Raw genomic sequence first — 56,966 nt, forward strand, 5'->3', positions numbered from 1 at the left:
CCATCGACCCCCGGGGCATCGTCACCGACACCGTCAGCTCGACCGCCCCTGTCGCGGGGCGCGACGTCGTGACCCACCTCGAGGCCCGGCTGCAGGCCCGCACCGAGGCCGCGCTCGTGCGAGCCGTCGCGTCAGCCCGGGCGCAGAAGCTGCGCGCCGACACGGCGGCCGCGGTCGTCGTCGACGTGACGAACGGTGGCGTCGTCGCGGCAGCCAGCTACCCGTCCTACGACCCCGCCGTCTTCTCCGGCGGCATCAGCACGACCGAGCTCGCCCGCCTCACCGACGAGCGGGCCGGCACACCGCTGCGCTCCCGGCTGACGGCCGAGACGTTCCCGCCGGCGTCGACCTTGAAGGTCATCTCGGTGCCCGCCGCCGTCAACTCCGGGGCCCGGCTCGACGGGACGTACGACTGCTCGCCCAACGTGTCCGTCGGCGGTCGGCTCTTCAACAACTTCGAGTCGCGGGGCTACGGCCCCATCGACCTCCACCGCGCCCTCGTCGTCTCGTGCGACACCGTCTTCTACCGCCTCGCGTATGCCGCGTGGCTCGAGCAGGGCGGCCTCGCCGCGCCGGTCAGCGCCGCCGACCCCTTCGTCTCGATGGCGAAGGCCTTCGGACTGGGGCGGCGCACCGGCGTCGACGTGCCGGGTGAGGCGGCCGGACGCGTCCCGGACCGCGCCTGGAAGGAGCAGTCCTGGCTCGCGACGAAGGGCGAGACGTGCCGGCGGGCGAGCACCGGCTACCCCGAGGTCGCCCGCACCGACCGGGCGCGCGCCGACTACCTCAAGCGGCTCGCCACCGAGAACTGCTCGGCCGGCTACCAGTACCGCGCCGGCGACGCCGTGAACTTCTCCATCGGACAAGGTGACACGGCCGTGACGATCCTCCAGATGGCGGGGGTCTACGCCGCCATCGCCAACGGGGGCACCCTGTGGCAGCCGCAGGTGGCGGCCGGCTACCGGACGGCTGCCGGCGCGACGACGGTGATCGCGCCGAAGCGGGTGGCCACGGTGCCGCTGCGACGCGACGTGCTGGCATACGTCCGCTCGGCCCTGGGCGACGTGACCCGACCCGGTGGGTCGGCCGGCACGGCCTTCAAGGGCTTCCCGCAGGACCGCTACCCGCTCGCGGGCAAGACGGGGACCGGTGAGGTCTTCGGCAAGCAGGCCACCGCCTGGTTCGCCGGCTACGGACCGACGACGAAGCCGAAGTATGCCGTCGTGGTCGTCGTCGGCCAGGGTGGCTCGGGCTCGAAGGTGGCCGCCCCTGCCGTGCGACAGATCTTCGATGCGATCCTTGCCCTGGGGCTCTAGCCCCCTCCGTTCCCCGGTGGCACCCGCCGCAGGGACCGACCGAGAGGCGCGTTCGTGGACGACTACCTGAGGAGCGACGCCCCGGTCGTCGAGGCGCTCGACCGGGCCTGGGACCGGAGCCGGCTCAGCGTCCGCACCCGGTTCGAGCGGCTGCGCTCGCGCGTCTTCCTCCTCGTCCAGTGCGCCGTCTCGGCGGGTGTCGCGTGGTGGCTCGCGACCGACGTCTTCGGCCACAAGTCCCCCTTCTTCGCCCCCATCGTCGCCGTCGTCTGCCTCGGCATGTCCTACGGTCAGCGGCTGCGGCGGGTCTTCGAGGTCGCGATCGGCGTCGCCGTCGGGGTCTTCACGGCAGACGTCTTCGTGCACGTCGCCGGCAGCGGTCCGTGGCAGATCGCCGCCGTGGTGCTCGTGTCGATGGCGATCGCGACCCTGCTCGACGGCGGCCCGGTCATCGTCACCCAGTCGGCCGTCCAGGGCATCGTCATCGCGGCTCTCGTCGCGAGCCCGGGCCAGGCCTTCGGCCGGTGGACCGACGCGCTCATCGGCGGCGGCATCGCCCTCGTCGCCGCGACGGTCGTGCCCCAGGCGCCACTGCGGCGGCCCCGGGTCGCCGCCGCCGAGGCCGTCCGCAAGATCGGTGAGCTGCTCCGCCGGGCGGCCGCCAGCGCCCACGACGGCGACGTCGAGGGGGCGGCCGAGGTGCTGGCCTCGGCCCGAGGCACCGAGTCGCTGCTGCGCGAGCTGCGGCAGGCAGCCGACGAGGGCCTGTCGGTCATCACCTCGTCGCCCTTCAAGCGTCACCACGCGGCGGGGGTGCGCAAGATGGTCGACCTCGTCGAGCCACTCGACCGCGCGGTGCGGAGCACCCGCGTGCTCGTCCGCCGCGTCACGGTCGCGGTCGGGCGCGGAGAGCAGCTGCCGCCCGGCTACGAGACCCTGCTGCTCGAGCTCGCGTCGGCGACGGACGTCATCGGACGGGCCCTGTCCGAGAACGCCTCTCCCGAGATCGGTCGGCCGGCGCTGCTGGCCGTGGCCGCGGCGACGGGGGAGGTGCCGCGCACGCCGAGCCTCGCGACCGAGACGGTGCTCGCCCAGGTCCGCTCCACCGTCGTCGACCTGCTCCAGGTCACCGGTCTCGACGTCGACGAGGCCATCGCCGCCCTCCCACCCGAACGCCCCAGAGACCCCTGACCCACCCACTCGAGTGAGCGCTCAGTCCCAGTCGAGTGAGCGCCCTGTCCCAGCGGGTGTGGTCGCGAGCCCACTCGAGTGTGGTTGCGCGCCCACTCGAGTGTGGTTGCGCGCTCACTCGACGGCGCGGCGTGGGAGTCGGGACGCGCGGAGGGCCGGGTCCTTGCGGACCCGGCCCTGCGGCATACGTGCGCTGGCGCGTCAGGCGGACGGCGTCAGCTCGTGGGGTCCGACGGGCAGCTTCTCGACGCGGGGGTCACCGGCCTCGGCGAAGTAGTCGGCCGGGATCGTCGCGTCCTTGCCCTCCGGCGCCTTGGCGGCCCGGAGCACCAGCGTGAGGATCGCGGCGACGACGACGTTGATCGCGAAGGCGGTCACCGCGATGTAGCCGAGCTGGCCGATGAGCGGCATGTTCGCGACCGAGCCCGCGAACGGTGCACCGGTGGCCTTGTTCGTCACGTTGTACGCGGCCACCGTGCCGTAGACCATCCCGACCGCCCAGCCGGCGAGCAGTGCCCACCGGTGGAACCACCGCGTGTAGAGGTAGAACACGAGGGCGGGGAACGTCTGGAGGATCCAGATGCCGCCGAGGAGCTGGAAGTTGATCGCGTTGCTCTTGTCGAGGGTGAGCACGAAGATCAGCGCGAACGCCTTGACGACGAGCGAGGTGAGCTTGCTGACCTTGGCTTCCTGCTGCACGGTCGCGTCGGGCTTGATCCACGCCTTGTAGATGTTGCGCGTGAAGGTGTTGGCCGCCGCGATCGACATGATCGCCGCCGGGACGAGCGCGCCGATGGCGATCGCCGCGAACGCCACGCCCGCGAACCACGACGGGAACATGTCCTCGAAGAGCTGGGGGATGACCAGCTGCCCGTTGACCTTGCCATCGAGGCCGACGGGCTTCGTGCCGGCTGCGATGGCCACCCAGCCGAGCAGGGCCAGCAGGCCGAGCAGGAAGGAGTAGGCCGGCAGGATCGAGGCGTTCTTGCGGATCGTGTTGCGGCTCTTGGCCGACAGCGTCGCCGTGATCGAGTGGGGATACATGAACAGCGCCAGTGCCGAGCCGAGGGCGAGCGTGCCGTAGGCCCAGTAGGCCTTGGGGCCCGGGATGAAGACGTTGGGGTTGCCCGTCGCCGGGTTGGTGGTCGTCGTCATCTTCTCCTTGGCGGAGTCGAACACGTGGCCCCAGCCGCCGACCTTCGAGGGAAGGTAGATGACCGCGACGATGATGACGAGGTAGATGAGGATGTCCTTGACGAACGCGATGATCGCCGGTGCGCGCAGCCCCGAGGTGTAGGTGTAGAGCGCGAGGACGAGGAACGCGATGAAGAGCGGCAGGTCCTTGGCGACCCAGTTGTTGCCGCCGCCGACGCCCGCGACCTCGAGGACGGCCTGGATGCCGACGAGCTGGAGGGCGATGTAGGGCATCGTCGCGAGGAACCCGGTGACGGCGACCGCGAGGGACAGGACCCTGGAGCCGGAGCGGCCCTCGACGAAGTCGGCGGGCGTCACGTAGCCGTGACGGTGCGACACCGACCAGAGGCGCGACATGAAGACGAAGATGATGGGGTAGAGGATGATCGTGTACGGCACGGCGAAGAACCCGTTGACGGCGCCGAAGGCCCACATCGCGGCCGGGACGGCGACGAACGTGTAGGCGGTGTAGAGGTCGCCGCCGAGCAGGAACCACGTGATCCAGGTGCCGAACGAGCGACCGCCCAGGCCCCACTCCTCGAGGCTCTCCATGCTCTCCGGGCGACGCCAGCGGGCGGCCCAGAAGCCGGCCCCGGCGACGATGACGAAGAAGAAGATGAGGACGGTGAGGGCGACGCCGTTGACACCACCGGTGTCAGCCGCGGGCGCGACGGCCGGGGCGAGGGAGGGTGCGATGGCGGTCATCGGAGGCCGTCCTCTCGGGTGATGTCGTCGTCGAAGGAGTCGCCCTCGCGGCTCATCGGCACGTGCGGGCGTGCCTTGAGCACGATGCGGTAGGCGGTGTAGGTCAGCGCCGAGCAGAGGACCACCCAGACGAACTGGTACCAGATGAAGAAGGGGAACCCGAACACGCGCGGCTCGTCCTTGGCGTAGGTGCCGACGAGGAGCAGGGCGACGATGGGGATGGCGAGGAGCACGCCGGCGAGGGCCAGCAGACCCTTGTTCGCCGGTGGCGCCTCGTGACGGTGCGGAGTGGTGCTCACGCGGGTGACCTCCGTTGGTCGGGCCGGACGAGTGCGGCCGTGCGTCGCGGAAACTTACTCTCGCCACGGCGGCCCATGTGCTCTGCGACACAGTGAATTGCGCAGTTCTGTGCAGATCGTGATGTGCGGGCGGACGCCGTCTCGTTGCGCTCTCGCTCACGGATAGGCTGTGGCCATGGCTGATTTCGATGTCGTTGTGCTCGGTGCCGGTCCTGGTGGCTACGTCGCGGCGATCCGCGCGTCCCAGCTCGGCAAGAAGGTCGCCGTCGTGGAGAAGCAGTACTGGGGCGGCGTCTGCCTCAACGTCGGCTGCATCCCGAGCAAGGCCCTGCTCAAGAACGCCGAGCTCGCGCACACACTGACCCATGACAGGGCGAAGTACGGCATCGAGGGCGACGCCACGATGAGCTTCGGCCCGACGCACGCCCGCAGCCGCAAGGTCTCGGAGGGCATCGTCAGGGGCGTCCACTTCCTCATGAAGAAGAACAAGATCGAGGAGATCGACGGCTGGGGCACCCTGACGTCGGCGTCCTCGATGGACGTCGCCCTCAACTCCGGCGAGAAGCGCTCGATCACGTTCGACAACCTCGTCCTCGCGACCGGATCGGTCACTCGCATGATCCCAGGCGTCGAGGTCAGCAAGAACGTCGTCACCTACGAGGAGCAGATCCTCGACCCCGAGCTGCCCGGCTCGATCATCATCGCCGGGTCCGGCGCCATCGGCGTCGAGTTCGCCTACGTCATGAAGAACTTCGGCGTCGACGTGACGATCGTCGAGTTCCTCGACCGCATGGTCCCCACCGAGGACGCCGACGTGTCGAAGGAGCTGCTCAAGCACTACAAGAAGCTCGGCGTGAAGGTCATGCTCGGCACCAAGGTCGAGTCCGTCGAGGACACCGGCTCCGGCGTCAGGGTCACGGTCAGCCCGGCGGCCGGCGGCGACCAGCAGGTCCTCGAGGCCGACCGCCTGCTGTCGGCCATCGGCTTCGCGCCGCGCACCGAGGGCTTCGGCCTCGAGGCCACGGGCGTGGAGCTCACCGAGCGCGGCGCCATCGCCATCGACGAGTACGGTCGCACCAACGTCCCCAACGTCTACGCGATCGGTGACGTGACGGCCAAGCTCATGCTCGCCCACGTCGCCGAGGCCATGGGCATCGTCGCCGCCGAGACGATCGCCGGCGTCGAGACCATGGCCATCGACTTCGCCTTCATCCCGCGCGCGACCTTCTGCCAGCCGCAGATCGGCTCGATGGGTCTGTCGGAGGCGCAGGCCAAGGAGGCCGGCCACGACGTCAAGACGGCGACGTTCCCCTTCTCGGCCAACGGCAAGGCGATGGGCCTCGGTGAGCCCGTCGGCTTCGTCAAGGTCATCGCCGACGCGGAGCACAACGAGATCCTCGGCGCGGCGATGATCGGTCCCGACGTCACCGAGCTGCTCCCGGTCCTCAACCTCGCGCAGACGTGGGACCTCACCGCCGACGAGGTGTCGCGCACAGTCTTCGCGCACCCGACGCTCGGCGAGGCCGTCAAGGAGGCCGTCCACGGCATCGCCGGCCACATGATCAACTTCTGAGCATCGTCCGGACAGGCGTGCGTATGCCGTCCGGCCGGCTCGCGAGGGCACTCCCGTTCGTGGGGGGTGCCCTCGCGCTCTGTCTCGGGACGACCGCCTGCACGACGGATCCGACACAGGCGCAACGCGGCCCGACCGGCGCGTGGTTCGGCACCCCACCGGGGGTCCAGCAGGGCGACCCTGCGATGGGAACACCGACGCTCGGCGACGACATGACCGCCGTCCCGGAGGACTCGGCCTGCGCTGCCGGGACCGACCGCGGCGCCAGCCTGCCGGTACGGGCCGCCGACCTGTGGCCGGGAGCCTCCGTGACGGGCGGGCGAGCGACCGAGGTGCGGGCTCGCCCCGGCGAGCCCTGCCCCGCGGTGCCTGCGCCGGAACCCGACTGCGGCTCGCCGGTCTTCGCGTGGTCGAGCTCGACGAACGAGGAGCTGCTCGGGTGGACCGGTGCCGACCGCGTGCTGTCGGGTTTCGCCGGGGCCCGGGTGGCTGCATCCTCCGACGCCGGCAAGGGCTCGCTCTCGGTCGGCTACGTCAGTCTGCGCTTCCGCCAGGGTGACTCACGCCTCGCCGTGACCCGGGCGCACCTCGAGGACGCAATGCGCCGGTGCGGGGGCGGCAGGTCCGGCACGCTCGGCGGCGTCACCGGGTTCGTGGCGAGCCAGGAGAGCCTCGTCGGCGCCGATCCCGTGCGCACCCTGCTCGTCACGGAGCCGGACCGGGTTGTCTGGGTGGCCCTCGACGGGGGTGCGTGGTCGGCAACGAGCACCGAGCGGGCGGTCCGCGTCACCCTCGAGCGGCTGCGGACGTCCTGAACGCCCGCCGGACGGGTGGGTCGTGGGGCGCGGCCGGGGCGGACGGCATACGACCGTGGCCGCAGGGCACGCGACCCGGGCTGCACGGCATACGCCCGGTGCCAGCCGGGGATGCAAGACGCCCCCGCGGAAGTCCGCGGGGGCGTCTGGTTCCAGCTGGTGGTGCGACCGATCAGTACCAGTGCTTCCGGCCACCGATGGCGCGACCCGACGCGCCGAGGATGAAGAGCACCGCGCCCACGACGACAAGAATGATGCCGATCGTGGTCAGGATGCTGATCTTGGCGAAGATGCCAATGAGCAGCAGGATGAGTCCGAGAACGATCATGGTGTCGCTTGTCTCCTTCAAGAGGTTTTCCCCGAGCAATCTCTGTCGTACCCGCGGGCCGGGCCCACCCAACACGGGGACGGTCACGAAACGGTCACGCGCTCCGGAGGGTCGTGCGGCCCGCTCTCCGAGGCTCGATTAGGGCGGCAGGTACCCCGCTGTTACGCTTGGAGACGCCGTCGAACGGCCGCGGATTCGATAGCGCCCAGGTGGACATGCCCTGGAGCACCGCGCAACGAGATGAGAAGGAGTCGGTTCATCCATGCCTTTGGACGCTGACGTGAAGAAGCAGATCATGACCGAGTACGCCACGGTCGAGGGCGACACCGGCTCTCCCGAGGTCCAGATCGCGATGCTGACGCAGCGCATCAAGGACCTGACCGAGCACGCTCGGGCCCACAAGCACGACCACCACAGCCGTCGTGGTCTCCTCCTGCTGGTCGGCCGCCGCAAGCGCATGCTGCGCTACCTCGAGGCGACCGACATCGAGCGCTACCGTTCGCTGATCAAGCGACTCGGCCTGCGTCGATGAGTTCGTGACGAAAGGCGGTCACCGCGTCCTGCGGAGACCGCCTTTCGTCGTAGGTGCAGGCGGGCGACGCCCGTCGTCCGCCGCACCAGGGCCAGCCGGCCCGAAGAAGGAAACCACGCACACAACGACGATGTGCGCGGGCACATGAGAAAAAGAAAGCGAGGGCCCACATGGAGGGTCCAGACATCACCTTCGCCGAGGCCGTCATCGACAACGGCAGCTTCGGCACCCGCACGGTCCGGTTCGAGACCGGCCGCCTGGCCCGTCAGGCCGGCGGCGCCGTCACGGCCTACCTCGACGACGACACGATGCTCCTGTCGACGACGTCGGCCGGCAAGCAGCCGAAGGACCAGTTCGACTTCTTCCCGCTGACCGTCGACGTCGAAGAGCGCATGTACGCCATCGGCAAGATCCCGGGCAGCTTCTTCCGTCGTGAGGGCCGTCCCTCGACCGAGGCCATCCTCACCTGCCGCCTCATCGACCGCCCGCTGCGCCCGACCTTCAAGAAGGGTCTGCGCAACGAGGTCCAGGTCGTCATCTCGGTGTTCTCGCTGAACCCCGACCACCAGTACGACGTGCTCGCCATCAACGCGGCCAGCGCCTCGACGCAGATCTCCGGCCTCCCGTTCTCGGGTCCGATCGGTGGCGTGCGCGTCTCGCTCATCGACGGCCAGTGGGTCGCCTTCCCGAACTTCTCCGACATCGAGCGCTCGGTCTTCGACATGGTCGTCGCCGGTCGTGTCGTCGGTGACGACGTCGCCATCATGATGGTCGAGGCCGAGTCCACCGAGTCGACGTGGGACCTCGTCAAGAACCAGGGCAAGCAGGCGCCGACCGAGGAGGTCGTGGCCGAGGGCCTCGAGGCCTCCAAGAAGTTCATCAAGGTCCTGTGCGACGCCCAGGCCGAGCTCGCTGCCGCGGCCGCCAAGCCGGTCCAGGACTTCCCGATCTTCCTCGACTACGAGGACGACGTGTACGCCGCCGTCGAGTCCGCCATCGAGGCCGACACGACCGCTGCCCTCACCATCGCGGGCAAGCAGGAGCGCGAGGAGCGCCTCGACGAGATCAAGGCCGCCGTCAAGGCGCAGCTCGCCGAGCAGTTCGAGGGGCGTGACAAGGAGGTCTCGGCCGCCTTCCGCTCCGTGCAGAAGAAGCTCATCCGCCAGCGCATCCTGCGCGACAAGGTCCGCATCGACGGCCGTGGCCTCGCCGACATCCGCGCTCTGGGCGCCGAGGTCGAGGTCCTGCCGCGCGTGCACGGCTCGGCGATCTTCGAGCGTGGCGAGACCCAGATCATGGGTGTCACGACGCTCAACATGCTCAAGATGGAACAGATGGTCGACACCCTGTCGCCCGTCACGCGCCGTCGCTACATGCACAACTACAACTTCCCGCCCTACAGCACCGGTGAGACCGGCCGCGTCGGTTCGCCGAAGCGCCGCGAGATCGGTCACGGCGCCCTGGCCGAGCGTGCGCTCATGCCGGTCCTGCCGACCCGCGAGGAGTTCCCGTACGCCATCCGCCAGGTCTCCGAGGCGCTGAGCTCCAACGGCTCGACCTCGATGGGCTCGGTCTGTGCCTCGACCCTGTCGCTGCTCAACGCCGGTGTGCCGCTGCGCGCCCCGGTCGCCGGCATCGCGATGGGCCTCGTGTCCGACACCGTCGACGGTGAGACGCAGTACGCCGCGCTCACCGACATCCTCGGTGCCGAGGACGCCTTCGGCGACATGGACTTCAAGGTCGCCGGCACCAAGGAGTTCGTCACGGCCATCCAGCTCGACACGAAGCTCGACGGCATCCCCGCGTCGGTCCTCGCCGGCGCGCTGACCCAGGCCCGCGACGCGCGTCTGCACATCCTCGACGTCATGGCCGAGGCCATCGACGTGCCCGACGAGATGAGCCCGTACGCCCCGCGCATCATCACGGTGAAGGTCCCCGTCGACAAGATCGGTGAGGTCATCGGCCCGAAGGGCAAGATGATCAACCAGATCCAGGACGACACGGGCGCCGACATCTCGATCGAGGACGACGGCACCGTGTTCATCGGTGCGGTCGACGGCCCCTCGGCCGAGGCGGCTCGCGCGGCGGTCAACGCCATCGCGAACCCGCAGATGCCCGAGGTCGGCGAGCGCTTCCTCGGCACCGTCGTCAAGACGACGACGTTCGGCGCGTTCGTCTCGCTGCTGCCCGGCAAGGACGGCCTGCTGCACATCTCCGAGGTGCGCAAGCTCGTCGGCGGCAAGCGGATCGACAGCGTCGACGACGTCGTCAAGGTCGGCCAGAAGGTCCAGGTCGAGCTCAAGGAGATCGACCCGCGCGGCAAGCTCAGCCTCGCTGCGGTCCTCGCCGAGGGCGACAACGGTGACTCGGCCGCCGAGGCCGACGCGCCGGCCACGGAGTCCGCTGACGCCTGACCGAACCGGTCGACCGTTCCTGGTCACGAAGCGGCCCGTCACCCCTCAGGGGGTGGCGGGCCGCTCCGTCGTCTCGGCGACGGGTCGAGCAACAGGATGCAGGCGCCGGTCGGGTCAAGAGCCCCGGTCCGGAGCGCAGCGTCCTGTCGGTTGACCCGTCGGGTCAGAAGATCGCGTTGACGATGTTCCAGCCGGTGCTGACGAGCACACGCGGGCTCCAGCCACCCGCGGCGGTCCGCGGGTAGAGCCACAGCCGCCCGCTCGTGTCGCGGGCCAGCACGTCAGGCACACGGTCGCCGTTCAGGTCGCCGGGGCTCATGATCGCCGTCATGCCGTTCCAGCCCGTGCCGACCCGCACGCGGGTGCCCAGCGTGCCGGCGCCGGCCCCGGGCACGAGCCAGAGGATGCCGGTCGACGGCTCCCGGGCCAGGAGGTCGGGTCGGCCGTCTCCGGTGAGGTCACCCGGACCGACGAGGACGTTGTAGCGGTTCCAGCCGGTGCCGAGGCTCGACCGGGCCTTCCAGCCGCTGCTACCGGTGCCGGGGTAGAGGTAGAGCTCGCCGGTCGTGGCCCGCCGGGCCACGATGTCCATCCGGCCGTCGCCGGTGAGGTCACCGACCCCGACGATGGCGTTCATCACCTGCCAGCCGGTCCCGACGCGCACGCGGGGGAGACGCCAACCGCCCGACCCGTTGCCCTTGTACGTCCAGAGGTCGCCGGTCGACGTCTCCCGGGCGAGCACGTCCTGCGCGCCGTCCCCGCTGAGGTCGCCCGGGGTCTCCAGCGCGGACATGCCACCCCAGCCGGTGCCGACCTGGGCGCCGAGGCCCAGGCTCCCCGTGCCCGTGCCGGCGTAGAGCTTGAGAGCCGCGGTCGCGGTCCAGCGCGCCAGCACGTCGTTGTTCCAGTCGCCGTTGAAGTCACCGGTGCCACCCGACAGCGACGCCGGCGCCACGGGAAGGCGCGTGAAGGCATACGGGTCGCACGTGCGGTCGTAGTCCCACGTGGCGTCCCACCACTGGGCGAGGTAGACCTTGCCGCCCGAGAAGCTCGGCTGGGTGCACCGCTCGAGCGCCTCGGTCGGGTGGTCGAGGGTGCCGGCCGTCGCCCACACGGGGACGCCGGGCAGCCACCACGAGCCCGTGATCGACTGCCACCCCGAGGCGTTGGAGTAGACGCCGTAGGAGAAGCCCGCGGCCCGCAGACCACGCATGATGCCCTCGACGACGTAGCGGTTGTCGAGGCGCTGCACGGTGGTCGACGTGGGCCAGGGCTGGGCGGCCCTCGGCTCGACGTCGACCCAGACCATCCGCGGTGCCCAGCCGGGCACGTCGCGCACGGTCGCGACGGCATACGTCGCCTCGGCGTAGCCGACGTTGCTGAGGCGCCCGGCGCGCGTCGAGGACGACCACGGGCCGCTGCCGCCGTAGGTCATCAGCTGCGCGGCCGTCGGGAAGCCCGCCATGGTGTATGCGTGGGTCGGCTTCGCGTGGTCCCTTGCCCAGGCGGCTTGCGTTGCGACGCAAGGGTTCTCCGTGAACGGCAGGCCGTTCGTCAGGCCGATGACGAGGAACTGCGTGGACGCCGGCGGGAACGTCGAGGGGCACTGCGGCCACGAGATGTCGTGCCCGAGGAGGACCGCTGCCTGGGCGCTGGGCGCGACGAGGAGACCGATGATGAGCCCGATGGCCGCGAGAGGGGCCAGGGCCAGGCGACGGAGCCGGCCCACGACGGTGCTGCTGCGCGGACGGACGGACATGCGACCACTTCCTCGATCCCTTCCAGTGTGCGCCGCACAGCCGACTCCCAGCACGGCTTCGTGACGCACGAGTCCGTATGCCGTGTGCCGCGTCGCGCGCCTCCGTGGGCTCGTTAGGCTGGCCGCGTGAGCGACACGACAGGCCAGCCGTCCCGCGACAGCAAGGTCGCCGTCATCGGTGCGAGCGGCCGGATGGGGTCGGAGGCGGTGCGTGCCGTCGAGGGCGCCGCCGGTCTGACCCTCGTCGGTGCCTACGGCTCGGGCGACGACCTCGGTGACCTCGGTGGGGCCGAGGTCGCCATCGAGCTGACCGTCCCCGCGGCCTCACCCGCCAACGTCGCCCACTGCGTCGAGCGCGGGGTCCACGTCGTCGTCGGCACGACCGGCTGGGACGACGCACGTCTCGAGGCGCTCCGCGGCCAGCTCGCCGACGCACCCCCGGCCTCGTCGGGTGCCGGGGTCGGCGTCCTCATCGCGCCGAACTTCGCCATCGGCGCGCTGCTCATGATGTCGTTCTCCGCCAAGGCTGCTCCCTTCTTCGAGTCCGTCGAGGTCATCGAGCTGCACCACCCGGCGAAGGTCGATGCGCCGTCCGGCACCGCCGCGCGCACCGCGGTGATGATCGGTCGGGCGCGGTCCGATGCCGGCTGCTCGCCGGTGCCCGACGCGACGACCCACGACCCCGACGGTGCCCGCGGCGCCCGGGTGGACGGCATACCCGTGCACTCCGTGCGGCTGCGCGGTCTCACGGCGCACCAGGAGGTGCTGCTCGGAAACGCGGGGGAGATGCTGACGCTGCGACACGACTCCTTCGACCGCGGCAGCTTCATGCCGGGTGTCATCGCAGCGGTGCGCGCGGTCGCCGACCACCCCGGCCTGACGGTCGGGCTCGAGCACTACCTCGGTCTCGACTGAGCCGCCGCGCAGCCGACGAGACCGACGTGGCCATCCCCAAGGTCGTCCTCTTCTACGCGTTCCGGCCGCTCGTCGACCCCGACGCGCTCCGACTCTGGCAGCGTGACCTCTGCGAGGGACTCGGCCTGCGCGGGCGGATCCTGCTCTCGCGCCACGGGATCAACGCGACGGTGGGTGGCGATGTCTCCGTGCTCAAGACGTACGTCCGCAAGACGAGGGAGTATGCGCCCTTCCATGACGTCGACGTCCGGTGGAGCGACGGCACCGGGCTCGACGCCGAGGGCCGCAGCCTCGACTTCCCGCGGCTCGTCGTCAAGGCGCGCGAGGAGATCGTGTCGTTCGGCGTGCCCGACGAGGTCGTCGTCGACGAGCAGGGCATCGTCGGGGGAGGCACTCGGCTGCGCCCGGCCGAGCTCGACGCCCTCGTGGCCGAGCGCGGCGACGACGTCGTGCTCTTCGACGGGCGCAACGCCGTGGAGGCAGAGGTGGGGCGCTTCCGTGGAGCCGTCGTGCCCGGCATCCGCCACACGAGCGACTTCGTGCGCGAGCTCGACGCCGGCCGGTGGGACGAGCTCAAGGGTCGCCCCGTCGTCACCTACTGCACGGGCGGCATCCGCTGCGAGGTGCTGACCAGCCTCATGCGCTCGCGGGGCTTCGAGGAGGTCTACCAGCTCGACGGCGGGATCGTGCGCTACGGCGAGGAGCGGGGTGACCGCGGCCTCTGGGAGGGCCACCTCTACGTCTTCGACGAGCGGATGAGCGTCGGGTTCAGCGACGAGGCCGTCCACCTCGCCGCGTGCCACGTCTGCGGGACGCCGACGAGCCGGATGCACAACCGCGAGGACCTGCCGGGTCGTCCGCTCCAGCCGGTCTGCGACGCCCACGCCTGAGCGTCCTGCGGGACATGGCAACCCGGCCGGTCCCGGCACCGCCGTGCGGGGGTGCTGCGCCCGGCCTCGGATCAGGCGTTCTGATGGCCCGTGCCGTCAGTGCCGAGGTCGGCCTCGGCGACCAGGTCCGAGGGTGCTCGCATGCGCCACGCGTCCGTCACGAGCTCGTCGAGCCGGTCGGTGTCCACGCGCTCGAGCCGGACCATGACGAGCGGAGAGCCGTCGTAGGCGGGCGTCGTGAAGAAGAGGTCCGGCTCGCCGAGGACCAGGGCCTGCTTCTCGGCCTCGTCGCCGACGTAGAGCACGGCGACGTCGGTGCGGATGACGCGCCGCTGTCCGGGGACGCGCTCGGGATAGGACCAGACGAAGCCGTGGCCGCCCACCCGGAAGTCGAAGCCCGCGCTGGCGATCTCCTCGACGCCGGGCAGCGCGAGGGCCAGTCGTCGCACGTCGTCCGCGTCGGCCACGGGTCAGGCCCAGCCGACGGCGCGCAGGAGGGCGGCGGTGGCGGCGCCGAGCACGACGACGACGATGAACGGCGCGCGCAGCAGGAGCGCGACGACGGCGACCCCGACGGCGGCGGCCCTGGCGTCGAGGACGAACGACCCGTCGGAACGGGTGAACGCCTGCGTCGCGACGAGGGCGGCGAGCAGCGCGATCGGCAGGGCGGCCGTGATGCGGCGGACCCGTGGCGCGTCGAGCAGGTGCGCGGGCACGAGGTGCCCGGCGAGCTTGAGCCCGAAGGCGATCGCGGCCGAGACGAGGACGGCGGTCCAGAGGCTCACGCCTGCTCCCTCCTCGGGGTGCGCCACGCGAGCAGCGAGGCCGCGGCTGCCGCCACGACGGGTATGCCGGGTGGCATGGTCGGCGACAGCAGCACCGCAACGACGGCGCCGACGACGGCGACGGCCACCGCGTCGCGGTCCCGCAGCCGCGGCCAGAGCAGGGCGGTGAACGCGGCGCACGCCGCGGCGTCGAGGCCGTACGTGCGCGGGTCGCCGACGTGACCGCCGACGAGGGCCCCGGCGAGGGTGCTGAGGTTCCAGAGGGCGAAGACCGTGAGGCCGGTGAGCCAGAAGCCCAGCCGCGACGTGCGCTCGTCGTCCTGCGCCACGGCGACCGCGGTCGACTCGTCGATGGTCAGGTGGGCGGCCGCGACCCGGCGGGTGCCACGGACACCGAGCACGTGCGTCAGCTCGAGGGCGTAGAGGCCGTTGCGGACGCCGAGCATCGACGAGGCAGCAATCGCCGCGGGTGCGGCGTGGAGACCGTTCGCGATGATGCCGACGAAGGCGAACTGTGAGCCGCCGGTGAACATCAGCAGGGAGAGCGCCATCGCCTGCCAAATGTCGAGGCCGGCCGCGACGGCGAGGGCGCCGAAGCTGATGCCGTAGGCGCCGGTGGCGACCCCGACCGACAGGCTCTGGCGCACGACGTCCCGTCGTGGGCCCGGGTCGGCCGTCGCGGTCACGGGCCCTCCGGGGCCCTGACGTCGTCGGCGGCCGGTGCTCTGTCGTCGGCGGAGGTTGCTGCGGAGTCCTCGGCGGGCGCGGGCGCGGGGGCCGCGTCGGCCGCGTCGGCCGCGTCGGCGGCGTCGGAGTCGTCGGCGAGGAGCGCGGACAGGCGGACCTCACGCGCCGTGTCGCCGTCCGGTGAGACGACGCGCTGGCGGTGCGCCCCGTCGGCCACCATCCCGGCAGCCGTGAGGAACCCGCGGGTCGCGTCGTCCGAGGCGAGCAGCCACGCGGCGAGCGCGGAGCGGCCACGTGCCCGGGCCGTGTCGACGACCGCGTGCAGCAGGCGCGAGCCGTGCCCCTGACGACGTGCGTCGGGGTGGACCCCGAGCACGATCAGCTCGGCGGTGCCGGCATCGGTGTCCGCGTCGTCGGACGCGCCGACGGCGGCGAAGCCGACGACCTGCTCGCCCGCACACGCCACGAGCAGCACGCCGTCCCCGGACCGCTCGCCCTCGAGCGTGGCACGCCAGGCGTTCGCGAACGCCCGGGGCTCGAACGTGGCGAGCACCTCGGGAGCGAGCGCGGCGGCATACGCCTCCCGGAACACGACGGCCTGCACGAGGCCCACCGCGGGGGCGTCGGAGCCGCGAGCGACCCGGACCGACGCGTCGGCGACGGGTCCGCGGTCGTGCGCGTGGTCGTGTCCGTCGTCGGGTCCGTGGTCGTGCCCGTGCTGATGTGCGTTTGCGTCCTCGTGTGCCACCCCGGCATCCTCTCAGGCGTGGACGCGCCCGATGTGCACCCCGGTGCACCCCGGCTTTGGACGCCCTCGGCTGCATCTCGCATACTGGACTCATGTATGGCAATGACGTCATCGACCCGAACGAACCGCTGAACGCGGCCGAGACCGCCGCCTACGACGCGGCGGCCGAGCACGAGGACCAGCGGGGCGGGCGGGACACCGTCGGTGGCGACTTCGACGCGCTGCTCGCGGCCGACCAGCGCATCGAGCCCCGCGACGCGATGCCGGACGAGTACCGCGAGACGCTGATCCGCCAGATCGCCCAGCACGCGCACTCCGAGATCATCGGTATGCAGCCCGAGGGCAACTGGATCACGCGCGCGCCGTCGCTGCGCCGCAAGGCCATCCTCATCGCCAAGGTGCAGGACGAGGCCGGCCACGGGCTCTACCTCTACTCCGCGGCCGAGACGCTCGGCATCGACCGGCAGGAGCTGCTCGAGCGGCTCCACGACGGCAAGCAGAAGTACTCCTCGATCTTCAACTACCCGACGCTGACGTGGGCCGACTGCGGCGCCATCGGCTGGCTCGTCGACGGTGCGGCGATCATGAACCAGGTGCCGCTGTGCCGGTGCTCCTACGGCCCGTACGCCCGCGCCATGATCCGCGTGTGCAAGGAGGAGTCCTTCCACCAGCGGCAGGGCTTCGAGATCCTCTGGAACCTCATGCGCGGCACCGAGTCCCAGAAGGCGATGGCCCAGGACGCCGCCGACCGCTGGTGGTGGCCGGCGCTCGCGATGTTCGGTCCGCCCGACACCGGTGACGCTGCCAAGGGTGGCCACACCGAGCAGTCGATGGCCTGGGGCATCAAGCGGTTCAGCAACGACGACCTCCGCCAGAAGTTCGTCGACATGACCGTCCCGCAGGCCCAGAAGCTCGGCCTCACCCTGCCCGACCCCGACCTGCGCTGGAACGAGGAGCGCGGCCACTGGGACTTCGGCCAGATCGACTGGGACGAGTTCTGGCAGGTGCTGCGCGGCGACGGCCCGTGCAACGCCGAGCGCATCGAGCACCGCCGCCGGGCCCACGACGAAGGTGCCTGGGTGCGCGAGGCCGCCAACGCGTACGCCACCAAGCAGGCCGCCCGCGAGCGGGAGCAGCAGCAGAAGGAGAGTGCCGCGTGAGCGGAGCCACCACCCCGACCACCGGTGCCGGGGCCCCGTCCGAGCCTGCCCAGGGGGAGCGCAGCTGGCCCCTCTGGGAGGTGTTCGTTCGCGGCAAGCGCGGACTGTCGCACGTGCACGTCGGCTCGCTCCACGCGCCCGACGCCGAGCTCGCGCTGCGCAACGCCCGCGACGTCTACACCCGCCGCCAGGAGGGTGTCTCGATCTGGGTCGTCAAGGCCGACGACGTCACCGCGAGCAGCCCGTCCGAGAAGGACTCCTTCTTCGACCCGGCCGGCGACAAGATCTACCGGCACCCGACCTTCTACGACGTGCCCGAGGATGTCGAGTACCTGTGAGCACCTCAGCCAGCTCGCCCTCGACCGACACCGGCACCACGCCGGTCACCGAGCCGGTCACCGGCGCGGTGAGCTCTGCCTCGGAGTCCGCGCACCGTGAGTCCCTGCCCGGCGCCGCCGAGAACACCGGCGCCGCCCCCGGGGCCAAGCCGTACGCCGCCTACCTCCTCGGGCTCGCCGACGACGCCATGGTCTACGCCCAGCGCCTCGGCGAGTGGATGACGAACGCGCCGCAGATCGAGGAGGACATGGCGCTCGGGAACATCGCGCTCGATCTCCTCGGTCAGGCGCGTGGGCTCTACCCCTACATCGGCTCCATCGACGGCACCGGTCGCGGCGAGGACGACTACGCCATGCAGCGCGACGAGCGGGAGTGGCACAACGTCCACCTCGTCGAGCAGGAGCGCGGTGACTTCGCCGACGAGATGGCCCGGCTGCTCTGGTTCTCCGCCTACCAGGTCGAGCTGCACACGTCCCTGACCGGCTCGGGCGACGACGTCGTGGCGGGCGTCGCGGGCAAGGCCCTCAAGGAGGTTCGCTACCACCTCGACCACGCCTCGCTCTGGGTCGTGCGCCTCGGCGACGGCACCGCAGAGTCCCACCGACGCATGCAGGCGGCGCTCGAGCGCGTGCTGCCGCATCTCGCCGAGCTCTTCGACGACGACGAGGCCTCGGTGCTCGCGGCCGACCTCGAGGTCGGCGTGCTGCCCTCGACCCTCCATGACGCCGTCGTGGCCCGGGTCGCGCACGTCGTCGAGCAGGGGACCCTGACGCTGCCCGACGGCTCGCGGTGGCGCTCGCGCGGAGGTCGTGCCGGCATCCACTCGCGTCCCATGGGCTCGCTCCTGGCCGAGATGCAACACATCGCACGGTCGCATCCCGGCGCGACGTGGTGAACGCCGTGGCCGTGGAGTCCGCTGTCGCAGAGGCGATCTCGCGCATCCCGGACCCCGAGGTGCCCGTCATCAGCATCGCCGACCTCGGCATCCTGCGAGACGTCGACGTCGACGAGCAGGCGCACACGGTCGCCGTGACGATCACCCCGACCTACAGCGGGTGCCCCGCCATGGAGGCGATCGCGTCACGCATCGTCTTCGAGGCCGCACGTCAGGGGTATGCCGCCGACGTCCGCACGCAGCTGTCGCCGGCGTGGACGACCGACTGGATGAGCGACGAAGGGCGAGCGGCACTGCTGCGCTTCGGGATCGCGCCCCCCGGCGCGGTGCCGGTGGGGGAGCCGCACGGTCCCGTGGCCGTGACCCTGAGCCGCCACGTCGTCGCCTGCCCCCGCTGCGGCTCCGCCGACACGACCGAGATCGCCCACTTCGGCTCGACCGCGTGCAAGGCCCTGCGCCGCTGCAACGCGTGCCTCGAGCCCTTCGACGAGTTCAAGGCCATCTGAATGACCGACGTCTCCACCCCGACCGCAGCCGATCCCGCCGCGGACACGGCCCCTGCCCAGGCCACGAGCGCCCGACACCGCGCGCGTTTCCACCCGCTGACCGTCTCGTCGGTCGAGCGCCTCACGGACGAGGCCGTCGCCGTCACCTTCGCCGTGCCCGAGGACCTCGTCGACGAGTTCGTCTTCGAGGCCGGCCAGCACCTGACGCTCCGCGCCGAGATCCGCGGTGAGGACGTGCGCCAGTCCTACTCGATCTGCCAGTCACGCCGGGCCGACCCGGCCGGGCGCAGCCTGCGGGTCGCGGCCGCGCGCGTGCCCGAGGGTCGCATGTCGAACTGGCTCAACGACGGCGTCTCGCCCGGCGCCGTCGTCGAGGTCATGACCCCGCAGGGGTCCTTCACGTGCCCGACCCGGCCGGACGGCATACGCCATCACGTCGCGATCGCGGCCGGCTCGGGCATCACGCCCGTCATCTCGCTGCTGACCACGGCGCTGGAGGAGGAGCCCGGGTCGCGCGCGACGCTGCTCTTCGGCAACCGGCGCACCAGCTCGATCATGTTCCTCGAGGAGCTCGAGGACCTCAAGAACCGCTTCCCGGGGCGCTTCCACCTCGTCAACGTCCTGTCCCGGGAGGCCCAGGACGTCGAGCTCTTCCACGGGCGGCTCGACAGCGAGCGGCTCGAGGCGATCTTCGGCACGCTGCTGCCGGTCGGATCCGTCGACGAGTGGTATCTCTGCGGGCCGTTCGGCATGGTCACCGGCGCCGAGGCGCTGCTCACCGGGCGCGGCGTCGACCCGCGGCACATCCACCACGAGATCTTCCACGTCGACGACGGCACGGAGCCGAGGCGCAAGGTCGTCGTCGACGCCGGCGCACCGCCCGAGGCCACGGTCACGGTGAACCTCGACGGCCGCACGACGGTCATCCCGATGCCGAGCCGCGAGGAGACGATCCTCGACGCGACCCTGCGCGCCCGGCCCGACGCGCCCTACTCGTGCACGGGCGGCGTGTGCGGCACCTGTCGTGCCCGGCTCGTCTCGGGCGAGGTCCGGATGGACCGCAACTACGCGCTCGAACCCGAGGAGGTGGCAGCCGGCATCGTGCTCGCCTGCCAGAGCCACCCGGTCACCGACGAGGTCAGCCTCGACTACGACGCCTGACCGCGGCGGGACACGTCCGCTGTGTGCACCGATCGGTGCCAGGGCCCCGGTGGGTGCACACAGTGGGAGGTCAGGCTGCGGTCCGCCTGACCGAGGAGCACCCCCGTCTACGGCACGGCCGCACCGATCCCCGCCACCCTCGGACGCGCAGCAGGTCGCCGACCTCTGCCGCGAGCTCACAGGGAGTGACTGCCACGTCGGTCCAGAAGACCCGAACCGTGACCCGTCCCAGCCGCGCCGAGCCTCGATCACGGATGCCGTCGCGGACCCGTGCGGCCCACCCGTCGTGCCCGAGCCTCCCGTCCACCTCGAGCACGACCTGTTCGGCTTCGTAGAGGTTGTCGCAGCGACGGCCCGACCCGATGTGGTGCTGCCGCAGGGCGCTGGGAAGACCGTGTGCGCGCTCGACGTCGCGGATGTAGCGCACCTCGGCGGCGCTCTCCGCGCCGGTGCCCACGTCGGTGAGGCACTCCCGGAGCAGGGCGCGGTGCGTCTGGTCCGGTCGGCCCTCGAGCGCCTTCGCGAGTCGGGCCTCGTCGGTCAGTCGCTGCTGGCACGCTCGAGCGGCAAGGGCCAGCACCCGATCCAGAGGTGTGCGCATGCCGAGGTCGAGAACCGTGTGCTCGACTGCGGTCCGATGCGGCCACGCCCAGTCGTCGATGCGCTCGTCGAAGCGTCTCGACCGCATGACCTCGATGCCGTCGCGCGTGCTCGCCCGACGACCGGCCGGGACGATGAGGTGGACCGACTCCGGTTCGCGCCGTTCCAGCCCCCAGGCCAGTGCTGCGCTCGGTCCGGAGAGGGCCGCGGGGCGCCCGACGAAGAGCAGGGCGGCGACGGCCCGGACCTCCCAGTCGTCCCGGCCCGGGGTGGTGAGGTAGACCCCCGGGTGCGACGTGGTCCAACGGCCGGACGCGATGGCCCACCGGATGGCCTCGCCACCGATCCCCGCCGCCAAGGCCTGGCCACGGCTGATGAGACCGGCCTGACCTGACACCTGGGCCCGGAGCCGGGGCGACTCCTCGATGACACGGTCGGCGAGCACGCGACCATGGTGCCGACTCATCGCGCCGCCCCGCTCCCGCCGTGCACAGGCAGTCCTCTCGAGAGGCTGGTGTGTGCACGGATCGTGGCCCTGACACCGATCCGTGCACACACGACGGTGCGTCGGGGGCGGCATTCGGCGGTGGGGTCGGGGGGCGGGGTTAGGCTGCGGATCGTGCGGCAGTACCTCGATCTCCTCGACCACGTCCTGACCCACGGTCAGGCGAAGTCCGACCGGACGGGCACGGGCACGCTCAGCGTGTTCGGCCACCAGATGCGCTTCGACCTCGCCGACGGATTCCCGGCCGTGACGACGAAGAAGCTGCACCTGCGCTCGATCATCGGCGAGCTGCTGTGGTTCCTGCGCGGCGACACCAACGTGCGCTGGCTCCAGGAGCGCGGGATCTCGATCTGGGACGAGTGGGCCGACCCCGCCACAGGCGACCTCGGCCCGATCTACGGCTACCAGTGGCGATCGTGGCCCACGCCCGACGGCCGACGCGTCGACCAGATCGCCAAGGTCATCGAGCAGATCCGCACCAACCCCGACAGCCGCCGCCTCATCGTCTCGGCCTGGAACGTCGCCGACGTCGACGACATGGCCCTGCCGCCGTGCCACACGATGTTCCAGTTCTACGTCTCGCCGCCCGGACCCGACGGCCGCCGGCGCCTCTCGTGCCAGCTCTACCAGCGCAGCGCCGACATCTTCCTCGGCGTGCCGTTCAACATCGCGAGCTACGCCCTGCTGACGCAGATGGTCGCCCAGCTGACCGACCTCGAGCCGGGGGAGTTCGTGCACACGCTCGGCGACGCGCACCTCTACCTCAACCACCTCGACCAGGCCCGCCTGCAGCTGACCCGCACACCGCACGCGCTCCCGACGATGCGCATCACGCCGGGCAAGACGAACATCGACGACTTCGACCTCGACGACTTCGAGCTCGTCGACTACGTCGCCGATCCGGGCATCAGGGCCCCCATCGCCGTCTGAGCGGCCCGAGTCTGGGAGCCTTGGCGCCATGACCACCGCGCTGCCGAACGTGACGATGATCGCCGCCGTCGGACGCAACGGCGTCATCGGTGACGGGCTGACGATGCCGTGGCACCTGTCCGAGGACCTCAAGTTCTTCAAGCGCACGACGATGGGCCACCCGATGGTCATGGGCCGCCGCACGTTCGACTCGATGGGCGGGCTCCCCGGCCGGCGCAGCGTCGTCGTCACCCGCCAGCGCGACTGGAGCGCTCCCGGCGTCGAGGTCGCGCACTCCCTCCCCGAGGCGCTCGCGCTCGTGGCCGAGGCCGAGCAGGTCTTCGTCGTCGGCGGGGGAGAGATCTACCGACAGGCGATGGCGTATGCCGTCCGCCTCCTCGTGACGGACGTCGACCAGTCCCCGGAGGGCTCGGTCACCTTCCCAGCCATCGACCCGGACCTCTGGACCGAGACCGCCCGCGACGAGCAGCCCGGTTTCGCCTGGGTCATCTACGAGCGGCGCGGCTGACACGGCATACGCGACCACTCGAAAGAAAGCCCGGATCGGGCTGTAACGCCCGGGCGAACCCGCCGATATAGGAGGTGGCGAGGCACTACTCGGACCCCCGAGCGAGTCGTGCCTCGCCTCTTTCGTGCCCGCGGCGAACCGGCCCGGGTCTCCGGCGTGGGCGTGGCGTCGTGAGCGAGGGCCCGGGCGCTAACCTTGGCCTCATGGCTGACGCACCCGCCCTCGGACGTGTTCTCTCGGCGATGGTCACGCCCATGCGGCCCGATGGCTCGATCGACCTCGACGCCGCGCAGCGGGTCGCGGCCCACCTCGTCGACGCCGGTCACGACGGCCTCGTCGTCTCGGGCACGACCGGCGAGTCGCCCACCACCTCGTCCGACGAGAAGGACGAGCTGCTCCGCGCCGTCATCGAGGCCGTCGGCGACCGCTGCGTCGTCATCGCGGGCGCCGGCAGCAACGACACCGCCAAGAGCGTCGAGGCGGTGCGCCACGCGCAGAAGGCCGGCGCCGACGCGGTGCTCGCCGTGACGCCGTACTACAACAAGCCCCCGCAGGCCGGCCTCGTCGCCCACTTCACGGCCCTCGCCGACGCGAGCGACCTGCCCGTCATGGTCTACGACATCCCCGGCCGCTCGGGCATCGCCATCGCACGCGAGACCTACCTGCGCATCGCCGAGCACGACCGCATCGCCGCCGTGAAGGACGCCCGCGGTGACCTCTGGTTCGCGAGCGAGATGATGCAGGCTACGGGCCTCGACTGGTACTCCGGCGACGACGCCATGAACCTCGGCCACTTCCTCAACGGGGCCGTCGGCTTCGTCGGCGTCACGTCCCAGGTGGCCCCGGCGGCCTACCGGGAGATGGCCGACGCCGTCGTCGACGGGCGCTGGGACGACGCCCGAGCCGTGCACCGACGCCTCACCCCGATCGTCAACGCCGTCATGAACGTCACCCAGGGCGCCATCATGGCCAAGGCCGGCCTCGCCGAGCAGGGCATCATCGAGTCGACGGCCGTGCGGCTGCCGCTCGTGCCCGCCGACGAGGAGCAGACCGCCCTCGTCCGGGCCGCTCTCGCCGCTCTCGCCGCCACCGCGGCCCACCCAGCGGTCGGATGACCGCCCCGCTGACCTCTGACCGGAGCCCCCGACGGCCCGGCAGCACCACCGAATGACAGGACACCTGTGAGCCACCCCCACCCCGAGCTGACCACGCCGCCAGCCCTCCCCGACAACGGCCTGAGGGTCGTCGCGCTCGGAGGGCTCGGCGAGGTCGGCCGCAACATGGCCGTGCTGGAGACGAAGGGCAAGCTGCTCGTCATCGACTGCGGCGTGCTCTTCCCCGAGGACCACCACCCCGGAGTCGACCTCATCCTGCCGGACTTCACCTACATCGCCGACCGGCTCGACGACATCGAGGCCATCGTCCTCACCCACGGCCACGAGGACCACATCGGCGCCGTGCCCTACCTGCTCAAGCTCAAGGGCGACATCCCGATCATCGGCTCGACCCTGACCCTGGCGCTCGTCGAGGCCAAGCTCAAGGAGCACCGGATCCGTCCGTACTCCATGGCCGTCAAGGAGGGCCAGCGCGAGAAGCTCGGCGTCTTCGACCTCGAGTTCGTCGCGGTCAACCACTCGATCCCCGACGCGCTCGCCGTCTTCGTGCGCACCGAGGCCGGCACGCTGCTGCACACCGGCGACTTCAAGATGGACCAGCTGCCGCTCGACGGTCGCCTCACCGACCTGCGTGCCTTCGCCCGTCTCGGCGAGGAGGGCGTCGACCTCTTCCTCACCGACTCGACGAACGCCGACGTCCCCGGCTTCACGACGCCCGAGCTCGAGATCGCTCCGGCCATCGACAAGGTCTTCCGCCACGCCCAGCGCCGCGTCATCGTCGCCTGCTTCAGCAGCCACGTGCACCGCGTGCAGCAGGTTCTCGACGCCGCGGAGAAGGCCGGCCGCAAGGTCGCCATGGTCGGGCGCTCGATGGTGCGCAACATGGGCATCGCCGCCGAGCTCGGCTACCTCCGCGTGCCCGACGGCATCCTCATCGACATCAAGAAGATCGACAGCCTGCGCGACGACGAGCTCGTCCTCATCTGCACCGGCTCCCAGGGCGAGCCGATGGCGGCCCTCTCGCGGATGGCGAACCGCGAGCACCGCATCGACGTCGGCCCCGGCGACACGGTGCTGCTCGCGAGCAGCCTCATCCCCGGCAACGAGAACGCCGTCTACCGCATCATCAACGGCCTCATGCGCCTCGGCGCCAACGTCGTGCACAAGGGCAATGCCAAGGTGCACGTCTCGGGCCACGCCAGCGCGGGCGAGCTGCTCTACTGCTACAACATCGTCAAGCCGCGCAACGTCCTTCCCGTGCACGGCGAGTGGCGGCACATGTATGCCAACGCCCAGCTCGCCATCGCCTCCGGCGTCCACGAGGACAACGTCGTGCTCGCCGAGGACGGCGTCGTCGTCGACCTCGTCAACGGGGTCGCCGAGGTGACCGGTGTCGTCGAGTGCGGCTACGTCTACGTCGACGGCAGCAGCGTGGGCGGCGCCGACGAGGCGCTGCTCAAGGACCGCCGGATCCTGCGCGACGAGGGTTTCATCACCTGCGTCGTCGTGCTCGACGCGGCCACCGGCAAGATCGCGAGCGGCCCGGAGATCACGGCCCGCGGGTTCGTCGAGGACGACGAGATCTTCCAGCAGGTCATCCCCAAGGTCGAGCGGGCCATCGAGGAGGCCGTCGCCAAGGGTGTCCGCGACGACCAGCAGCTCCAGCAGGTCATCCGGCGCGCTGTCGGCTCGTGGGTCGGTGGCAAGATCCGCCGCCGGCCGATGATCATCCCGGTCGTGCTGCAGGCCTGACGTGACGGTGCAGGAGGCCGACCGGGGGCACCTCGACAGCGACGACGGCCACGACGGGCCCTCCGGTCGTCCGGGGGAGCCCGCCGAGTCGTCGACGCGGGAGCCGGCCGGGCGTCGTCCCCGCCGGCGCTGGGTCGACGTCGTCATCGGCGTCGTCCTGCTCGGGCTCGTCGCCGTCGGGGCGCTGCGCTGGTACGACTCGACGGCATACGTCGTCGTCGTGCTCCAGACGGCTGGGCCCTTCGTCGTCATCGGCCTGGGCCTGCTCGCCGTGGCGACGCTCGTGCTACGGCGGTGGTGGATGCTCGTCCCCGTCGTCGTCGCGCTCGTCGTGGCGGCGACGGTCGCGGCGCCGGCCTTCCGGGCCACCTCCTCGCCGAAGGCCGACCGCGACCTCACGGTCATGTCGGCCAACGTCTGGATCGGGTCGGCCAACGCCGGCCAGCTCATGGACGCCGTGCGCTTTCACTCCGTCGACGTCCTCGTGCTCACCGAGGCGACGCCCGCGATCCTGCGGCGGCTCGACGCCGAAGGGGCGGCCGACTACTTCAGCCAGCGGGAGGGCGTCGCCCGGGCCAGCACCTACACGGGGACGATGGTCCTGTCGCGCTACCCGCTCTCGGTGCGCAGCCTCGGCACCGACCCGGCGCTCGAGGGCACCCGAAGCGTCCAGCCCGAGGTCGACGTGACCGTGCCCAACGGCACGGTGCGTCTCAAGGTCGCCCATCCCACGGCGCCCTTGCGCGGTGACACCGTCGAGTGGCGCGCGGGCCTGCGGGCGCTCCAGTCGTGGAAGCAGCGTCTCGACGGCGACGAGCTCCTCGTCATGGCCGGCGACTTCAACGCCGGCTTCGGCCACCCCGGCTTCCGCGACCTCGCCGCGGGCCTCGACGACGCGCAGCGCACCGACGGACAGGGGTGGGTGCGCACCTGGCCCTTCGCGGGCAACCGGCTTCCGGCCTTCGTCCAGCTCGACCACCTGCTGAGCCGCGGCCTCACGGTCGTCGAGGCCGGGCAGGTGGCTCTCAATCGCGCCGACCACGCCGCGGTCTGGGCGAGCTACGCCCTGCCGGCGCGCTGACCCGACCCTGAGCGTTCGAGCGCACCGATCGCGCGCCCGCGCCGGCGCACGGACCCGCTCAGCGGCGTACGCCCGCGGTCACCATGGTCGCTCGACCTCGACGTCGCGCGGGTCGGTGCCCTCGAGCGCCCATCCGGTCTCCGTGAGCGACCACTCCGCGTCGGTGCCCTGCTCGACGAGCCGCGCGACGGCGGCGACGAGCCGCTCGACGCCCTCGAGCGTGCTGCCGAGGCCGATGCTGGCGCGGACCGCGGTGGCGGAACGCTCGCCCCACGGGTCCTCGAGGAGCTCGTCGACGAGCAGGTGGGCGCAGAACTTGCCGTCCCGCACGCCGATGCCGTGCTCGACGGAGAGGACCTGCGACACGAGCGAGGAGTCCCAGCCGTCGATGGTGAAGGCGACGACGCCGACCCGGTCGCTGTCGTCACCGAAGATCGACAGGACCTCGACGCCCGCGACGTCGTCGAGTCCGGCGCGGAGCCGCTCGAGGAGGCGGGTCTCGTGCTCCTCGATGGCGTCGCGGTGCCGGCTGATCGTCGAGCAGGCCGCGGCGAGGGCGATGGCTCCGATGACGTTGGGGCTGCCGCCCTCGTGGCGCGCCGGCCCGGTCGCCCATGTGGTGCCGTCCTCGGTCACCGAGCGCGTCGCGCCGCCACCGAGCAGGTAGGGGTTGCCGGCGTCGAGCCAGTCGGAGCGCCCGGCGAGGACGCCCGCGCCGTAGGGGGCGTACGTCTTGTGCCCCGAGAACGCGACGTAGTCGGCGTCCCACGCGGCGAGGTCGATGGTGCGGTGCGCCGAGAGCTGGGCCGCGTCGACGGCGATCCGGGCGCCGTGCTCGTGCGCCAGGGTGGCGAAGCGCTCGACCGGCCAGACCTCTCCCGTCACGTTCGAGGCGGCCGCGACGACGACGAGGCGGTGGCGCGACGGGTGGTCGGTCAGCGCCTCCTCGAGCAGGGCGTGCGCGTCCTCGACGGTCTGCGGGACGGGGAGGCGCACGGTGCGGAAGCGGCCCCAGGGCAGCAGGGTCGAGTGGTGCTCGGTGCCGAAGACGAAGACCGTCGTGCGGCTAGGCAGCGCCTTGCTCAGCAGGGCCCACGAGTCGGTCGTCGTCCGGGTGAAGATGACGGAGTCGCCCTCACGCGCGCCGACGAAGGCGGCGACCTCGGCGCGGGCCTGCTCGTACCACGCGCTCGTCAGCCGCGAGGCGAACCCGGCGCCGCGGTGCACGGAGGAATAGGTCTCGAGGGCGCGGTCGACGGCCGCCTGGACCGTCTCGAGCGCCGGCGTCGAGGCCGCGTGGTCGAGGTTGGCGTATGCCGTGTCGCCGTGGAGCGTGGGCACGCGCAGTCCCGCGCCGACGACGGTGGGCAGGGTGCGCGCCTCGGGCACGACGTGCAGGGCGCGGGTGCGCACGACGGGTGCGGGGGAGCCGCCACAGAGGGAGGCCGCTGGGTGCGTCGAGGGAAGGACCGACATGGGAGTGCTCCTGGGTCATGGGACCCACCCGGTGCAGGTCCGCGCTTGCCGACCTCGATCACACGTTCAGACCGAGGGTGGCCTGGTCGTCACCCGGAGCACCCCACCGCGGAGGAGGGTTGCTGGCCAGCGAGCCGGGGCTTGTCACTGGCACTCATGACCTGCGCACGACGATAAAGGGGTCGGTCACCGGCTGTCCACCGGTCGGTCCCCGGGTGTCGCGATCTGAGACGCCGACCCCGCCGGGGACCTCGCGGGACGGTGGCGGGCGCGCCCACGGCATACGGCAGCCGCGTCCGACTGGTCAGCCCTGTTGCGCGTGTGACGCGTGAGTTCAGCGGTGCGTTGACGTACGGTGCGAGCATGGCGTCACGTCCGTCCACCAGCCAGCGCTCGAGCTCCGCCGCGGCCACCCGCGCCAAGGGGTCCGCGGGCAGCGCCTCGTCACGCCCTCCCGCAGCCCGGGGCGGCCGGCCCGCGCAGCGCAAGCCCGCGGCCCGCAAGCCCGCCGCCAAGGCCGCGTCCAAGACGCGGGGCGGAGGCCTCCCCTTCCCGTTCGGCGCGATGCGCAACACCTGGATGGGCGTCTCGCACATGGCCGGGGGAGCGGTGCGCCGCGTCGGGCACAGCGCCGCCGACCTCGAGCCGGAGCACCGCCGCGACGGCATCGGCTTCGCGCTCATCGCGCTCGCCGTGGTCGTCGCCGCGCGTGAGTGGTGGGGCGTCTCCGGCGCCTTCGGCCAGGTGGTGCACGCCGTCTTCGCCGGCACCTTCGGCCGCGTCGCCTACGCCGTCCCGCTCGTGCTGCTCGCCCTCGGCCTGCGCATGCTTCGAGCTCCCCAGGACGACGCGGCGACCAACCGCGTCGTCGTCGGCACCATCGCCCTGACCTTCGCCGCGTGCGGTCTGTCGCACCTTGCCGACGGCATCCCCAACCCGCCCGACGGCGCCGACGGCATGCGTGCCGCCGGCGGCATCCTCGGCTTCCTCGCCTCGAGCCCGCTCGCGGCGGCCGTCTCGACCTACGGGGCGCTCGTCCTGCTCGTCCTGCTCGGTCTCTTCGGCCTGCTCGTCATCACGGCGACGCCGGTCAACATGATCCCGACCCGCCTGCGCCAGCTGCGCGCCCTCGTCATCGACCGCGACCACGTCGACGAGCAGCCCGACGAGGCGCTCGACGCCCCTGCCGCAGCGGTGAAGCGCGCGCGCCGCAAGGCCGTCGACCTCGCCGACCGCGACGGCGACGAGGCGTTCCGCCAGGCCGCGCAGAAGGCCCTCGAGGACGAGGCGACCACGCAGCTGCGACCCGGCGAGAAGCGCCCGACGCCTCCCGGGCTGCTGGCTCCCCGTCCCGGCGGCGAGAAGGGCGGGGAGAAGGTCATCGACGCCACCGACCCGAAGACCCTCGTGGCGCCCGACACGAGCAAGGTCGGACCCAAGGCCGAGCTCATCCCCCCGCCCATGTCCGACCTGCCGGCTCGCGTCGAGCAGCTCAGTCTCGGCGGCGACATCACCTACCAGCTGCCCGACCACGCGATGCTGACGCCGGGGCCGCCGCACAAGACGCGCAGCGAGACCAACGACCGCGTCGTCGAGTCGCTGACCAACGTCTTCGACCAGTTCGACATCGACGCCGCCGTCACGGGGTTCACCCGCGGCCCGACGGTCACGCGCTACGAGGTCGAGCTCGGCTCGGGCACCAAGGTCGAGCGCGTCACCGCGCTCTCCAAGAACATCGCGTATGCCGTCGCCTCGGCCGACGTGCGCATCCTCAGCCCCATCCCGGGCAAGTCCGCCATCGGCATCGAGATCCCGAACCTCGACCGCGAGAACGTGTCCCTCGGCGACGTGCTGCGCAGCAACACGGCCCGCACCAACGAGCACCCGATGGTCATGGGTGTCGGCAAGGACGTCGAGGGCGCCTACGTCATCGCCAACCTCGCGAAGATGCCGCACCTGCTCGTCGCGGGCGCCACCGGATCGGGCAAGTCGAGCTTCGTCAACTCGATGATCACCTCGATCCTCATGCGCTCGACGCCCGAGGAGGTCCGGATGATCCTCGTCGACCCGAAGCGCGTCGAGCTGACGGCCTACGAAGGCATCCCGCACCTCATCACGCCGATCATCACCAACCCCAAGAAGGCCGCCGAGGCCCTCGCGTGGGTCGTCAAGGAGATGGACCAGCGCTACGACGACCTCGCGGCGTTCGGCTTCAAGCACGTCGACGACTTCAACAAGGCGGTCCGCGCCGGCAAGGTCAAGCCGCTGCCGGGCTCGGAGCGCCAGATCACGACCTACCCGTACCTCCTCGTCGTCGTCGACGAGCTCGCCGACCTCATGATGGTCGCCCCGCGCGACGTCGAGGAGTCGGTGGTGCGCATCACCCAGCTCGCCCGTGCCGCCGGCATCCACCTCGTCCTCGCGACGCAGCGTCCGTCGGTCGACGTCGTCACGGGCCTCATCAAGGCCAACGTCCCCTCGCGCATGGCGTTCGCGACGTCCTCGCTCGCGGACTCCCGCGTCGTGCTCGACCAGCCCGGCGCCGAGAAGCTCATCGGCCAGGGTGACGCGCTCTTCCTGCCGATGGGCGCGAGCAAGCCGATGCGTGTCCAGGGCGCGTGGGTCAACGAGTCCGAGATCCACGAGGTCGTCAAGTTCGTCACGACCCAGCTCAAGCCCAACTACGTCGAGAACGTCACCGTCGCGGCGCCCAAGAAGCAGATCGACGACGACATCGGCGACGACCTCGACGTGCTGCTCCAGGCCACCGAGCTCGTCGTCACGACCCAGTTCGGCTCGACGTCGATGCTCCAGCGCAAGCTGCGCGTCGGCTTCGCCAAGGCCGGACGGCTCATGGACCTGCTCGAGTCGCGCGGCGTCGTCGGCCCGAGCGAGGGCTCCAAGGCCCGCGACGTGCTCGTGCGCCCGGACGACCTCGAGCAGACGCTCGCGCTGCTGCGCGGCGAGGACGTGCCGCACCCCAACGAGCCCGTCGACGCCGATGACCTCGCCGAGATCATCGAGCCCGCCGAGCCGTATGCCGCCCCGCCCGTCGACGTGGAGCCTGCCGAAGCGTCGGCCGGCTACGCCGAGGAGCCCGACGAGGAGGTCGCGCCGCAGCGCACGGCCTCGCTCGTCGCCGAGCGCGGTGAGCAGCGTGCCCACGAGGACGAGACCACCGCGGTCCCGATGGCGCGGTGGACGCCCGGCGACATGACGCGCACGGTCGACGAGCACGACGAGGAGTCCGAGGACGCCTGGAACCTCACCGACCGCGGCGGCCGAGAGCGCTACTGACCCCCGAGGGCCCGACACCCGACAGCCGCGAGTCCCGCCCGCCCCCGCGGTTCAGGGGTTGAAGCGGTAGCCGAGACCGGGCTCGGTGACGAGGTGGCGCGGGTTCGTCGGGTCGGGCTCGAGCTTGCGGCGCAGCTGGTTGGCGTAGACGCGCAGGTAGTTCGACTCGCGCCCGTACGAAGGGCCCCAGACGGCTCGGAGCAGGTCCTGCTGCTGGACGAGGTGACCGGGCTCGCGGCACAACGCCTCGAGCACCCGCCACTCGGTCGGCGTGAGACGGACGTCCTCGCCCTCGACGGTCGCCCTCCGCTCGGCGAAGTCGAGGACGAAGTGGTCGGTCACGACCGGCCCGAGGTGCCGGCCGAGGTCGCCGCCGCGGCGCACGGCCGCGCGCACCCGAGCGAGGAGCTCCTCGACGCCGAAGGGCTTCGTGACGTAGTCGTCGGCACCGAGGTCGAGCGCCTCGATCTTGTCGTCGGACTCGTGACGTGCCGACAGGACGATGACCGGGACGACCGAGGCGGCGCGGATGCGGCGGAGCACCTCGGTGCCGTCGAGGTCGGGCAGCCCGAGGTCGAGGATGACGACGTCGGGTGCGTCCTCGAGCACCGACTGAACCGCGGTGCGACCGTCGGCGGCCGTGACGACCTCGTTGCCGTGGGCCCGCAGCGCGATCGTCAGGGTGCGCTGCAGCCGCGGGTCGTCGTCGACGACGAGCACTCGGGTCACGCGTCCTCCTTCGTCTCGGCAGGCTCGGCAGGCTCGGCAGGCTCGGCAGGCTCGGCAGGCTCGGCAGGCTCGGCAGGCTCGGCAGGCCCGGCCGGCTCGGTCGAGGTGATGCGGTCAGCCACGTCGGTGCCGTCATCACCTCGAACCGAGGGGACCGTCGGGGTGAGGGGCAGCTCGACGACCATCGTGAGGCCACCGCCGGGGGTGTCCTCCGGGACGAGCGAGCCGCCCAGCACGGTCATCAGTCCCCGGGCGACGGCCAGGCCGAGGCCGAGGCCGTCGCCCTGCGGGGCGTCCCCGGCCCGCTGGAACGCAGCGAAGATGCGCTCCTTGTCGGCATCGGACACGCCCGGTCCGCGGTCGATGACCCTCAGCTGCACGGTGTCTCCGATCCGGCCTGCCGTGAGGCGCACCTCTGCGTCGCCGCTGTGCCTCAGGGCGTTCTCGACGACGTTGGCGAGCACGCGGTCGAGCAGTCCCAGGTCGGTCCGCACGAGGGGGAGGTCCGGCTCGAGGTCGACCTCGACGCGCTGGGGGGCGGAGGTGGTGCGCACCGTCGACACCACGGCGTCGAGCAGGTCGATCGAGTGGTGGTGCGCGCGCACGGCACCGGTCTCGAGCCGGGACAGGTCGAGGAGGTTGCCGATGAGGGCGTCGAGGCGGTCCGCGCTCTCCTCGATCGACTCGAGCAGCTCTGCCTCGTCGTCGGCCGTCAGGTCGAGACCGGACTGGCGCAGCGTGGAGACCCCCGCCTTGATGCTCGCGAGGGGCGTGCGCAGATCGTGCGAGACGGCGGCGAGCAGGGTCGTGCGCGCGGCGTTGTCGCGGGCGAGCCCGGCCGCCTCGCGCGCGGCCCGGACGAGCTGCTCGCGTCCGTGCAGGATCGCGGCGTGGGTGGCGTACGCGTTGACGACGCGCTGGTCCTCTGCCGCCACGGGCGGTCCGTCGAGCAGCAGGTGGACACCGTCGTCGACGGTGATGTCCAGAGCCCACACGGCGCCGGCCGGGAGCACGGTGCCCGCGGGCAGGTGGGGGTCGGTCGAGGCGACGACGGTCGATGGCTGGTCCGGGTGCGACTCGGTGAGCACGGCAGCGCGCATGCCGAGGTCGTCGCGCGCACGGTCGAGCAGGGCCGGCAGGGGTCGCGGCTCGGCGAGCAGGTCGCGACTCATCGCGGCGAGCGCCGACGACTCGCGCTCGGCCGAGACCGCCTGCTCGGTGCGCCGGGCTGCGACGTTGACGACCGACGAGACCGCCATGGCCACGAGCACGAAGACGGCGAGAGCCAGGGCGTTGGGTGGGTCACTGATGGTGAGCGTGCCCCGTGGCTCGGTGAAGAACCAGTTGACGACGAGCGAGCCGACGACGGCGCAGAAGAGCGCCGGCCAGATGCCACCCACGAGGGCGCACACGACGGTCAGCGCGAGGTAGAGGAGCAGGTCGAGCGAGAGCGTGTGCCCCTCCCGGGTGGCGACGAGCACGGCGGTCAGCCCGACGAGGGCGACGACGGCGAACAGCATCCCGCCGACGACCCGGCGGGCGGGCAGGCCAGTGGCGTTCCGGCGACGGCTGGCAACCTTCGACCCCTCGTGAGGAACCAGGTGGACGTCGATGTCGCCCGAGCCGTCGGCCACCTCGGAGGCGATGCTCGGACGCAGGATCTGCTGCCACCGGCCTCGCCGGCTGACGCCGACGACGATCTGCGTCGCGTTGACGCCGCGGGCGTGGTCGAGGATCGCCTCTGCGACGTCCTGGCCGGAGACGTCCTGGAACTCCGCCCCGAGGTCGCGAGCCAGTTGCCGCAGCCGAACCAGCACGGCAGGGTCGGTCGACGTGAGGCCCTCGGACGACCGGACGTGACAGGCGATGAGGTCACCGCCGGCCGCGCGGGTGGCGATGCGGGCACCTCGCCGGAGCAGCGTCTCGCTGCCGGCGCCGCCGGTCAGGGCCACGACGACGCGCTCGCGAGTCGGCCACTGCTCGCTGATGCCCTGGTCGGCCCGGTAGCGTTCGAGCGCCTCGTCGACCCGGTCCGCGAGCCACAGCAGCGCGATCTCGCGCAACGCGGAGAGGTTCCCCGTCCGGAAGTAGTTGGCGAGGGCGGCATCGACCTTGTCGGGTCCGTAGATGTTTCCGTGCGCCATCCGACGGCGCAGCGCCTCGGGTGACATGTCCACGAGCTCCACCTGGTCGGCCCGGCGCACGACCTCGTCGGGGACGGTCTCCTGCTGTCGGATGCCCGTGATCGACTCGACGACGTCGTTGAGCGACTCGAGGTGCTGGATGTTGACGGTCGAGATGACGTCGATGCCGGCCTCGAGGATCTCCTCGACGTCCTGCCAGCGCTTCTCGTGCCCGCCACGCGACGCGTCCCCGGCCCCGCCGCCCGACGGGGCGCCCGAGCCGGGGACGTTGGTGTGGGCGAGCTCGTCGACGAGGACCACGTGAGGGTGTCGGGCGAGGACCGCGGCGACGTCGAGCTCGGTGAGCCGGTTGCCGCGGTACTCGACCGTGCGACGAGGGAGGACCTCGAGGCCCTCGAGCATGGCCGCCGTGTGGGACCGCCCGTGCGTCTCGACGTAGCCGACGACGACGTCCGTGCCCCGCGAGAGGCGCCGGTGCGCCTCGTCGAGCATCGCGACCGTCTTGCCGACTCCGGGCGCGGCCCCGAGGTAGATCCGAAGCGACCCTCGACCCATGCGCTGATCCTCTCAGGTCACCCGGCGCTCGGCGCCGAGAGACGCGCAAGGGCGAGGTTGAGCTCGAGGACGTCGACCCGCGGCTGGCCCAGGAAGCCGGCGATGCGGTCCTGTGAATGCTCCTCGACGAGGGCCCGGACCCGGGTGACGTCGAGACCGCGGGCTGCGGCGACGCGCTCGACCTGGGCGACGGCATACGCCGGCGTGATGTGGGGGTCCAGCCCGCTGCCCGATGCGGTGAGCGCGTCGGCGGGAGCGGTCGAAGGGTCGAGACCCGCTGCCCCCACGCGCTTGGCGACCTCGGCCTCGAGGTCAGCACCGGGCCCGAGGTTGGTTCCACCGCTCGTGTCGCCGGCGTAGTCGCTGGCCGAGGGGCGACCGTGGAACCACTCGTCGCCCTGCCACTGCTGGCCGATGAGGCTCGAGCCGACGACCCTGGTTCCGGACGAGACGAGCGAGCCGGCCGCCTGGTCGCGTCCGGCAACCTGGCCGACGCCCCACACTGCGGCGGGGTAGAGCACGCCGAACAGCACGGTGAGGACGAGCATGGCCCGAAGGCCCGCGAGGGACTGCTTGATGACGTTGTCCACGTGTCTCACATCATTCCGGGGAGGTGGCTCACGACGAGGTCGATCAGCTTGATGCCGATGAACGGGGCGATGACGCCGCCGACTCCGTAGATGAGGATGTTGCGCCGCAGCAGGGCAGTGCTTCCGGAGGGCCGGTAGCGAACCCCCCTCAGCGACAAGGGGATCAGCGCGACGATGACGAGGGCGTTGAAGATCACGGCCGAGAGCATTGCCGACTTCGGGGTCGAGAGGCCCATGATGTTGAGGGCCTCGAGGCCCGGGAAGAGCACGACGAACATCGCCGGGATGATCGCGAAGTACTTCGCGATGTCGTTGGCGATCGAGAAGGTCGTCAACGCCCCGCGGGTGATGAGCAGCTGCTTGCCGATGGAGACGATGTCGATGAGCTTCGTCGGGTCGGAGTCGAGGTCGACCATGTTGGCCGCCTCCTTGGCCGCCGAGGTTCCGGTGTTCATCGCCACGCCGACGTCCGACTGGGCCAGAGCGGGGGCGTCGTTCGTGCCGTCGCCGGTCATCGCCACGAGACGGCCGCCCTGCTGCTCCTTCCGGATCAGGGCCATCTTGTCCTCGGGTGTGGCCTCGGCGAGGAAGTCGTCGACCCCGGCCTCCTCCGCGATGGACTTCGCCGTGAGCGGGTTGTCGCCCGTGATCATGACGGTGCGGATGCCCATCGCGCGCAGCTGGGCGAAGCGCTCCTTCATGCCGGGCTTGACGACGTCCTTGAGGTGGATGACGCCGAGCACCCGGGCCGGCCCGCCCGGCTGCTTCGACGCGACGACCAGAGGGGTCCCTCCGGAGCTGGCGATCCCGGCGACCTCGGTGAGCACCCCGGACGGAACGCCACCTCCGTGGTCGGAAGCCCAGCGGCACACGGCATCGGACGCGCCCTTGCGCACGGCCGTGCCGTCGGGCAGGTCGATCCCCGACATGCGGGTCTGCGCGGTGAACTCCACGAACGTGGCACCCTCGCGCCGGACTCCGTCGAAGCGCGTACGCGTCTCGTCGGCGAGGCCCCGCGCGGACAGCTCGACGATCGAGCGCCCCTCGGGCGTCTCGTCGGCCAGTGAGGAGAGGTATGCCGCCTCGGTGACCTCCACGTCCGGAAGGCCGGGGGCCGCGAGCAGCTCGGTTGCACGGCGGTTGCCGAACGTGATGGTGCCGGTCTTGTCGAGCAGCAGCGTCGACACGTCGCCCGCTGCCTCGACGGCACGGCCCGACATCGCGAGGACGTTGTGCTGCACGAGCCGGTCCATGCCGGCGATGCCGATCGCGGAGAGCAGCGCCCCGATCGTCGTGGGGATGAGGCAGACGAGCAGGGCCACGAGCACGACGACAGACTGCTCCTGGCCGGAGTAGACGGCGAGCGGCTGGATCGCCATGACGGCGAGGACGAAGATGATCGTCAGCGTGGTGAGCAGGATGGTCAGCGCGATCTCGTTGGGCGTCTTCTGCCGTGCCGCGCCCTCGACGAGGGCGATCATCCGGTCGATGAAGGTCTCACCGGGCTTGGTCGTGATGCGCACCGTGATGCCGTCGGAGAGCACTGTCGTGCCGCCCGTGACGGCGCACCGGTCACCACCGGACTCACGGATGACGGGAGCGGACTCGCCGGTGATCGCCGACTCGTCCACGGTGGCCATGCCCTCGACGACGTCCCCGTCACCGGGGATGACCTGGCCGGGACGCACGACGACGACGTCGCCGATCGTGAGGTCGGAGGCAGCCACGGTCTCGACGGAGCCGTCGGCGCTCCGGCGCTGCGCCGTCGTCGTGGTCCGGGTGGCGCGCAGCGTGGCCGCCTGCGCCTTGCCGCGGCCCTCGGCGACGGCCTCGGCCATGTTGGCGAAGAGGACGGTGGCCCACAGCCACAGGGTGATGCTCCACGCGAACCACGAGGGGTCGACGATGGCGACGACGGTGGTCAGGAGCGAGCCGATCCACACGACGAAGACGACGGGACTGTGCCACACGTGACGCGGGTCGAGCTTGCGCACGGCCTCGGGGAAGGTCGCGACCAGCTGGCGCGCGAGCGTGCCGAGCGACAGCGGGGCCTTCCCCGCCCTGATGAGAGGCATCTCGCTGCCGGAGCCGCCGCGCCGGTGGGCCGAGCCGCCGTGGGCGCCGGGGCCGCGCGGGTCGGTGGTGTCGGGGGACGACGGGGTCGTCGTCGGGGACGGGGTCATGACAGTGCCTCCGCGAGGGGACCGAGGGCCAGGGCAGGGAAGAACGTGAGTCCGGTGACGATGATCGCCACCCCGACGAAGAGGCCCGCGAACGTGGGTGTGTGGGTGGGAAGGGTGCCAGCGTTGGCTGGCCGACGTCGTTGCGCCACCAGGGAACCGGCAAGGGCCAGCACGAGGACGATCGGCACGAAGCGGCCGAGGAACATGCACAGGGCGAGGGTGAGGTTCGTGTACGGCGTGTCGGCCGAGAAGCCGGCGAACGCGCTGCCGTTGTTGTTGGCGGCCGAGGCGTAGGCGTACATCACCTCAGTGAGCCCGTGCGGGCCGCTCGCGAGCATCTGCGACGACACCAGGGGCGCCACCATGCCGATCCCCGTGAAGACGAGCACGAGGGCCGGCATGACGAGCAGGGCCAGCGCGACCAGCGTGATCTCGCGCCGACCGATCTGCTTGCCGAGCAGCTCGGGCGTGCGCCCGACCATGAGCCCGGAGATGAACACGGTCAGCATCGCGAGGAGCAAGGCGCCGTAGAGTCCCGACCCGACACCGCCGGGGGAGACCTCGCCGAGGAGCATGTGGACGAGCGCACCGCCTCCACCGAGGGGGCTGTAGCTCTCGTGCATCGAGTTGACGGCGCCGGTCGAGGTGCCGGTGGTGCTCGCCGCGAAGAGGGCGGACGGCCAGACGCCGAAACGCACCTCCTTGCCCTCGAGTCCGCCGAGCGGGCCGCTCGCCGCGCTCACCTCGGCCCACGTCACGGCCGCGACCATGAGGCCCCAGAGCGTGGCCATGAAGCCGAGCACTGCCCAGCCCTGCCGCCGGTCGCCGACGAGGATGCCGTAGGTCCGCGGCAGGGAGAACGGGATGACGAGCAGCAGGAAGATCTCGACGAGGTTCGTGATGGCGTTCGGGTTCTCGAAGGGGTGGGCGGAGTTGGCGTTGAAGTAGCCGCCGCCGTTCGTGCCGAGCTCCTTGATCGCCTCCTGCGACGCGACGAGGCCGCCCTGGACGACCTGCGACCCGCCAGAGAGCGTCGTGACCTCCGTCGGCGCCGTGAGGTTCTGGATGACGCCACCGAGCAGCAGGACGACGGCCCCGACGACGGCGAGGGGCAGCAGGACACGCAGCGACCCACGCACGAGGTCGACCCAGAAGTTGCCGATCTCGGCCCCGCTCGAACGGGCGAGGCCGCGCACGAGCGCCACGGCCACCGCCAGCCCCACCGCCGGCGAGACGAAGTTCTGGACGGTCAGCCCGAGCGTCTGGACGAGCGGCGACGTGCCCGACTCCCCGGCATACGACTGCCAGTTGGTGTTCGTCACGAACGAGACGGCCGTGTTGAGAGCGGTGTCGAGGTTCATCGACGCACCGCGGGCGAACGGCAGGACGCCCTGCAGGGCGATGAGCGCGAAGAGCAGGACGACGCCGACGACGGAGAAGCCGAGGACGGCGACGGCATACGTGCTCCAGCGCTGCTCGGACGCGGGGTCGACGCGGCAAAGGCGGTAGACGAGGCGCTCCACGCGCCAGTCCCGGGTGTCGGTGAAGACGCGTGCCATCCACGACCCGAGTGGCACGTGGACGGCGGCGAGCGCGGCGACGAGGACGGCGATCGTGAGCAGCCCGCTGACGGTGTCGCTCATCAGAACCGGTCCGCGTGGAGCAGGACGTGGACGAGGTACACCAGCACGGCGACGCCGACCACGAGCAGGAGGATGGAGGTGAACATGACTCCTTCCTAGGGTCGCCCGCCGGGCGCCCTGCAGCCGTTGACCGCGCGCTGACGGCTCTTGACGCGTTCTTGACGGGCCCGCCACTAGAGTCCGAGTCGTGAGTGCGTCGCTGGAGCTCTGGCCGTCATCGCCCCGTCGCGCCGGGCCGCCTTCACGGCTCGACCAGCTGCGGCGCAAGGTCAACGAGCTGCCGTGCGCCCTGCTCCTCTTCGTCCAGCTGGGTGCGCTGTTGGCCTACCCCTTCGTCGAGACCGCGACCCTCGGTGACTACCGCGAGGCGGGACGCGCGGTCTTCGGCCTCATCGGCCTGCTCGTGCTCTTCCTCGCCGTGCGCGCGGTGCGGGCGACCCCGGCGCTGACGTGGGTCGCCGTCGTGCTGGGCGGGCCGGTGGTCCTGCTCACCGTGGCCGAGGCCGTGTGGCCCGACAACAGCCCGATCGCCTTCTGGAGCGCTCTGCTGCACGCGCTCTTCTACTTCTACACGGGCTACGGCCTGCTGCGGTACATGTTCGCCGACAACTGGGTGACCCGTGACGAGCTCTACGCCACGGGCGCGACGTTCACCGTCGTCGCCTGGGGCTTCGCCTACCTCTACGTCGCCGTGCAGTTCATCTGGCCGAACTCGTTCACCATCTACGGCGAGACCCTGCCGGGGGTGCGCACCTGGTACGAGCTGCTCTACCTCTCGATCACGACGATGACCTCGACCGGCCTCTCCGACATCTACGCGGTGACCCCGCACGCGCGGTCGTTCGTGCTGCTCCAGCAGATCGCCGGCATGCTCTACGTCGCGCTCGTCGTCGCCCGCCTCGTCGGGCTCACCATCGCCCGATTCCGTCAGTAGCGGGCTGCGCCCACCGAGGGCGTATGCCGTGTGCCCGGGTCGCGCTCAGCTGCTCAGCGGGTGCCGTCGAGCTCGGCGAACGTCCTGAGGCTCGGGGTGCGGGTCGTCTGGAGGTCGCGGGCCACGGCCTCGACGTCGCGCATGACGCGCAGCGTGTTGCCGCGGACGAGCTGCGCGACCTCGGCCTCGGACCACGACCGTGCGAGCAGGGCCGCGACGAGCCGCGGGTAGCCGCTGACGTCCTCGAGCCCGACCGGGAAGGTGTCGGTGCCGTCGTAGTCTCCGCCGATGCCGATGTGGTCGATGCCGGCAACCTCGCGGACGTGCTCGAGGTGGGCGACGACCTGCTCGACCGTCGCGTCGGGCTTGGGGTGCTCACGCTGCCACCCGGCGGTGAACCGGCCGAACGCCTCCCAGTCGCGGGCCTCCACGCCGACCTCCGCCGCGGCGGCGGCGGCCTCGACGCGCCAGGCGGCGGTCGCGGGCGAGACGAACTCGGGGACGAAGGTCACCATGCACACGCCGCCGTTGGCGGGCAGCGCGCCGAGCACGTCGTCAGGCACGTTGCGGGGGGTGTTGCACAGGGCCAGCGCCGAGGAGTGGCTGAAGATGACCGGTGCGTCGGTGGTCTCGAGCGCGTCCCGCATCGTCGTCGCGGCGACGTGGCTGAGGTCGACCATCATCCCGAGGCGGTTCATCTCGCGCACGACCTCGCGGCCGAACTCGCTGAGGCCGCCGACGACGGGCACGTCGGTGGCCGAGTCGGCCCACGGCGTGTTGTCGTTGTGCGTCAGCGTCAGGTAGCGCACGCCGAGGACGTGGAGCATCCGCAGGGTCCCGAGCGAGCAGCCGATGGAGTGTCCGCCCTCGGCGCCGAGGAGCGACGCGACGCGGCCCGTCGCGGTGGCAGCCTCCACCTCGTCCGCGGTGCGGGCGAGCGCCAGCCGGTCGGCATACGACCCGATCATCCGGTGCACGCCGTCGACCTGCTCGAGCGTCGCCGTGACGGCCGAGTCGCCCTGGAGGGTGCTCGGCACGAAGACCGACCAGAACTGCGCGCCGACCCCGCCCTCGGTGAGGCGGGGCAGGTCGGTCTGCGTCGTCGTGAGGCGGCCGGAGATGTCGAGGGCCTCGAAGTCGTAGCCGGTCTGCTCGCGCGCCTCCCAGGGGAGGTCGTTGTGGCCGTCGACGAGGGGGTGCGCCCGCAGCAGGTCGCGTGCCCTCGTGAGCAGGTCGTCGTGGCCGTGGGGGGCGGTTCCGAGCATGTCGGCCATTGAACACCCCGGCATCTAGAGTGGACGCATGACCCCTCCCCACCCGAGCGCCGACAAGAGCGTCGCACTCGTCACCCTCGGGTGCACGCGCAACGAGGTCGACTCCGAGGAGCTGGCCGGTCGGCTGCTCGCGGAGGGATGGCGTCTCGTCGACGACGCGTCCGAGGCCGATGTCGCCGTCGTCAACACGTGCGGCTTCGTCGAGCAGGCCAAGAAGGACTCCATCGACGCGCTGCTCGAGGCCTCCGACCTCAAGGGCGAGGGCAGCCGCACGCAGAAGGTCGTCGCCGTCGGCTGCCTCGCCGAGCGCTACGGCAAGGAGCTCGCCGACCAGCTGCCCGAGGCCGACGCCGTGCTCGGCTTCGACTCCTACCGCGACATGAGCACGCACCTGCAGACGATCCTCGCGGGCGGCCACGTCGAGAGCCACACGCCGGGCGACCGTCGCACGCTGCTCCCGCTGACCCCGGTCGAGCGCCAGCAGGGCTCCGCGTCCGTCGCGCTGCCGGGCCACGGTGACCCCCGCCCCGACCTCGCCGACGACGACGTGCCGACCCCCGCCTCCGGTCCCCGGGTCATCCGCGCCCGCCTCGACGGCCGTCCGTGGGCGCCGCTCAAGATCGCCTCGGGCTGTGACCGTCGGTGCTCGTTCTGCGCCATCCCGATGTTCCGTGGCGCGTTCCTGTCGCGCCGTCCCGCCGACATCGTCGCCGAGGGCCGCTGGCTCGCCGAGCAGGGCGTCAAGGAGCTCTTCCTCGTCTCCGAGAACTCCACGAGCTACGGCAAGGACCTCGGCGACCTCGCCCTGCTCGAGAAGCTGCTGCCCGAGCTGACCGCGATCGAGGGCATCGAGCGCGTCCGCGTCTCCTACCTCCAGCCGGCCGAGATCCGCCCCGGCCTGCTGCGCGCCATGGCCGACACCCCCGGCGTCGTGCCCTACTACGACATCTCGTTCCAGCACGCGTCCGAGCCGCTCCTGCGCTCGATGCGCCGGTTCGGCTCGCGCGAGGCCTTCCTCGAGCTCCTCGGACGGGTGCGTGCCGACGCTCCCGAGGCCGGCATCCGCTGCAACGTCATCGTCGGCTTCCCGGGCGAGACCGAGGCCGACCTCGACGAGCTCGAGGCCTTCCTCACGGAGGCCCGTCTCGACGTCGTCGGCGTCTTCGGCTACTCCGACGAGGACGGCACCGAGGCCGAGGGGTATGTCGGCAAGCTGGCTCCCGAGGTCGTCGCCGAGCGTCTCGACCGCTTCACCCGCCTCGTCGAGGAGCTCAACGCCCAGCGGGCCGAGGAGCGCGTCGGCGAGCGGGTCCTCGTCCTCGTCGAGGAGATCGACGACGAGGAGGGCACCGTCGTCGGGCGCGCCGACTTCCAGGGCCCCGACGTCGACGGCGTCACCATCGTGCACGTCCCCGAGGGTGCCCCGGCCCCTCAGGTCGGCGACCTCGTGCCGGCTGTCGTCGTCGGCACCGAGGGGATCGACCTCGTCGCGGAGCCGCGATGACGCCACAGACCTTCCACCGGGGGGAGGGGCCGGCGCCCCGACCCACCGACTGGAACCTGCCCAACGCCCTGACGGTCCTGCGCTTCCTGCTCGTCCCGGTCTACGCCGTGCTGCTCTTCCAGGACGGCGGCAACGAGCCGTGGTGGCGCTTCTGGGCCTGGGTGGTCTTCGCGCTCGCCGCCGTCACCGACGGCGTCGACGGCAAGATCGCCCGGCGACGCGGGGAGATCACCAACTTCGGCAAGGTCGCCGACCCGATCGCCGACAAGGCGCTGACCGGCACGGCCTTCATCGGGCTGTCGCTGCTCGGGGTCGTCTGGTGGTGGGTGACCGTCGTCATCCTCGTCCGCGAGATCGGCATCACCGTGCTGCGCTTCGTCGTCATCCGGCACGGCGTCATGCCGGCCGGCCGTGGCGGCAAGCTCAAGACGATGCTCCAGACGCTGTCGCTCGGGGCCCTGACCTTCCCGCTCTGGGTGCTCCCGTTCGGTAGCGCGTGGTTGCTCGTGGCCTACGTCGTGCTCGGCGCGGCGCTCGTCATGACCGTGGTCAGCGGCATCGACTACGTCTTCAAGGCGGCACGGCTGCGCGAGACGAGTGAGCGCACGCTGGCTCGGCGGGCCGCCCGCGCCGCCGCCCGGGAGGCGAGGTCCGAGACGCCGGACGGCTCCACCGGCGACCCGGCGCCACCCCGGACGGCGAAACGGGACTGACGTGGACGACGTGTCCGAGGCGCCGGGGGCACGTCTCGTGGCCCGGCTGACCGAGGCGCGCGAGACCGTGGCCTGTGCCGAGTCGCTGACCGCGGGGCTCGTCGCCGCCACCGTGGCCGACACCCCCGGCGCGTCCGTGGTGCTGCTCGGTGGGGTCGTCGCGTATGCCGCCGCGGTGAAGACGGCGCTGCTCGACGTGCCTGCCGAGCTCATCGCACGGGTGGGCACCGTCGACCCCGAGGTGGCCGCCCTCATGGCCGAGGGCGTACGCCGTCGGCTCGGCTCCACGTGGGGCCTCGCGACGACCGGTGTGGCCGGCCCGGGACCGTCGGAGGGCAAGCCCGCGGGCACCGTCCACGTGGCAGTCTCCGGCCCGTCGGGAACAGTGACGCGTGCCCTGGAGTTGAACGGGACCAGGGCCCAGATCCGGTCGGCCACCGTCGACGCGGTGCTCCGGCTCGCGGTGGAGGAGACGGGCGCCACGCGCCAAACACCTGCGCCGCCGTGGGGGCCTCGGGGTACGGTAGGGCTGTCGGGTCACCCCGACGACGGCACGGCACCCGAACGCACGACACCAGCGACCTGAAGGAGGACGACATGACGACACTGCTGCGGCGCGAGCTCGGCGACGTCCTCCGTGAGCGCCGACGCGCCCAGGGCCGCACCCTCCGTGAGGTCTCCGCGACGGCCTCCGTCTCCCTCGGCTACCTCAGCGAGGTCGAGCGCGGCGAGAAGGAAGCCTCGTCCGAGCTGCTCGCCTCGATCTGCGGGGCGCTGGCCCTGCCGTTGTCGCAGGTCCTCATCGACGTGTCCAACCGGATGGCCGAGAGCGAGGGCCTCGCCCCGACCGTCTCGCTGCCCGTCCCGTCGGGCGACGTGGTGTCCGCCTCCGCTGCCTGATCGTCTACCGTGCTGGGGTGCCCAGCCCCTTCTCGGACCTCGACTCACGACTGGACCGGGCCGTCTCGGCCTCGGACCCCTCGGAAGCCACGAACCCCACGCGCCCCTCGGATCCTGACGCGACGGTGTCGGTGTGGCTGGGAGACCTCGACGGCCGGCCCCGCTACGAGCACGACGCGTTCGCGCCGCACTACGCCGCGTCCACGATGAAGCTCCCGCTCGTCATCGCGGCCTTCCGCCGCGTCGTGCGCGGCGAGCTTGACCTCGACGCGCCGGTCGCAGTGACCGGCACCTTCGCCTCGGTGCTCGACGGCTCCCCGTTCGACCTCGACGAGGCCGAGGACCAGGACCCGCAGACCTGGGCGGCGCTCGGCGGCACCCGCACGCTGGGAGAGCTGGCGGAGCAGGCCATCACCCACTCGAGCAACATCGCGACCAACCTGCTCGTCGACGTCGTCGGTCTCGACGAGGTCGCCGAGGTGCTGCGCATCGTCGGCTGCTCGCCGGCCACCGTGGTCGGGCGCGGCATCGAGGACGCCGTGGCCCGTCGAGCCGGCATCACCAACACCGTGACCGCCGCCGACCTCGGGCTCGTCATGGCCGCGGTCGGGCGCCGCGAGCCCGCGCTCGGTGGCGACGAGGTGCTGGCGCCCGTCGAGGCGATGCTGGCCCGGCAGGAGCACGTCGACCAGGTGCCGGCGGGCCTGCCGCCGGGCACCCCGACTGCGAGCAAGTCTGGCTGGATCCCGGGCGTCTCCCACGACGTCGCGCTCGTGCGGCCGGTGGGCGAGGAGCCGTTCGTCATCGCCGTCTGCACGACGATCGACCTCGACGAGACGGAGGCCGCCGTCTTCGTTGCCGGCATCGCCCGGGACGTCTGGCGTGCCGAGCACCCGACCGACGACCCGACCGACGACCCGACCGACGACCCGACCGAGCCCGTGACCGAGTCCGTGACCGAGTCCGTGACCGACCTCGCGGCGCAGCCGGGGTCCGAGGGGGAGCACGCATGACGACCGTCGCGCGGGTCACGACGACGACCTCGTCCGTGCGGCTCCACACCCCGTTCGTCACGGCCCTGCGCCGCACCGAGACCACCGACACCGTCGTCGCGACGATCACCGACAGCGACGGCCGCACGGGTTGGGGCGAGGCGCCCCAGGTGTGGCAGGTGACGGGGGAGTCGCTCGCGAGCGCCACGGCGTGCATCGAGCAGATGCTCGCGCCTGCCGTCACGGGCCACCGGCTCGACGACCGCAGCGACCTCGCCGCTGCCGCTGCCGTCGTCCAGAGGTCCGTCGCCCGCAACTTCGGTGCCAAGGCCGCGGTCGACGCGGCCCTGCACGACCTCGTCGCCCAGGCGGAGGGCACGTCGGTGGCGGCGCTGCTCGCGACCCGGCCCGACGGCATACGCGAGGTGCTGACGACCGACGTCACCCTGTCGGCAGGTGCGGCTGACGCCCTCGCCGACACGGCGCGCGCGCGCGTCTCCGACGGCTTCCGCACCCTGAAGATGAAGGTGGGCACCGACGCGAGCACCGATGTGCAGCGCGTCGCGGCGGTGCGCGACGCCGTCGGACCCGACGTCGGCATCCGGCTCGACGCCAACCAGGGGTGGACGCGCGAGGAGGCCGTCCAGGTCATCCGCGCACTCGAGGTCGCCGACCTCGGGGTCGAGTTCGTCGAGCAGCCGGTCGTGGCCGACGACGTCGAGGGCCTGGCCTGGGTGCGGGAGCGGGTCGGGCTGCCGGTCATGGCCGACGAGTCGTGCTACGTGCCCTACGACCTCGAACGGATCATCCGGCTCGGCGCGGCGGACCTCGTCAACGTCAAGCTCGCCAAGTGCGGATCGCTCACCGTGGGCCGCGACATGCTGCGCCGCGCCCACGACGTCGGCCTGCGCACCATCGTGGGCTCGATGATGGAGAGCCACGTCGGGGTCGGGGCCGCGGCAGCGCTCGTGGCTGCCGAACCGACGACCGAGGTGAGTGACCTCGACGCCGCATGGTGGTCGGTCACGTCACCCGTCGTGGGTGGAATCGCCTACTCGGGCAACCAGATCCGTGTGCCGATGACCGGCGGTCTCGGGATCAGCGGGTTCGTCCACCACGACTGACCCACCGCACACCGCACGCACGAAGGGCCCCGCCGGAGCGGGGCCCTTCGCGCGTTGCAGGTGGTGTCAGTCGCCCAGGACGCGCAACGTGAACGAGCCTTCACCGTTGCCGGTGTTGGTGGCGGTGAAGCCCACGGCACGCAGCGACTCGAGGAAGGACTTGGCCTCGCCGTGGACGTCGCCCTTGACGATGGCGTCGACCTTGTCGAGGTCGACGAAGAGCGTCGCCGTCGCGTTGCTGACGTCACCGACCGCGACCTTGAAGGTGTCGCTGTCGCCGAGCTTGCCGCCCGACTTGAGGTCGTCGGCGTAGTCGGGCGTCGTCGCCACGAAGACCTTGTCGCCCTCGACCTTGTGGGTCAGCACGTCGCCGCCGACGCCGACCGACTCCATGAGTCGGCCGACGAGCTCGTCGGCGCGCTTGGCGTCGCTCGAGACGACCTTGGCCCCGAGGACCGGAACGTCGCTCTTGAGGTCCTGCTCGGGCATGGCCAGGGTGAAGGAGCGGCCGAGCAGCACCTTGAGGTCGTCGGGCAGCTTGATGCCGAGCTGCTGCTCGACCATGCCGATCGGGTCGGACTCACCGTCGGCGGCGGCGAGGCTCTCGATCTGCTTCTTCAGCTGGGGCCACGCCGAGTCGAGCATCTGGTCGGCGCCGGAGACGTTGAAGGCAGCCATCGTGTTGGCCGGCAGCGAGGCCACCTCGCTGCCGTCGCCCTTGACGGACTTCGTCGCGTCGGCGCCGCGCACGACGCCGGCCATCTCGACGTAGTCGGCGTCGAAGCGCACCGCCGTCGCGAAGCGTCCCTTGGCCGAGGCCAGGGCCGTCGCGTCCATGCCGGTCGTGCCGCTGAACTTCTGGATCTCCTTCAGCCCCGTGCCCATGTCGAACCAGGCCGACAGGATGCCCTGCTCGCCGAGGGCCGCCATGTCGGCGGTGAAGTCGGCGTTCTGCGCGAGCGTGCCCTTGGCGGCAGCCGCGAGGGTGGCGTCGCCCACGCCGGGCGGCGTGACGATGGCGTAGCCGTCCTTCATCCGCAGCTCGGTGTCGGACCCGCCCTTGTCGCAGGCGAACAGCTTGGTCAGGGTGTCCTTGGCCGCGGACTCGTCCTTGACCTGGATCGCGATGGCGACGTTGGGCGCGTCCGCGGTGCCACCGGGACGGATCGCGGCGCCGACCCGGTCACCGAGCCAGGGCGCGATGTCCGTGTCGTAGCTGAACTTGGCGACGCAGTCGTTGCTCGCGTCCTTCGAGGCGAGCTGCCACAGCTGCTTGCGGGGGTCGTCGGCACCGAGCGTGTCCTTGACCTGGGGCAGCTTGCCCAGGAAGCGCACGGCGGCGATCTTCTGGCCGGCGGACGGGTCGATGTCGAGACGGACGTAGGCGTAGGCGTCGCCGGGCAGCACGTCAGCGGGCTGCGAACCGCCGCCGCTCAGCGTCTGGAAGGCGAAGGCGCCGGCGCCACCGAGGACGAGGGCGGTGACGACGCCACCGACGAGCAGACCCGTGCGCTTGCGGCCCCCGGACGTCGGCGGCTGCGGGTCGTCGGAGAGGGTGACCTCGCCGGGAACGGTCTCGGCCGCTCCGGCGGGCGTCGGGTAGGTGTAGGGCTGGCTCGCCCCGTGCGTGGGCTCGGTGGGCTCGGTGGGCTCGGTCATGGTGTGCTCCCCTGAAGAGTTCGGTGCGTCCTGCGGTTGCGCGCGGGACGAGAGGACGATACCGGCAGCGCCGGACGTCCGCGGCCGGTTGCGATAACGCTCCGACGACGGATTCGCGCGGAACGGTTCCGGTGCTCCGGGTGGCACACTGCAGTGTGCGGATCAGCCACTTCTGGACCTTGATGGACGACGAGTTCGGCGCGGCGTATGCCGGGTCGCTCGCCCGTGACCACGTGCTGGGTGCGCTCGGCAACCGCACCGTCGTGCAGGCCCTCGCCGATGGCGAGGCGCCGCGTGCGGTGTGGGAAGCGCTGTGCGTCGACATGGACGTGCCACCGGAGCGACGTCTCGGACGTGACACCCGTGTCGCCCGGGGAGCCCAGGGCGGTCAGGCCGGTCGCTGATGCCGGCGTCGCTCGACCCCGGTCTGTCGCGGATCACGCTGCGGCACGGCGACATCACGAGCGACGCCTCGGCCGACGCCATCGTCAATGCCGCGAACCGGTCCCTGCTGGGCGGCGGCGGTGTCGACGGGGCGATCCACCGGGCAGCGGGGCCGGCTCTGCTCGCCGAGTGCCGGCTGCTCGGCGGGTGCGACACCGGCGACGCGAAGATCACCGGCGCCGGTCGGCTGCCCGTGCGGCACGTCATCCACACGGTCGGCCCGGTCTGGCGCGGGGGAGGTGACGGTGAGCCGGAGCTCCTGGCGAGCTGCTACGTGCGGTCGGTCGAGGTCGCCGACGCCGCCGGCTGCGCGGTGCTCGCCTTCCCCGCCGTGTCGTGCGGGGTCTACGGCTACCCGCTCGACGCGGCGGCGGTGGTGTCGCTCGAGGCGCTGGCGGGAGCGCTCACGGTGCACGGCGGGGTGCGCGAGGCGCGGTTCTGGCTCTTCTCCGACACGGCCTACGCCGCGTTCGACCGGGCGCTGACGCGGCTGAGAGCGACACGCTGACCCGGGATCGGCGTGTCGTACGGACTTCGAACACCTGTTCGGTAGTGTTCTCCACAGGTCCTGCGCCACCACCCGCATCGTCCACAGGCCGTCTCGTGGATCCTCCCGATGTCGGCGCCGGCACCTAGCGTCTGACCCGACAGCGGACCTCGCAGCACGAGGCCGTGGCCCGGGTCGAAGGTAGACGACCGCAACGCAGACGGCAGATAGGTGACCGACATGGCTTCGGTGCAGGAAAAGGACAAGGACAAGGCCCTCTCCTCGGTGATGGGCCAGATCGAGAAGAGCTACGGCAAGGGTGCGGTGATGCGCCTCGGCGACGACATCCGTCCGCCCATCGAGGTGATCCCCACCGGATCGATCGCCCTCGACGTCGCTCTCGGCATCGGCGGTCTGCCGCGCGGACGCGTCGTCGAGATCTACGGCCCGGAGTCCTCGGGCAAGACGACCGTCGCGCTCCACGCGGTCGCCAACGCGCAGAAGGCCGGTGGCATCGCGGCGTTCATCGACGCCGAGCACGCGCTCGACCCGGACTACGCGAAGAAGCTCGGTGTCGACACCGACGCCCTGCTCGTGTCGCAGCCCGACACGGGCGAGCAGGCGCTCGAGATCGCCGACATGCTGATCCGCTCGGGTGCCATCGACATCATCGTCATCGACTCCGTGGCGGCCCTCGTGCCGCGCGCCGAGATCGAGGGTGAGATGGGCGACAGCCACGTGGGCCTGCAGGCGCGACTCATGAGCCAGGCGCTGCGCAAACTCACCGGCGCCCTCAACAACACCGGCACCACGGCGATCTTCATCAACCAGCTCCGTGAGAAGATCGGCGTCATGTTCGGCTCGCCCGAGACGACGACCGGTGGCAAGGCGCTGAAGTTCTACGCCTCGGTCCGCCTCGACGTGCGTCGCATCGAGACCCTCAAGGACGGCACCGAGCCGGTCGGCAACCGCACCCGCGTCAAGGTCGTCAAGAACAAGGTCTCCCCGCCGTTCAAGCAGGCCGAGTTCGACATCCTCTACGGCCACGGCATCTCGCGTGAGGGCGGCCTCATCGACATGGGCGTCGAGCACGGCTTCGTCCGCAAGGCCGGTGCCTGGTACACCTATGACGGCGACCAGCTCGGCCAGGGCAAGGAGAACGCCCGCAACTTCCTCAAGGACAACCCCGACCTCGCCGACGAGATCGAGAAGAAGGTCAAGGAGAAGCTCGGCGTCGGGCCGCGCGTCGACCAGCCCGCCGAGGTCTCGGACGTGCCTGTCGACTTCTGATCATGGGTCTCTCCGAACAGGAGACCGCACGGGACCGTCTGGCTCGCGCCGCGGCCGCCCTGGCTGAGGCCGAGGGGGTGGCCGGGGTGCGAGCCGGCGGTGCGTCGGCGGAAGGCTCGGATGCAGGTTCGGGGGAGTCGGCGGCCGAGGCCGGTGCGAGCCGGTCCGTACTGCCGTGGTCCGTGCCCGTCCGCGCCGAGCCGACCGGGCATGAGAGCGCGCGGCCCGCGAGCACACGCATGACCCGATCCGACGGGTCGAGCCCGTCGGGAGGGTCCCGCGGCGGCGGGCGTTCGGGCCGGTCGGGCGGTGCCAGCGGCTCCGGCCGTCAGGGGCGCCGGTCTGCCAAACCGCGCTCCGGCTGGGGTTCCGCTGACGTGGGGGAGCGACCCGACTGGGCGCCCCCGCCGGAGGACGTCGAGACGGCCGTGCCCGAGGCCGATGCCGAGTCGGTGGCACGCGCGATCGTCCTGCGACAGCTGAGCATGGCGCCGCGCAGCCGTGCCCAGCTCGAGAAGAAGCTGCGCCAGCGCGGCTGCGAGGACGACGTGGCGGCAAAGGTCCTCGACCGGATGGCCGAGGTCGGTCTCATCGACGACGAGGCGTACGCCCAGATGCTCGTCCGCTCGAAGCAGTCGGACAAGGGCCTGGCCCGGCGCGCGCTCGCGCACGAGCTGCGCAAGCAGGGCATCGACCAGGAGATCGCCGACGAGGCGCTCGGTCGGGTGGGTGCCGGGGACGAGAGGCTTCGGGCCGAGCAGCTCGTGGCCAAGAAGCTGCGCTCGATGCGCGGGTTGGCTCCCGAGGTCCAGACCCGACGTCTGGCCGGGCTGCTCGCTCGCAAGGGCTACTCGGGGGAGGTCGCGTGGCCGATCATCCGCGACGCGGTCGACGGGCTGCCCGAGCACCGTCGTGACTGAGGAGCGTCGCGGTGCTCACGGCATGCCCTCCGGACACCACGAGGGGGTGAGGACCGTGTGGTCCTCACCCCCTTGGGTGTGCTGTGGTGCGGTGCTGCTCAGACCTCGGCGGGCACGTTGGCGATCGCGGAGACGTCGAACTCGAGCTTGACCTTCTCGCTGACGAGAACGCCACCGGTCTCGAGGGCCGCGTTGAAGGAGAGGTTCCACTCGGTGCGGTCGATGGTGACGTCACCCTCGAAGCCGACGCGCGTGTTGCCGAACGGGTCCTTGGCCGAGCCGGTCTCCTCGAAGGGGATCGTCACGGACTTGGTGACACCGTTGATGGTCAGGTCGCCGGTGATGTCCCACTCGGCGCCGTCGCGCTCGACGTTCGTCGAGACGAACGTGATCTGCGGGTAGGTGGCGATGTCGAAGAAGTCAGGGGTCTTGAGGTGACCGTCGCGCTGCTCGTTGCCCGTGGTGACGCTGGCGGCCTGGATCGTCACGGTGACCGAGGAGTTCGCCGGCGTCACGGTGTCGACGTGGGCCGAGCCCTCGAACTCGTCGAAGTGGCCGCGGACCTTCGTGACCATCGCGTGGCGGGCGGAGAAGCCGATGCGCGTGTGGCTCGGGTCGATGGTGTAGTCGCCGGAGATGTTCTCGACAGCGACCGAGGGGGTCTCGGAGACGGTCTCGTCCTTGGTGCGGTTGAACAGGCCCATGATGTGTCCTTCGGAGTAGGTTATTGAATCTTCAACAACTATGATGCACCCAAGTTGTTGAACTGTCAAGCAATGGGGTCAACAGGTCCACCGTCGCCCCTATTCCTTCGTCTCGCGCGCTGGGATCGAGGCCGGACCAGAGCGTCGACGGCGCCCGGCCGTGGGAGCGCGCTGCACGACGTACCCTTGTCGGTGCCATGACAACGCAGAACTTCGCGCCCACGCCCGAGGCCGCCACGACCGCGCCCGCCGGCTCGCCCCGCACCTACGACGTCCGCACCCACGGGTGCCAGATGAACGTCCACGACAGCGAGCGACTCGCCGGGCTGCTCGAGACGGCGGGCTACGTCGACCTCGCGAGCCTGCCGACCGGGGAGCGGCCGGAGGTCGCCGACGTCGTCGTCTTCAACACGTGCGCCGTGCGCGAGAACGCCGACAACAAGCTGTACGGCAACCTCGGACAGCTGCGCCCGGCGAAGCAGAAGAACCCCGACATGCAGATCGCGGTCGGCGGCTGCATGGCCCAGAAGGACCGTGGCACCATCGTCCAGCGCGCGCCGTGGGTCGACGTCGTCTTCGGCACCCACAACATCGGGTCGTTGCCCGCCCTGCTCGACCGGGCGGCCCACAACAAGCGCGCCGAGGTCGAGATCCTCGAGAGCCTCGAGGTCTTCCCCTCGACCCTGCCGACCCGTCGGGACTCGGCCTACAGCGCCTGGGTCTCCATCTCGGTCGGCTGCAACAACACGTGCACCTTCTGCATCGTGCCGAGCCTGCGCGGCAAGGAGCAGGACCGTCGCCCCGGCGAGATCCTCGCCGAGATCGAGGCGCTCGTGGCCCAGGGCGTCGTCGAGGTGACCCTGCTCGGCCAGAACGTCAACACCTACGGCGTGGAGTTCGGCGACCGCCTCGCCTTCGGCAAGCTGCTGCGTGCCTGCGGCGAGATCGAGGGCCTCGAGCGCGTCCGCTTCACGAGCCCGCACCCGGCTGCTTTCACCGAGGACGTCATCCTCGCGATGGCCGAGACGCCCAACGTGATGCCCAGCCTGCACATGCCGCTCCAGTCCGGCTCGGACAAGGTGCTCAAGGACATGCGCCGCTCCTACCGGAGCACGAAGTTCCTCGGGATCATCGAGACCGTCCGCCAGCACATCCCGGACGCGGCGATCACGACCGACATCATCGTCGGCTTCCCCGGCGAGACCGAGGAGGACTTCCAGGGCACGCTCGACGTCGTCCGCGAGTCACGCTTCTCCAGCGCCTTCACCTTCCAGTACTCCATCCGGCCCGGCACCCCCGCTGCGACGATGGATGACCAGGTCCCCAAGGCCGTCGTGCAGGAGCGCTTCGAGCGACTCATCGCCCTGCAGGAGGAGCTCAGCTGGGCCGGCAACCGCGCCGTCGAGGGCCGTGAGGTCGAGGTGCTCGTCGCGCCGTCGGAGGGTCGCAAGGACGTCGAGACGAAGCGGCTGTCAGGGCGGGCCCGCGACAACCGGCTCGTCCACTTCGCCGTTCCCGAGGGCGCTGAGGTGCCCCGCCCCGGCGACATGGTCACCGTGAAGGTCACGTACGGCGCGCCGCACCACCTCGTGGCCGACTCGGGCCTCGAGGGCGGGACGTATGCCGTCCGGCGCACCCCCGGGGGTGACGCCTGGGCGGCGCTCCAGGACGCGCCGCAAGGCACGGGCAAGCCGGCCGTGAGCCTCGGCATGCCGTCCATCGGTCGACCGGCCGTCACCCCGGTGGCGTCGGGCTGCTCTGTCGTCTGAGCCGATTCGGGTCAGCGCGTCCCCACGTGCTTGACTTGGTGCATGAGTGTGCGCCCCATCGTCATCACCGGTGAGCCCGTCCTGCACCGGGCCGCCGCCCTCGTCACGGACTTCGACGACGAGCTGCGCACCCTCGTCGAGGACATGTACGAGACGAACGTCGCGGCCAACGGCGTCGGGCTCGCGGCACCCCAGATCGGCGTCGGGCTGCGGGTGTTCATCTGGAAGATGGCCAACGAGGACGGCGTCCCGGAGCAGGGACACGTCATCAACCCGACGGTGACCACCTCGAAGATCCCGCAGGAGCGCCCGAACCCCGACGAGGAGACCGAGGGCTGCCTCTCCGTGCCCGGTGAGGCCTTCCCGCTCAAGCGCGCCGACCGCGCCCACGTCATCGGTTTCGACATCGACGGCAACCGCGTCGAGTTCGACGCCTCCGGCTGGTTCGCCCGGTGCATGCAGCACGAGTACGACCACCTCAACGGCACGCTCTACGTCGACCGTCTCGACGACCGCCAGTCCAAGAAGGCCCGCAAGGCCGTCAAGCGCAACGGGTGGGGCAAGCCCGGCAGCTCGTGGCACCCGGGCGTCGACAAGGACCCCTTCGGTCACGACGAGGACGAGGTCGACGAGTACGCCGACGACCTCATCGGCTGAGCGCGCGCCCCTCGTGACGGACCCGCCCGGCCTCCGGTCCCGTACGCCGTGACGCCCGTGAACGCGCCGACGGTCGGTGCGCCCGTGGTCGCGGTCGTCGGGCCGACGGCGACGGGCAAGTCCGACCTGGCCCTCGACCTCGCCGCGCGGCTCGGTGGTGAGATCGTCAACGCCGACGCCATGCAGTTCTACCGCGGCATGGACATCGGCACGGCCAAGCTCCCCGCCGCCGAGCGGCGCGGCATCGCCCACCACCAGCTCGACGTCCTCGACGTGACCGAGGAGGCCAGCGTCGCCGGCTACCAGGCGGCGGCCCGCGTCGACATCGCCGCGATCCGCGGGCGGGGCCACCGGCCGCTCCTCGTCGGCGGTTCGGGGCTCTACGTCCGAGCCGCCCTCGACCGGCTCGAGATCCCGCCCACCGACGCCGCCGTGCGCGGGCGCCTCGAGGCCGAGGCCGAGGTGGTCGGTGGTGACGCGATGCACGCGCGGCTGCTCGCTCTCGACCCACGGGCCGCCGCCGCGATCCTGCCCGGCAACCGCCGACGGGTCATCCGGGCCCTCGAGGTCATCGAGCTCACCGGCCGCCCGTTCAGTGCGTCGATGCCCACGCGTGAGTTCGTCTCTCCGGCAGTGGTCCTGGGCCTCCGCGTCGACCGTGACGTCCTCGTGGAACGCATCGAGCGGCGTGTCGAGCGCATGTGGGAGGCGGGGCTGCGTGATGAGACCGAGGCCCTGCTCGCCGTGGGTCTGCGCGACGGCGTCACCGCGAGTCGGGCCATCGGCTACAGCCAGGCCGTCGCCGTCGTCGACGGCGCCCTCGACGAGGCAACGGCGCGCAGCGACACGGCCCAGGCGACGCGCCGCTACGCCCGCCGGCAGGAGTCGTGGTTCCGGCCCGACCCCCGAATCGTGTGGCTCGATGCCACCGACCCGGACCTGCTCGACCGGGCCCTCGCGGCGGTTCGTGAGGCGGATGCGCGGGTGCGCGACGGCATACCGGAGAATGACTGACATGACGCGCTTCACCAAGGGCCACGGCACCGAGAACGACTTCGTCCTCGTCCCCGACCTCGAGGGCTCGCTCGAGCTCACCCCCGCCCAGGTGCAGCGCATCGCCGACCGGCACGCCGGCCTCGGGGCCGACGGCGTCATCAGGGTCGTGCGCACGGCGCTGTCGACCGACGAGGCCGTCCGCGCCCAGTCGCGCGAGGCCGAGTGGTTCATGGACTACCGCAACGCCGACGGTTCGCTGGCGGAGATGTGCGGCAACGGCACGCGCGTCTTCGCCGAGTACCTCCGCCGGGAGGGGCTCGCCTTCGGCTCGACGTTCAGCATCGCCACGCGTGCCGGTGTCAAGACGGTGCGCGTCGTCGAGCAGGGGTATGCCGTCGACCTTGGTCCGTGGCGTCTCGGCGACGAGGAGGGTGCCCGCCGCGACGGCTTCGACGTCATGGTGAAGCCGCGCCACGGCAAGCCCGTGCCGGCGCTGACCCTCGACCTCGGCAACCCGCACGCGGTCGTCATGCTGCCCGAGGGCATCGCCCTCGAGAACCTCGACCTCGGTGAGGCGCCCGAGCTGCATCCGGAGCCGGCCGACGGGTCCAACGTCGAGTTCGTCCGGGCCGTCGGACCCGGTCACATCGCCATGCGCGTCCACGAGCGTGGGGTCGGCGAGACCCGGTCGTGCGGCACGGGCGCTGCTGCGGCCGCCCTTGCGACGCGCTTCTGGTCCGGGGTGGAGGACCTGAGCCCGTGGACGGTCGACGTGCCGGGCGGGCGCCTCACCGTCACGCCCCTGGCCGGCCAGCGGGTCGAGCTCGCAGGACCCGCGGTGCTCGTCGCCGACGGGGACTTCCCGCTCTGACGACCGTCGGCTCCCGTTCGGGTGGTGGCGGCAGCCACCCGGGGCTCGGGATCAGGTCGAACCGGGAGCCGGTGGCGCAGCAGGGTCGGTGCCGGAGAGCCTGAAGCCCTCGAACAGCGGACCGCCATGGCGGGCCAGCACGTCGTCGGCGAAGGCGAGCAGCAGCGACACGTCGCCGGCAGCCGCCGTGACGAGCGCCTTCTCGTGCCTCTCCCGCCAAGAGGTGTTCTCGCGCTCGTCGAAGTCGGCCAGCTCGCGCGCCACCCACTTGCCGCGGCCCCACCAGTGAGCCGATCCGTGCAGGAGCAGGTGGGCGGCCTCGTCGGCGAGCAGCACGGCGCAGACGAGCCGCTCGTGGGCGTCGTGCGCGTGGGTCACGTCGTCGAGCAGGTCGGTGACGGCATACCT

54 protein-coding genes and 1 riboswitch (2 of these 55 cut by a window edge) are annotated in these 56,966 nt (G+C 71.5%); of the genes, 34 read left to right on the forward strand and 20 right to left on the reverse strand.

The window, feature by feature from the left end:
- A protein-coding gene (locus ASE25_RS08650; protein ID WP_056824774.1) for a penicillin-binding protein 2 crosses the window boundary here: on the forward strand, positions 1–1,316 show its 3' portion. Its footprint begins 691 nt before the window's first position; the window shows 1,316 of its 2,007 coding nt (coding positions 692–2,007); its start codon lies off the left edge, out of view; its stop codon occupies positions 1,314–1,316.
- 54 nt (positions 1,317–1,370) lie between these two features.
- Positions 1,371–2,507, forward strand: a complete 1,137-nt coding sequence (locus tag ASE25_RS08655) for an aromatic acid exporter family protein (RefSeq protein WP_056769792.1) — start codon at positions 1,371–1,373, stop codon at positions 2,505–2,507.
- 201 nt (positions 2,508–2,708) lie between these two features.
- Here ASE25_RS08655 and mctP read toward each other — a convergent pair whose 3' ends face one another.
- Positions 2,709–4,406 (reverse strand): monocarboxylate uptake permease MctP, encoded by a 1,698-nt coding sequence (gene mctP / locus ASE25_RS08660; protein ID WP_056780294.1) that lies wholly within the window; start codon positions 4,404–4,406, stop codon positions 2,709–2,711.
- Entirely contained in the window at positions 4,403–4,705 is a 303-nt protein-coding gene (locus tag ASE25_RS08665) for a DUF3311 domain-containing protein (RefSeq protein WP_200959030.1), read from the reverse strand. Before ASE25_RS08665 ends, mctP begins: the two co-directional genes overlap by 4 nt.
- Positions 4,706–4,880: 175 nt before the next feature.
- On the opposite strand from ASE25_RS08665, the gene lpdA reads away from it, so the two are divergent.
- Complete coding sequence (lpdA, locus tag ASE25_RS08670; protein WP_056825676.1) at positions 4,881–6,278, forward strand: dihydrolipoyl dehydrogenase; 1,398 nt, start codon at positions 4,881–4,883, stop codon at positions 6,276–6,278.
- Between the two features lie 185 nt (positions 6,279–6,463).
- A complete protein-coding gene (locus ASE25_RS08675; RefSeq protein ID WP_157623367.1) occupies positions 6,464–7,093 on the forward strand; it encodes a hypothetical protein in 630 nt (209 codons plus the stop codon).
- Between the two features lie 172 nt (positions 7,094–7,265).
- Here ASE25_RS08675 and ASE25_RS23195 read toward each other — a convergent pair whose 3' ends face one another.
- Positions 7,266–7,421, reverse strand: a complete 156-nt coding sequence (locus tag ASE25_RS23195) for a DUF6131 family protein (RefSeq protein ID WP_196805932.1) — start codon at positions 7,419–7,421, stop codon at positions 7,266–7,268.
- A 262-nt stretch (positions 7,422–7,683) separates the two neighbouring features.
- Between ASE25_RS23195 and rpsO the strand changes: the two genes are divergently transcribed.
- Positions 7,684–7,953 carry a 30S ribosomal protein S15 gene (rpsO, locus tag ASE25_RS08680; RefSeq protein WP_020142650.1) on the forward strand — a complete coding sequence of 90 codons (270 nt, stop codon included), beginning with the start codon at positions 7,684–7,686 and terminating at the stop codon, positions 7,951–7,953.
- Positions 7,954–8,123: 170 nt separating this feature from the next.
- Complete coding sequence (locus tag ASE25_RS08685; protein ID WP_056824781.1) at positions 8,124–10,367, forward strand: polyribonucleotide nucleotidyltransferase; 2,244 nt, start codon at positions 8,124–8,126, stop codon at positions 10,365–10,367.
- Positions 10,368–10,530: 163 nt separating this feature from the next.
- Here ASE25_RS08685 and ASE25_RS08690 read toward each other — a convergent pair whose 3' ends face one another.
- On the reverse strand, positions 10,531–12,126 hold the full coding sequence (locus ASE25_RS08690; RefSeq protein WP_056824783.1) for an FG-GAP-like repeat-containing protein: 1,596 nt from the start codon (positions 12,124–12,126) through the stop codon (positions 10,531–10,533).
- Between the two features lie 126 nt (positions 12,127–12,252).
- On the opposite strand from ASE25_RS08690, the gene dapB reads away from it, so the two are divergent.
- Together dapB and ASE25_RS08700 are read left to right on the forward strand one after the other, a co-directional pair.
- A complete protein-coding gene (gene dapB, locus ASE25_RS08695) occupies positions 12,253–13,041 on the forward strand; it encodes a 4-hydroxy-tetrahydrodipicolinate reductase (protein ID WP_082622767.1) in 789 nt (262 codons plus the stop codon).
- A 26-nt stretch (positions 13,042–13,067) separates the two neighbouring features.
- The gene (locus tag ASE25_RS08700; protein ID WP_056780279.1) at positions 13,068–13,931 is read left to right on the forward strand and encodes a rhodanese-related sulfurtransferase; all 864 of its coding nucleotides are present in this window, start codon (positions 13,068–13,070) and stop codon (positions 13,929–13,931) included.
- A 71-nt stretch (positions 13,932–14,002) separates the two neighbouring features.
- Here ASE25_RS08700 and ASE25_RS08705 read toward each other — a convergent pair whose 3' ends face one another.
- Genes ASE25_RS08705 through ASE25_RS08720 form a run of 4 tightly spaced genes read right to left on the reverse strand, consistent with a single transcriptional unit; the run spans position 14,003 to position 16,151 of the window.
- The gene (locus ASE25_RS08705; protein ID WP_056824788.1) at positions 14,003–14,398 is read right to left on the reverse strand and encodes an MmcQ/YjbR family DNA-binding protein; all 396 of its coding nucleotides are present in this window, start codon (positions 14,396–14,398) and stop codon (positions 14,003–14,005) included.
- Positions 14,399–14,401: 3 nt separating this feature from the next.
- Positions 14,402–14,716: an AzlD domain-containing protein gene (locus ASE25_RS08710; protein ID WP_056824793.1), complete on the reverse strand. Its 315-nt coding sequence runs from the start codon at positions 14,714–14,716 to the stop codon at positions 14,402–14,404.
- A complete protein-coding gene (locus tag ASE25_RS08715; protein ID WP_056824797.1) occupies positions 14,713–15,402 on the reverse strand; it encodes an AzlC family ABC transporter permease in 690 nt (229 codons plus the stop codon). Before ASE25_RS08715 ends, ASE25_RS08710 begins: the two co-directional genes overlap by 4 nt.
- Entirely contained in the window at positions 15,399–16,151 is a 753-nt protein-coding gene (locus tag ASE25_RS08720; RefSeq protein WP_056824799.1) for a GNAT family N-acetyltransferase, read from the reverse strand. The genes ASE25_RS08715 and ASE25_RS08720 overlap by 4 nt, the downstream gene beginning before the upstream one ends.
- Before the next feature lie 92 nt (positions 16,152–16,243).
- Here ASE25_RS08720 and paaA point away from each other — a divergent pair, with 92 nt between their 5' ends.
- From paaA to paaE, 5 genes are read left to right on the forward strand one after another with little or no spacing between them, the layout of a single operon-like run.
- Positions 16,244–17,311, forward strand: a complete 1,068-nt coding sequence (gene paaA / locus ASE25_RS08725; RefSeq protein ID WP_056824802.1) for a 1,2-phenylacetyl-CoA epoxidase subunit PaaA — start codon at positions 16,244–16,246, stop codon at positions 17,309–17,311.
- On the forward strand, positions 17,308–17,649 hold the full coding sequence (gene paaB / locus ASE25_RS08730; protein ID WP_056780265.1) for a 1,2-phenylacetyl-CoA epoxidase subunit PaaB: 342 nt from the start codon (positions 17,308–17,310) through the stop codon (positions 17,647–17,649). Before paaA ends, paaB begins: the two co-directional genes overlap by 4 nt.
- Positions 17,646–18,545 (forward strand): 1,2-phenylacetyl-CoA epoxidase subunit PaaC, encoded by a 900-nt coding sequence (paaC, locus tag ASE25_RS08735; protein ID WP_082622769.1) that lies wholly within the window; start codon positions 17,646–17,648, stop codon positions 18,543–18,545. The genes paaB and paaC overlap by 4 nt, the downstream gene beginning before the upstream one ends.
- Positions 18,542–19,051 (forward strand): 1,2-phenylacetyl-CoA epoxidase subunit PaaD, encoded by a 510-nt coding sequence (gene paaD / locus ASE25_RS08740; protein ID WP_056824804.1) that lies wholly within the window; start codon positions 18,542–18,544, stop codon positions 19,049–19,051. Before paaC ends, paaD begins: the two co-directional genes overlap by 4 nt.
- On the forward strand, positions 19,052–20,212 hold the full coding sequence (paaE, locus tag ASE25_RS08745) for a 1,2-phenylacetyl-CoA epoxidase subunit PaaE (protein ID WP_056824808.1): 1,161 nt from the start codon (positions 19,052–19,054) through the stop codon (positions 20,210–20,212).
- Positions 20,213–20,282: 70 nt separating this feature from the next.
- Here paaE and ASE25_RS08750 read toward each other — a convergent pair whose 3' ends face one another.
- On the reverse strand, positions 20,283–21,257 hold the full coding sequence (locus ASE25_RS08750) for a type IV toxin-antitoxin system AbiEi family antitoxin domain-containing protein (protein WP_056824811.1): 975 nt from the start codon (positions 21,255–21,257) through the stop codon (positions 20,283–20,285).
- A 174-nt stretch (positions 21,258–21,431) separates the two neighbouring features.
- Between ASE25_RS08750 and ASE25_RS08755 the strand changes: the two genes are divergently transcribed.
- The 5 genes from ASE25_RS08755 to ASE25_RS08775 all read left to right on the forward strand — a co-directional run bounded on the left by ASE25_RS08755 (position 21,432) and on the right by ASE25_RS08775 (position 26,703).
- Complete coding sequence (locus ASE25_RS08755) at positions 21,432–22,247, forward strand: thymidylate synthase (protein WP_056824814.1); 816 nt, start codon at positions 21,432–21,434, stop codon at positions 22,245–22,247.
- 28 nt (positions 22,248–22,275) lie between these two features.
- Positions 22,276–22,755: a dihydrofolate reductase gene (locus ASE25_RS08760; RefSeq protein WP_056824817.1), complete on the forward strand. Its 480-nt coding sequence runs from the start codon at positions 22,276–22,278 to the stop codon at positions 22,753–22,755.
- Positions 22,756–22,958: 203 nt separating this feature from the next.
- Positions 22,959–23,870, forward strand: coding sequence for a 4-hydroxy-tetrahydrodipicolinate synthase (gene dapA / locus ASE25_RS08765; protein WP_056824821.1), 912 nt, complete (start codon positions 22,959–22,961; stop codon positions 23,868–23,870).
- A 66-nt stretch (positions 23,871–23,936) separates the two neighbouring features.
- A complete protein-coding gene (locus tag ASE25_RS08770; protein ID WP_056824824.1) occupies positions 23,937–25,622 on the forward strand; it encodes a ribonuclease J in 1,686 nt (561 codons plus the stop codon).
- A 1-nt stretch (position 25,623) separates the two neighbouring features.
- On the forward strand, positions 25,624–26,703 hold the full coding sequence (locus ASE25_RS08775) for an endonuclease/exonuclease/phosphatase family protein (RefSeq protein WP_056780246.1): 1,080 nt from the start codon (positions 25,624–25,626) through the stop codon (positions 26,701–26,703).
- Positions 26,704–26,781: 78 nt separating this feature from the next.
- Here ASE25_RS08775 and ASE25_RS08780 read toward each other — a convergent pair whose 3' ends face one another.
- The gene (locus ASE25_RS08780) at positions 26,782–28,179 is read right to left on the reverse strand and encodes an aminotransferase class V-fold PLP-dependent enzyme (RefSeq protein WP_082622770.1); all 1,398 of its coding nucleotides are present in this window, start codon (positions 28,177–28,179) and stop codon (positions 26,782–26,784) included.
- A gap of 36 nt (positions 28,180–28,215) precedes the next feature.
- A riboswitch (SAM riboswitch) is annotated at positions 28,216–28,341 on the reverse strand.
- Positions 28,342–28,542: 201 nt separating this feature from the next.
- Between ASE25_RS08780 and ASE25_RS08785 the strand changes: the two genes are divergently transcribed.
- Positions 28,543–31,476 (forward strand): DNA translocase FtsK, encoded by a 2,934-nt coding sequence (locus tag ASE25_RS08785; RefSeq protein ID WP_056825681.1) that lies wholly within the window; start codon positions 28,543–28,545, stop codon positions 31,474–31,476.
- A 51-nt stretch (positions 31,477–31,527) separates the two neighbouring features.
- Here ASE25_RS08785 and ASE25_RS08790 read toward each other — a convergent pair whose 3' ends face one another.
- The 6 genes from ASE25_RS08790 to ASE25_RS23780 all read right to left on the reverse strand — a co-directional run bounded on the left by ASE25_RS08790 (position 31,528) and on the right by ASE25_RS23780 (position 39,406).
- Positions 31,528–32,205, reverse strand: coding sequence for a response regulator transcription factor (locus ASE25_RS08790; protein WP_056780244.1), 678 nt, complete (start codon positions 32,203–32,205; stop codon positions 31,528–31,530).
- The gene (locus tag ASE25_RS08795; RefSeq protein ID WP_056824827.1) at positions 32,202–34,904 is read right to left on the reverse strand and encodes a sensor histidine kinase KdpD; all 2,703 of its coding nucleotides are present in this window, start codon (positions 34,902–34,904) and stop codon (positions 32,202–32,204) included. Before ASE25_RS08795 ends, ASE25_RS08790 begins: the two co-directional genes overlap by 4 nt.
- Positions 34,905–34,921: 17 nt before the next feature.
- A complete protein-coding gene (gene kdpC, locus ASE25_RS08800; protein WP_082620025.1) occupies positions 34,922–35,494 on the reverse strand; it encodes a potassium-transporting ATPase subunit KdpC in 573 nt (190 codons plus the stop codon).
- Between the two features lie 5 nt (positions 35,495–35,499).
- Positions 35,500–37,569 (reverse strand): potassium-transporting ATPase subunit KdpB, encoded by a 2,070-nt coding sequence (gene kdpB, locus ASE25_RS08805; protein WP_056825683.1) that lies wholly within the window; start codon positions 37,567–37,569, stop codon positions 35,500–35,502.
- 104 nt (positions 37,570–37,673) lie between these two features.
- Complete coding sequence (gene kdpA, locus ASE25_RS08810; protein ID WP_056824830.1) at positions 37,674–39,320, reverse strand: potassium-transporting ATPase subunit KdpA; 1,647 nt, start codon at positions 39,318–39,320, stop codon at positions 37,674–37,676.
- On the reverse strand, positions 39,320–39,406 hold the full coding sequence (locus tag ASE25_RS23780) for a potassium-transporting ATPase subunit F (RefSeq protein WP_082588788.1): 87 nt from the start codon (positions 39,404–39,406) through the stop codon (positions 39,320–39,322). The genes kdpA and ASE25_RS23780 overlap by 1 nt, the downstream gene beginning before the upstream one ends.
- Before the next feature lie 101 nt (positions 39,407–39,507).
- Here ASE25_RS23780 and ASE25_RS08815 point away from each other — a divergent pair, with 101 nt between their 5' ends.
- Positions 39,508–40,254, forward strand: a complete 747-nt coding sequence (locus tag ASE25_RS08815; RefSeq protein WP_056780235.1) for an ion channel — start codon at positions 39,508–39,510, stop codon at positions 40,252–40,254.
- A gap of 53 nt (positions 40,255–40,307) precedes the next feature.
- Here the strand turns inward: ASE25_RS08815 and ASE25_RS08820 are convergent, their stop codons facing one another.
- Positions 40,308–41,528 (reverse strand): dipeptidase, encoded by a 1,221-nt coding sequence (locus ASE25_RS08820; RefSeq protein ID WP_082622771.1) that lies wholly within the window; start codon positions 41,526–41,528, stop codon positions 40,308–40,310.
- 28 nt (positions 41,529–41,556) lie between these two features.
- Between ASE25_RS08820 and rimO the strand changes: the two genes are divergently transcribed.
- Genes rimO through ASE25_RS08850 form a run of 6 tightly spaced genes read left to right on the forward strand, consistent with a single transcriptional unit; the run spans position 41,557 to position 46,761 of the window.
- Entirely contained in the window at positions 41,557–43,032 is a 1,476-nt protein-coding gene (rimO, locus tag ASE25_RS08825) for a 30S ribosomal protein S12 methylthiotransferase RimO (RefSeq protein WP_056824834.1), read from the forward strand.
- The gene (pgsA, locus tag ASE25_RS08830) at positions 43,029–43,745 is read left to right on the forward strand and encodes a CDP-diacylglycerol--glycerol-3-phosphate 3-phosphatidyltransferase (protein ID WP_056824838.1); all 717 of its coding nucleotides are present in this window, start codon (positions 43,029–43,031) and stop codon (positions 43,743–43,745) included. The genes rimO and pgsA overlap by 4 nt, the downstream gene beginning before the upstream one ends.
- A gap of 1 nt (position 43,746) precedes the next feature.
- Positions 43,747–44,331 carry a CinA family protein gene (locus tag ASE25_RS08835; protein ID WP_056824841.1) on the forward strand — a complete coding sequence of 195 codons (585 nt, stop codon included), beginning with the start codon at positions 43,747–43,749 and terminating at the stop codon, positions 44,329–44,331.
- 11 nt (positions 44,332–44,342) lie between these two features.
- Positions 44,343–44,645: a helix-turn-helix domain-containing protein gene (locus ASE25_RS08840; RefSeq protein ID WP_056780226.1), complete on the forward strand. Its 303-nt coding sequence runs from the start codon at positions 44,343–44,345 to the stop codon at positions 44,643–44,645.
- Positions 44,646–44,662: 17 nt separating this feature from the next.
- Entirely contained in the window at positions 44,663–45,658 is a 996-nt protein-coding gene (locus ASE25_RS08845; RefSeq protein ID WP_056824844.1) for a serine hydrolase, read from the forward strand.
- Positions 45,655–46,761, forward strand: coding sequence for a dipeptide epimerase (locus ASE25_RS08850; protein WP_056824847.1), 1,107 nt, complete (start codon positions 45,655–45,657; stop codon positions 46,759–46,761). Before ASE25_RS08845 ends, ASE25_RS08850 begins: the two co-directional genes overlap by 4 nt.
- A gap of 66 nt (positions 46,762–46,827) precedes the next feature.
- Here the strand turns inward: ASE25_RS08850 and ASE25_RS08855 are convergent, their stop codons facing one another.
- Complete coding sequence (locus tag ASE25_RS08855) at positions 46,828–48,420, reverse strand: DUF3352 domain-containing protein (protein ID WP_056824850.1); 1,593 nt, start codon at positions 48,418–48,420, stop codon at positions 46,828–46,830.
- A gap of 140 nt (positions 48,421–48,560) precedes the next feature.
- On the opposite strand from ASE25_RS08855, the gene ASE25_RS08860 reads away from it, so the two are divergent.
- The 4 genes from ASE25_RS08860 to ASE25_RS08875 all read left to right on the forward strand — a co-directional run bounded on the left by ASE25_RS08860 (position 48,561) and on the right by ASE25_RS08875 (position 51,561).
- Positions 48,561–48,824 carry a DUF3046 domain-containing protein gene (locus tag ASE25_RS08860; RefSeq protein ID WP_369793468.1) on the forward strand — a complete coding sequence of 88 codons (264 nt, stop codon included), beginning with the start codon at positions 48,561–48,563 and terminating at the stop codon, positions 48,822–48,824.
- Complete coding sequence (locus ASE25_RS08865) at positions 48,824–49,372, forward strand: O-acetyl-ADP-ribose deacetylase (protein WP_056824853.1); 549 nt, start codon at positions 48,824–48,826, stop codon at positions 49,370–49,372. The genes ASE25_RS08860 and ASE25_RS08865 overlap by 1 nt, the downstream gene beginning before the upstream one ends.
- 219 nt (positions 49,373–49,591) lie before the next feature.
- On the forward strand, positions 49,592–50,641 hold the full coding sequence (recA, locus tag ASE25_RS08870) for a recombinase RecA (protein WP_028785358.1): 1,050 nt from the start codon (positions 49,592–49,594) through the stop codon (positions 50,639–50,641).
- 377 nt (positions 50,642–51,018) lie between these two features.
- Positions 51,019–51,561 (forward strand): regulatory protein RecX, encoded by a 543-nt coding sequence (locus ASE25_RS08875; protein WP_056824856.1) that lies wholly within the window; start codon positions 51,019–51,021, stop codon positions 51,559–51,561.
- A 98-nt stretch (positions 51,562–51,659) separates the two neighbouring features.
- Here ASE25_RS08875 and ASE25_RS08880 read toward each other — a convergent pair whose 3' ends face one another.
- Positions 51,660–52,265, reverse strand: a complete 606-nt coding sequence (locus ASE25_RS08880) for a YceI family protein (protein ID WP_056780206.1) — start codon at positions 52,263–52,265, stop codon at positions 51,660–51,662.
- Between the two features lie 197 nt (positions 52,266–52,462).
- On the opposite strand from ASE25_RS08880, the gene miaB reads away from it, so the two are divergent.
- Genes miaB through dapF form a run of 4 tightly spaced genes read left to right on the forward strand, consistent with a single transcriptional unit; the run spans position 52,463 to position 56,558 of the window.
- Positions 52,463–54,034 carry a tRNA (N6-isopentenyl adenosine(37)-C2)-methylthiotransferase MiaB gene (gene miaB / locus ASE25_RS08885; RefSeq protein ID WP_082622772.1) on the forward strand — a complete coding sequence of 524 codons (1,572 nt, stop codon included), beginning with the start codon at positions 52,463–52,465 and terminating at the stop codon, positions 54,032–54,034.
- Between the two features lie 42 nt (positions 54,035–54,076).
- Entirely contained in the window at positions 54,077–54,691 is a 615-nt protein-coding gene (def, locus tag ASE25_RS08890; protein WP_056780200.1) for a peptide deformylase, read from the forward strand.
- Between the two features lie 57 nt (positions 54,692–54,748).
- Positions 54,749–55,705 carry a tRNA (adenosine(37)-N6)-dimethylallyltransferase MiaA gene (miaA, locus tag ASE25_RS08895; RefSeq protein ID WP_200959032.1) on the forward strand — a complete coding sequence of 319 codons (957 nt, stop codon included), beginning with the start codon at positions 54,749–54,751 and terminating at the stop codon, positions 55,703–55,705.
- A gap of 1 nt (position 55,706) precedes the next feature.
- On the forward strand, positions 55,707–56,558 hold the full coding sequence (gene dapF / locus ASE25_RS08900) for a diaminopimelate epimerase (protein WP_056780194.1): 852 nt from the start codon (positions 55,707–55,709) through the stop codon (positions 56,556–56,558).
- 51 nt (positions 56,559–56,609) lie between these two features.
- On the opposite strand, the gene ASE25_RS08905 is transcribed toward dapF, so the two are convergent.
- Positions 56,610–56,966 carry the end of a nucleotidyltransferase domain-containing protein gene (locus ASE25_RS08905; RefSeq protein WP_056824862.1) on the reverse strand. The gene runs 393 nt beyond the window's last position, so 357 of the gene's 750 nt are visible here — the last part of the coding sequence; its start codon lies beyond the right edge, outside the window; the stop codon is at positions 56,610–56,612.

Origin of the sequence: Terrabacter sp. Root85 (genome assembly GCF_001429185.1) — a bacterium.
In the GTDB taxonomy this organism is placed as follows: Bacteria; Actinomycetota; Actinomycetes; order Actinomycetales; family Dermatophilaceae; genus Terrabacter.

Bases quoted from the DNA above. Each gene is read 5' to 3' on its own strand.
- mctP (WP_056780294.1), bottom strand. From the start codon at position 4,406: ATGACCGCCATCGCACCCTCCCTCGCCCCGGCCGTCGCGCCCGCGGCT.
- lpdA (WP_056825676.1), top strand. From the start codon at position 4,881: ATGGCTGATTTCGATGTCGTTGTGCTCGGTGCCGGTCCTGGTGGCTAC.
- ASE25_RS08675 (WP_157623367.1), top strand. From the start codon at position 6,464: ATGGGAACACCGACGCTCGGCGACGACATGACCGCCGTCCCGGAGGAC.
- ASE25_RS23195 (WP_196805932.1), bottom strand. From the start codon at position 7,421: ATGATCGTTCTCGGACTCATCCTGCTGCTCATTGGCATCTTCGCCAAG.
- rpsO (WP_020142650.1), top strand. From the start codon at position 7,684: ATGCCTTTGGACGCTGACGTGAAGAAGCAGATCATGACCGAGTACGCC.
- ASE25_RS08685 (WP_056824781.1), top strand. From the start codon at position 8,124: ATGGAGGGTCCAGACATCACCTTCGCCGAGGCCGTCATCGACAACGGC.
- ASE25_RS08690 (WP_056824783.1), bottom strand. From the start codon at position 12,126: ATGTCCGTCCGTCCGCGCAGCAGCACCGTCGTGGGCCGGCTCCGTCGC.
- paaA (WP_056824802.1), top strand. From the start codon at position 16,244: ATGTATGGCAATGACGTCATCGACCCGAACGAACCGCTGAACGCGGCC.
- paaE (WP_056824808.1), top strand. From the start codon at position 19,052: ATGACCGACGTCTCCACCCCGACCGCAGCCGATCCCGCCGCGGACACG.
- ASE25_RS08760 (WP_056824817.1), top strand. From the start codon at position 22,276: ATGACCACCGCGCTGCCGAACGTGACGATGATCGCCGCCGTCGGACGC.
- dapA (WP_056824821.1), top strand. From the start codon at position 22,959: ATGGCTGACGCACCCGCCCTCGGACGTGTTCTCTCGGCGATGGTCACG.
- ASE25_RS08780 (WP_082622770.1), bottom strand. From the start codon at position 28,179: ATGTCGGTCCTTCCCTCGACGCACCCAGCGGCCTCCCTCTGTGGCGGC.
- ASE25_RS08785 (WP_056825681.1), top strand. From the start codon at position 28,543: ATGGCGTCACGTCCGTCCACCAGCCAGCGCTCGAGCTCCGCCGCGGCC.
- ASE25_RS08795 (WP_056824827.1), bottom strand. From the start codon at position 34,904: ATGGGTCGAGGGTCGCTTCGGATCTACCTCGGGGCCGCGCCCGGAGTC.
- kdpB (WP_056825683.1), bottom strand. From the start codon at position 37,569: ATGCCTCTCATCAGGGCGGGGAAGGCCCCGCTGTCGCTCGGCACGCTC.
- kdpA (WP_056824830.1), bottom strand. From the start codon at position 39,320: ATGAGCGACACCGTCAGCGGGCTGCTCACGATCGCCGTCCTCGTCGCC.
- ASE25_RS23780 (WP_082588788.1), bottom strand. From the start codon at position 39,406: ATGTTCACCTCCATCCTCCTGCTCGTGGTCGGCGTCGCCGTGCTGGTG.
- ASE25_RS08820 (WP_082622771.1), bottom strand. From the start codon at position 41,528: ATGGCCGACATGCTCGGAACCGCCCCCCACGGCCACGACGACCTGCTC.
- rimO (WP_056824834.1), top strand. From the start codon at position 41,557: ATGACCCCTCCCCACCCGAGCGCCGACAAGAGCGTCGCACTCGTCACC.
- pgsA (WP_056824838.1), top strand. From the start codon at position 43,029: ATGACGCCACAGACCTTCCACCGGGGGGAGGGGCCGGCGCCCCGACCC.
- ASE25_RS08840 (WP_056780226.1), top strand. From the start codon at position 44,343: ATGACGACACTGCTGCGGCGCGAGCTCGGCGACGTCCTCCGTGAGCGC.
- ASE25_RS08850 (WP_056824847.1), top strand. From the start codon at position 45,655: ATGACGACCGTCGCGCGGGTCACGACGACGACCTCGTCCGTGCGGCTC.
- ASE25_RS08855 (WP_056824850.1), bottom strand. From the start codon at position 48,420: ATGACCGAGCCCACCGAGCCCACCGAGCCCACGCACGGGGCGAGCCAG.
- ASE25_RS08865 (WP_056824853.1), top strand. From the start codon at position 48,824: ATGCCGGCGTCGCTCGACCCCGGTCTGTCGCGGATCACGCTGCGGCAC.
- recA (WP_028785358.1), top strand. From the start codon at position 49,592: ATGGCTTCGGTGCAGGAAAAGGACAAGGACAAGGCCCTCTCCTCGGTG.
- ASE25_RS08880 (WP_056780206.1), bottom strand. From the start codon at position 52,265: ATGGGCCTGTTCAACCGCACCAAGGACGAGACCGTCTCCGAGACCCCC.
- miaB (WP_082622772.1), top strand. From the start codon at position 52,463: ATGACAACGCAGAACTTCGCGCCCACGCCCGAGGCCGCCACGACCGCG.
- def (WP_056780200.1), top strand. From the start codon at position 54,077: ATGAGTGTGCGCCCCATCGTCATCACCGGTGAGCCCGTCCTGCACCGG.
- dapF (WP_056780194.1), top strand. From the start codon at position 55,707: ATGACGCGCTTCACCAAGGGCCACGGCACCGAGAACGACTTCGTCCTC.